A 57,424-nucleotide genomic window follows, 5' to 3' on the forward strand; every position below is an offset into this window, starting at 1 on the left:
GTTCGGCACCCGGGTGGTCCTGCTCGACCGCATTGCCGACATGCTGGAGGCCGCGTGATGGGCCGGACATTCGACATCGTCTCCAAGGTCGGCGACGAGGCGGCGTTCCGGCAGGAAATCCGCGACTGGCTGGCCGCCACCGTGCCCGCCGACTGGCGCCGGCGATGGCAGGCTGTACGCGAATCCGAACTGAAAGCGATCGTTGTCGAATGGCTCGATGAACGCCGCAAGGTCGGGCTGGCGACGCCGCATTGGCCGCGCGAGTGGGGCGGCCCCGGTATTCCCTTCGCGTATCAGATCATCGTCTATGAAGAATTCGCGCGCGCCGACGCGCCCGAACTCGACATGTTCACCATCTCGCTGTTCCATACCCCGGCGACGCTGTTCGAACATGGCACACAGCAACAGAAGGATCGCTATATCGGCGGGGTCGCGCAGGGCGCCGACATCTGGTGCCAGGGATTTTCGGAACCCGGCGCGGGGTCCGACCTCGCCTCGCTGCGCACCGCGGCGCGGCGCGAGGGCGATCATTATGTCGTGAACGGGCAGAAGATCTGGTCGTCGGCGGCGATGCACGCCGACTATTGCCTGCTCCTCGCGCGCACCGACCCGCACGGCAAGCGCAAACATGACGGCATCTCCTATTTCATCATGGACATGACATCGCCGGGGGTCGAGGTTCGCCCGATCCTGCAGATCACCGGCGAATCCGAGTTCGCCGAAATCTTCCTCGACGATGTGAAAATCCCCGCCGAAAATCTGATCGGCGCCGAGGGCAATGGCTGGAACATCGCCCAATCCACCCTGTCGACCGAGCGCGGCCTGCTGATCTTCGGCGCGGTCGAGCGGCTCGCGCGGTCGTTCGAGCTCGACGCCGAGGAGGCGAGGGACGGCTGGATGAAGGACGTCCAGTTGCGCCGCGAATATGCCGCCTTCCATGCCGAGCTTCAGTCGTTGCGGTTGATGATCCGCAAGCTGTTGATCGAACTCGAGGCGAATCCCGACAAGGCGTCGCCGACGCTGCCGACCTATATCAAGCTGATCTGGGGCCCGTTCCTGCAACGCTACACCGAATTCCTGCTGCGCGCCGATGGCATCGCGGCGCTGAAGTGGCAGCCGTCGATCCCCGGCACCGGGCACAGCAGCCGGCTGCGCATGAATGATTTCCTGAAAAGCTATGGCTGGACGATCGCGGGCGGATCGAACGAGGTCATGCGCAATATCGTATCGGAACGCATCCTCGGCATGCCGCGCGGCTGATCCGAAGACAGAATGATCGTGCGGGAGAGAGAATAGAGTGACCGAAGCATTGCCCGCCCGATCGGAGGCTTCGGCCTTTTACCGGCTCATCATTCCGCTGATGATCGCCGAGGTCGTCGCGGCGCTCGAACTGACGATGATCTATGCCGCGATGCGCAGCCTTGTCGCCGACTTCGGCGGCACGTCGTCGGCGGGCTGGCTGGTCACATCCTTCATGCTGTCGTCGGCGGCGGGCGCGGCGCTGTTCGGCCGGCTCGGCGATCTTCTGGGGCGGCGGCGCATCCTGCTCTGGGTCGTCGCGCTGTCGACGGTCGGATCGCTCATCAGCAGCGTTACGAGCGACCTCGGCTGGCTGATCACCGGGCGCGCAATGCAGGGCCTGGCCGGCGCGATCATCCCGCTGTGTTTCGGCCTGATCCGCGAACGGGTCGCGGCGGACCGCGTGCCGCTGGGGATCAGCCTCATCGCGTCGTCGGCCAGCATCGCGGCGGCATCGGGGCTCGTGATCGGCGGGCTGATCGTCGATTATGCCGACTGGTCGATGATCTTCAAGGTTTCGGCGGCGATGGGCGCCATCGCCTTCGTCGCGGTGCTGATCCATGTCGCCCCCGACAAGCGATCCAACCTGGGCGGCGTGCGCGACGATCTGGTCGGCGGCCTGCTGTTCATCCCGGCGGCAGTGGGCCTGTTGCTCGCCATCGATAACGGCGGCCACGCCGGCTTCACCGATCCGATGACGATGGTCTATGCGGCGGTCGCCATACTGTCGCTGATCGCCTGGATCTGGCGCGAACTCAGCGTCGAAAATCCGCTGATCGACGTCCGCCTGCTGGCGAAGCCGCAGATCGCATGGGCCAATATATTGTTCGTGACGATCGCGCTCGGCGTGTTCCAGGGCGGGCAGATCATGGCGCTGTTCGGCCAGCAATCGCCCGCGACCGGCGCCGGACTGGGGCTCAGCGCGACGCTCGCCGGCTTTCTGTTGCTGCCCGCGAACATTCTCACCGGGCTGATCTATCCGCTGGTGGCGCGCGCGAACCAGAATTTCGGTCCGCGCCGCGTCGCGACGACGGGGTGCCTGATGGTGGTGGCGTCCTTTCTCGCGCTGGTCGCCTGGCACGAGGATATCATGACCGTGATGCTGCTGCTCGTCGTGCAGGCGGTGGGCCTCGGCATCGTGTACGTCACCATCCCGATCGTCATCGTCGGCGCGGCGCCGATGGACCGGGTCAGCGAAGCCACCGGGATGATGGCGGTGATCCGGTCGACCGCGATGGCGATCGGCGCGCAGACTGTCGCGACGATGCTGTCGAGGGGGGGCGGTCATCACGGGGCATCCACCGGCGTCTTCCCGACCGAGGCGGCCTATGAAAATGTCTTTCTGTTCGTGGCCGTCACCGCGCTGATCGGTGCCCTTGTGGCGCAGAGACTCCCGCGCAGCCTTGCGGCCCCGTCACAATGACCCAGGCGAAAGAACACCCCATGGACGAGCGGATCGCTCCCCTCTTCTCTCCCTTCGCACTGCACTCGCTGCGCCTCGCGAACCGCATCGTCATGGCGCCGATGACGCGGGGCTTTTCGCCGCAGGGCGTTCCCGGCGCCGATGTCGCCGACTATTATAGCCGCCGCGCCGACACCGGGCTGATCATCACCGAAGGCGTCGGCGTCGATCATCCCGCCGCGCTGGGCGGCAGCGGCGTCGATGGCGACAACGCCCCGCACATGTACGGCAAGGCGGCGCTGAGCGGCTGGCGCGCGGTGATCGATGCCGTCCACGCCGCCGGCGGCGTGATCATGCCGCAATTATGGCATCAGGGGGTGATGCGCGAAATGGGCACCGGCCCGCATCCCGACACCGAATCGGTACGACCCTCGGGCGTCTGGGGACCACTCGACCGGACCGCGATGGTCTCGCCCGACTATATCGAACGGGTCGCAGCCAAACCCGGCCGGGCGATGACCGACAGCGAGGTCGGCGACGTGATCGAGGGCTTTGCCCGCAGTGCGCGCTGGGCGATGGAGGCGGGGTTCGATGGGATCGCGATCCACGGCGCCCATGGCTATATGGTCGATAATTTCCTGTGGGAGGGTACCAACGGCCGCACCGACCGCTGGGGCGGCGACCATAAGGGCCGGACCGCCTTCGCCGCCGCGCTGGTCCGGGCCGTGCGCCGCGAGATCGGCCCCGATCCGGTGATCAACTTCCGCTTCTCGCAATGGAAACAGCAGGACGTCCGCGCCCGTCTCGCCGATACGCCGCGGCAGCTGGAAGAGGTACTCGGTCCGATCGCCGATGCCGGGGTCGATATCTTCGACGGCAGCCAGCGCTACTTCGACAAGCCCGAATTCGAAGGCTCGCCGCTCAACCTGGCGGGCTGGGCCAAAAAGCTGACCGGCAAGGCGTCGCAGACCGTCGGCGGCGTCGGCCTGTCGTCGGGGGTCTATGATTCGAAAAAGACCGGCGGGTCCGACGCGGCGCGCGACAATGTCCACAGAGTGGCCGAACGCCTCGCGCGCGGCGAGTTCGACCTCGTCGGGGTCGGCCGCGCGATCATGCACGATCCACACTGGACGCGCCGCATCCGCGAGGGCGAGGACCTGTTGCCGTTCGACGAAAATTCACGGCTGGTCCTGACCTGACGCGGCGAGCGAGGAGAGCAAGCATGGCGGGATCGTTGGACGGCCGCACCGCGATCGTCACCGGCGCCGGGCGCGGGATCGGACGCGGCATCGCGGTCGAACTGGCGCGCGAAGGCGCGAATGTCGTCGTCGCCTCGCGATCGCAGGGCAGCATCGACGATACCCTCGCCGAAATTGCTGCAGCGGGCGGCACAGGCGTCGGGATGGTCTGCGATGTCGGCGATGCGGCGCAGATCGCCGCGACCGTCGCCGGCGCGGTCGAGCGCTTTGGCGCGCTCGATATCCTCGTCAACAACGCGCAAAGTTTCGGCACCGCCGAGCAGCCGGCGCCGACACCGGTGATCACGCCGCTGGAGGATTTCAACGACGGCGAGTGGGACCGCACCTTTGCGACGGGTCCGACTGCAACCTATTATTTCATGAAGGCGGCCTTCCCCCATCTGAAGGCTTCGGGCGCCGGACGGATCATCAACTTCGGCTCCTATTGGGGGCAGATCGGCTATGAGGGATCGGCGGCGTATAACGCGGCCAAAGAGGCAATTCGCGGGCTGACGCGAACCGCGGCGCGCGAATGGGGCAAATATGGCATCACCGCCAATGTGATCAATCCGGCGATCGCCTCGGACGCGTTGCAGAGCTTCGTTCGCAACCAGCCCGACCATGCCCGAAAGGCGGTCGAGACGATCCCGCTCCGCCGCTATGGCGACATCTATGCCGACGGCGGCCGCCTCGCGGTGTTCCTCGCGGGCGACGACGCCTCCTTCCTGACCGGCATGACCTTCCAGGCCGATGGCGGCCTTTTCATGTCGCCTTAGGCGAGCGAGGAGGATGTCATGACCCAGGGGTTCGCAGGCCATGTCGCGCTCGTCACCGGCGGTGCATCGGGGATCGGCGAAGCGATCGTGCGGCGCCTGGTCGCCGATGGCGCGCAGGTGCTGTTCACCGATATCGACGAAGCCGCCGGTGAGCGCATGGCGGGCGAAATGCCGGGCGCCGTCACCTTCTTCCGCGCCGATGCGACCGTCGAGGCGGATGCCGAACAGAGTGTCGCGGCGGCGCTCGCCGCCTTTGGCCGCCTCGATATCGCGATCAACAATGTCGGCAATTTCGGCGTCGGCGATGCCGCTGGAATCGGGCTGGAAGACGTCGCGCTGGATGCTTGGGACAATACGCTGCGCCAATGCCTGACGAGTTGCGTGCTGGGCATGAAATATGCGCTGCCGCCGATGCTCGCCGCCGGGTCGGGCAGCATCGTCAACGTCGCATCGCTCGCGGGCATTCGCGTGACGCGCTTCGCCTCCTATGCCTATCATGCCGCGAAGGCCGGGGTCGTGCACCTCAGCGAAGCGGCGGCGGTGCTCTATGCTGATCGCGGCATTCGCGTGAATGTCGTCGCGCCGGGGCTGACGCTGACCCCCAATATCGCGCGGGCGATGAGCGAAGAGGCGCGCACCGCGCTCGTCGGCGAATTTCACCCGTCGCGGCAAATGGTGTCGCCCGAACAGATTGCCGATGCGGTGGCTTGGGCCGCCGCGCCCGCCGGCGCGCGTGCGACGGGGCTGATGATCCCGATCGATGGCGGCTGGTCGGCGCGCTGAGGCCGCTCAGGGCAGGCTGGTCACCTCCGCCCGCTCATCGGGATGCCCATCCCAATACTGGCCCCAGCTCTCGTCCGATTGCGGCAATTCGCAGCGGAAGCGGTCCTCGCGCCCCGGCCATTGGTTGAAATCGATCGTGCGCGGCGCGGTGCGCGGGTCGCCGACGAACAGGAAACGCGGCCGCCGCCCGAGAAAATACCAGCGCCCGTCGACGCGGCAATAGCGGTCGAAATAGACCATCAGGTTGACGATCCAATGGTCGCCATCCTCATGCTCGGCGCGGCAATAGACGGTGCCGCGCGCGCTGTCGGCGGCGATATCGGTGATGACATGGCCGGCGACTTGGTGAAAGCTGCGGTAAAAGCCGGCGAGCACGCGGCCATAAAAGGCGCGCGCGCCGGTCGCCCCCAGCCCGTCGTCGCCGAAGCGCGTCTGCGGCGCGAACAACGCACCGAGATCGTCCAGGTTTCGGCTGTCGACCGCGCGCGCATAGCGCGCGGCAAGTTGCTGGATCGCGAGCTGCGCCTCGACCTTCTCCAGCCGCTGCACCCAGTCTTCCGTGGCGCCGTCGGCCATCGACTCCCCCCTTGTCACCTGATTATATCAGTATACTATTTAAAAGACGTCAGACGAACAAGGGGAGAGTGAGATATGCTGCAAACCGCTACGATCGCTGTAACCGATTATACCGGCCCGACGGAGCCCGAGCGTATGAAAACCACCAGCGCGACAGCCGGAAACGGCGCGCAGCCGCTGGACGTCGCGCCGCTTTTCACGCCGCTGACGATCGGCCGGCTGACGCTGCAAAACCGCTTCGTCATGGCACCGATGGGGCGCGGTTCGGCGAGCGACGGGGTTTTGTCGCCGGGCTATGCCCCCTATTATGGCCGCCGCGCCGAAGGCGGAGCGGGACTGGTCATCGGCGAAGCGACCGCGATCGATCATCCGACCGCGATGCATATGCGGACCAGTTCGACGATATATGGTGCGGGCGCCGAGGCCTGGGCGAAGGTCGCGAATGCCGTGCATGCCAAGGGCGGCGCGTTCATGCCGCAGATCTGGCACGCTGCGCTGATGCGTTCGCCGTATCCTGCCGACGACCCGAAGCTGGAAATGGCCAACCGCGATATGAAGTCGATGGGGCCGTCGGGGCTTTATATGCCAGGGCTGATCGATCCGTCGCTGACCCCGCCCGAGCCGGTGCAGGTCGAAGAGCCGATGACGGTCGCCGAGATCGACGAGTGCATCGCATCCTATGCCCGCGCCGCGGCGACCGCGATGGCGATCGGGTGTGACGGGATCAACATCCACGGCGCGCACGGCTATCTGATCGACGAATTCCTGTGGTCGCGCTTCAACCGTCGCACCGACGCCTATGGCGGCAGCCTGGTCAATCGCGTCCGCTTCGCCGCCGAAGTGGTCGCCGCCTGCCGCGCCGCGACTGCGCCCGACTTTCCGATCATGCTGCGCCTGTCGCAGTGGAAACAGCAGGACTATCGCGCACGGATCGCCGAGTCCGCCGACGAGCTGGCCGAAATCGTCGAGCCGCTGGCGGCTGCCGGCGCCGACCTGTTCGACTGTTCGACCCGGCGGTTCTGGGAAGCCGAATTCGCCGGATCGGACCTCAGCCTGTCGGGCTGGATCAAAAGGCTGACGCGAAAGCCGACGATGATGGTCGGCTCGCTGGGGATCGCCAAGGAGGTGCTGGAAAAGGACGCGATGGCCGCGCTGCGCGCCGTCGCGGCCGGCGGCAAGGCAGCGGCGCCGACCGACATCGCGACGATCGACGGCCCGCCGCATATGCTCGAAGAGGCGCTGCGGCGCTTTGCGCGGGGCGATTTCGATCTGCTGGGGGTCGGGCGGATGATGATCGCCAATCCCGATTTCGCGAACCGCGTCCGCGACGGCGACTACGCCGCGCTGCAGGTTTACCGGACCGAACATCTGATGAAGCTCGAATGATTTAGCTTTCGCTTATGGGCGGCGCGAAGGTCGCGGTGACGGGCGCGAAGCGCGCCGGCCGCCCTTCGCGTTTCGCCGCCAGCGCCTCACCGAAATCAGCGCCATGAAGGGTTTCGCGCGTCAGCCTTGCCGCATTCGCGCGCGCCGTTTCGAAATCCTCGCCGCTTGCATCGCCAAGCTGGCGCTTGATCAGCGCAAAACTCGACGGCGCGCCTTGCGCCAGTTCGACCGCATAGGCCAGGGCTGCATCGTGAAAACCCGCGAGCGGGAACAGGCGCGAGACAAGCCCCTTGGCATGGGCTTCGTCGGCGGCAATCCCGCGCGCCGAGAGCAGCATTTCGGCGGCATTGCCGGAGCCCATCAATCGCGACAGCAGCCACGCCAGCCCTCCCTCGGCACACAGTCCAAGCTTGGCGAACGGGGCGACGAAGATCGCATCGTCGGCGGCGACGCGAATGTCGGCCGAACAGGCGAGCGCGAGGCCAATCCCCGCGCACGGACCATGGATGGCGGCGATGACCGGCTTTGGCATCGACATCAGTCCGTCATAGCGCAGGCCGCCCGAACCCGAATTCTGCGCCGCCGGATCATCGGAAAGTTCGTCGAGGACCTGCAGGTCGGCGCCAGCGCAAAACGCCCGCCCCGCCCCCGTCAGCAGCACGACCCGCACTTCGGGATCGGCGGCGGCACGGGTGAAAGCGGCGGTCAGGCCGCGCGACAATAAGCCGTTGGACGCGTTCAGCCGGTCGGGACGGTTGAGCGCGATCCGCGCAACGCCCCGCTCAACCGCATAGAGAACGACATCCTGCCCTTGGTCCATCTACCAGCCCGCCAGATCCGCCGCGCGAAGCCGGTGGCGGCTGGGCGATCCCAGCCAGGCCCAGTCGAGCATGGCGCGCTTCATATAGATGTGCGTGTCATGCTCCCAAGTAAAGCCGATGCCGCCATGCGCCTCGACCGTGTCGCGCGTCACCTGGAGATAGGTGTCGGTCAGATGCGCCTTTGCCTGCGCCGCAGCATGTGCGGCTTTCTCGGGCAAAGCGTCCCACGCATGCGCGGCGTACCAGTACAGCCCACGGGCGGGTTCGGTCGCCAGCGCCATTTCGACGAGCTGATAGCGCAGCCCCTGAAAGCCCGCGACCGGCTGGCCATATTGTTCGCGCACCCGGGCATAGTCGACCGACATCGTCACGCACCGCTCGGCACCGCCAAAGGCATCGGCGGCGATCAGGACTGCGGCCGCGTCGATCAGACGGTCGCGCACCGCCAGCCCGTCCGTAAGCAACTCGGCCTCCGCGCCATCGAAAACCACCGTGTCGACCGGACGCGTGCGGTCGCCGCTGTCGATCCGCTGCGTGCTATAAGCCGCGCCCTTCTCGACCAGCGCCAGCCCTTCGGCGACGCCGACGACGATGAGATCGGCTTCCGCGGCGTTGGGGACCAGCACCTTGGTGCCGGCAAGACCGCCAGTTGCCGTCAATTGCCATTCCTCGGGGAGCCAGGCGCCCTTGCCTTCGCCGAAAGCGACGGTGGCCAAAATCTCGCCCGCCGCGAGCCGTGGCAGCCACTTGGCCTTTTGCGCATCGCTGCCGCCCAAAGCGATCGCGACAATCGCCAGCGCATGGCCGAGCCAGGGCACCGGCGCGGCATAGGCGCCGAGCAGTTCGGCGACGACCGCGAGATCGACCATGCCCAGCCCGAGGCCGCCCTGCTCCTCGGGTACGAAAATCGCCGGCAGGCCCATATCGACGAGCGCGGCCCATAGCTCGGCATCATATTGCGCCTCGCCCTCGACGTCGAAAATCTTGTGGACGCGGAGCGAATCGCAGCGGTCGCGCAGCAGATCCTCGATCGAGGTGAGCAGCGCGAGTTGATCGTCGGAGAGCAGGAAGTTCATGCGCCCGCCCCCTGCGACCGGTCGCGCGGCAGGCCGAGCCCCCGTTCGGCGATGATGTTGCGCTGGATGTTCGATGTGCCGCCGGCGATCGACATCGACAGCGAGATCATGAAACGCTCGATCCATTTCAGCCGCGCGCCGCCCATGTCGGTGAAATCATCCTCGATGATATCGCGCGCGAGCTTGGAAATCCGCCCGGCGAGCTCGGTCATATAGAGCTTCGGCATCGTCTGGAACGATCCGATATCGCGGTCGTGCATGTCGTGCGATGTCGCGCGATAGGTCGAGTAAGTGAGCGACATCAACTGGCCCTCGATCGCGGCGAGTTCCTCGCGAATGCGGGGATCCTTGATCGCGGGCGCACCGTCGCGCTCGACCTCCTTCGCCATCTTCACCAGGTCGCGGAACATCGACAGGCTCCACGTCATCGACGAAATGCCCGACCGTTCGTGCTTCAGCGTCGAGCGGGTGACGTTCCAGCCGCGACCGCGCTCGCCGACCAGCATGTCGGCGGGGGTCTCGGCATTGTCGAAGAACACTTCGTTGAATTCCTTCTGGCGCGTCATCTGGACCAGCGGCCGCACGGTCACTCCAGGCTGCCGGATATCGATGAGCAGATAGGAAATGCCGGCATGCTTCGGCGCATCGGGTTCGGTACGCACGAGGCAGAACATGTGCGTCGCCTTGTGCGCGTGGGTGGTCCAGATTTTCTGACCATTGATGATCCATTTGTCGCCAACGAGTTCGGCCTTGGTGCGCAGCGATGCGAGGTCCGACCCGGCATTGGGTTCGGAAAAGCCCTGCGCCCAGACGATGTCACCGCGCAGCGTCGGCGCGATGAAGCGGTCCCTCTGGTCCTCGGTGCCCCATTCGAGCAGCGTCGGGACGACCAGCCCATTGCCCGGAATACGACCCGCCGGCGCGCGCGCCTTGGTCAGTTCCTCGCGAATGATCTCGGCCTTGCCGATGTCGGCTGCCTGTTCGCTGCCGCCGAAACGCCTGGGGATCGCACGGTGCAGATATCCACGCTCGGTCGCCGCGATCACGAACGCCCGCTCGTTCTCGCGCGATTTCAGATTGCCGTCGGCGGGCGGCCAATGCTGGCCGATGAAGTCCCGCACCTCCTGACGAAAGGCGTCATACTCCGCCCCGAAGCCCAGTTCCATCCTCAATCCTCTATATGATTAGCGCTTACCCTCCTTCAAATGCTGCGGCCGTCAAGAGTCAATCGAAAACGTAATAATCAGATAACTAAGTCACTTGATTATGCAGCAGCCGAGGCGCAGGTTTGTTGGCGCCGGATTCGGGGCAAGCCAGACAGGCCGCCCTTGACCTTTCGGCAACCGATGGCCACCCGGAAGCGGCCAGAAACGAATTGACAAATTATGTCCAAGTGTCAGAGCCGTGGGTGACCCGCCTCTTTGGGCGCATGAAAACTTCAAGAAACGACGGTCTCCAGGACCGGACGATGGGATGAGGAGAGCGAGCGATGCCGCAGACAGTCGCGGTCCCCGACAATGTGCCACCCGAACTGGTGGTCGATTTCGATTTCTACACGCTCGCCGGCAAGGCCGAGGATATCCAGCTCGCCTGGGCCGAGCTCCACAAGGGCCCCGACATCGTGTGGACCCCGCATTATGGCGGCTATTGGATCGCGACGCGCGCCGCCGACATCCAGGTGATGCAGGTCGATCACGAACATTTCAGCCACAATGAATTCGACATCCCGCTCAACCCCGGCCGGATGAAATCGATCCCGCTGTCGCTCGATCCGCCTGACCACACCCCCTATCGCAAGCTGTTGATGACCGGCTTCACGCCGCAGAAGGTCCGCCAATATTCCGAAGTCGCGCGCGAGACCGCGCAGGAACTCGTAGCGACGCTCAAGCCGCGCGGCGAATGCGAATTCATCGACGATTTTGCCAAGGTGCTGCCGATCAACGTGTTCCTGACGATGATGGGCCTGCCGCTGAGCGATCGCGACTTCCTGTTGCCGCGCGCCGAAATCGCGGTCCGCAGCAACGACATCGAGCTAAAGGCCCAGACCCAGGGCGAACTCGCCGGCTATCTGATGGGGCATATCGAGGACCGCAAGGCGAACCCGCGCGAAGACCTGCTCGGCATGATCGTCAACGGCGAGGTCAGCGAACGGGCGCTGACCCCACACGAGATCATGGCGATGTCGCTGCTGGTGCTCGTCGGCGGACTCGATACGGTCGCGTCGCAGATCGGTTTCGTCGCGCATTTCCTCGCAAAGAACCCCGGGCATCGCCGTGAACTGGTCGAAAATCCGAAGCTTGCGCAGGTCGCCTGCGAGGAATTCCTGCGCCGCTACGGCCTGCCGAACACCGCGCGGCAGCTGACCGAAGATTATGACTATAAGGGCCTGAAGTTCAAAAAGGGCGACATGATCCAGATGCCCAAATGCCTCTATGGCCTGGACGACCGGATCAATGACCGACCGGAGGTCGTCGATTTCCACCGCAAGCCGTCGGAGATCAAGCATGCCGCGTTCGGTGCGGGGCCGCATGTCTGCCCCGGCAATGTGCTGGCGCGGCGCGAGCTGATCATCTTCCTTGAGGAATGGCTGCCCGCGATCCCTGATTTCGAGATCGACCCCGACCGCCCCCCCGTCTTTGCCGCCGGCAGCGTCAACGGCGTCGACAAACTCTATCTGAAGTGGGCGGTGTGATGGCCATCGACGACAGCGGCGTCCGCGCCGCGATCCGCGCTGCGATCGATGCGGGGCATGAAGAGGCGGTGCATGTCGTCGCCTATCACAAGGGCGCCAAGGTGCTGGACCTGTGGGATGGCCTCGCCGACCCCGCGTCGGGGCGCAAGGCCGACGCCGACACCTTGTACAATGTCTATTCGGTAACGAAGGCGGTCGCCGCGACCGCGCTGCATATCCAGGCCGAGCACGGCCATGTCGATTATGACGCGCCGATCGCCGATTACTGGCCTGAATTCGCGCAGAACGGCAAGTCCGCAGCGACGGTGCGCCACGCTCTCACCCACCGCGCCGGCGTCCCGCTGATGCCCGAAGGCGTGACCCCCGAGGCGATGTGCGACTGGGAGTATATGACCGGCGCGATCGCCGCGATGGAGCCGCTCGCGCCGCCGGGCGAGAAGACGCTTTATCAATCGATGACCTTCGGCTGGATCATCGGCGAGATCGTCCGTCGCAGCGACGCGAAGGGCCGCGACTTCCGCCAGTTCGTGCTCGACGAGATCAATGCGCCGCTCAGCCTTTCTGACCTGTGGATCGGCATCCCCGATACGGTCGCCGATCGCGTCGCCGTCATGTCGAACCGCAACGAGAATGACCCCCCGCCGCCCGCCGCGACGCTTTATGCCCGCTCGATGCCCGCCTCGGTCGACCTGGTGCCGCCGGTGTTCGCGCGGCCCGAGGTGCAGCGGGCGTGCATCGCCGGGGTCGGCGGCATCTTCAACGCCCGCGACGAAGCACGCTTCTGGGCGATGCTGGCGGGCGGCGGCGCACTGGACGGGGTGCGCCTGCTGTCCGCCGACCGCGTCGCGGGCTTCTCCACGATCCGTGACAATGGCGACGAACCCGACCCGGTGATGTTCGGCATTCCGATCCCGATCAGCACCGGCGGATATTGGCTCGGCGGCCACCGCGTCAGCGGCCCGCGCGCGATCTGGCATCCCGGCGCCGGCGGCTCGATCGGCTGGGCCGACCCCGACCAGCACCTCGCCGTGGCGATCTGCCACAACCGCATGTTCAACGCGCGCGACCCGCAGGACGACCCGATCCTGCCGATTTCCAAGGCCGTGGTCGCGGCGCTCGGCCTGGAGTGGAAATCATGACCGCGATGCCCCGCCTCGAAGATCTCGAGGACAAGAGTTTCGACCCGTTCCTGGTCGAGAAATTGTCGACGGGCAACTGCCCCGATCCCTACCCGCGCATCCACGAGCTGATGGCGCAGGGCGCGGTGGTCGAGGGCAGCTATCGCATGCAGTTCACCGACGTGCCCGACGCGCAGATGGGGCATCTGCCGCAGGTGATGGTGCTTGGGTACGACGCGGTGATGAAGGTGCTGACCCAGCCCGAAATCTTCACCAACAAGGAAGCGTTCCGGCGCAACCTCGGCCGCTCGTTCGGCAACACGGTGACGGTGATGGATGCGCCCGAACACACGCATTACCGCAAGATATTCCAGAAGGCGTTCCTGCCGCAGATCGTCACCCAATGGGGCGAGACGGTGGTCGATCCGGTGGTCAACCGGCTGATGGGCGAGTTCGTCGGGCGCGGCGAAGCCGATTTGATCGAGGAATTCACCCACCATTATCCGTTCCAGGTCATCTATGCGCAGGTCGAGCTGGAACCCGATCAGGCGCCGGTGTTCCACAAGCTGGCGATCGCGCAGATCCTGTCGTCGATCGGCCTGCCGCAAGGTCCCGAGGCGAGCACGAAACTCGGCACCTTCTTTGGCGCCCTGCTGGCGCGCAAGCGCGAGAATCCCGGCACCGACCTGATCAGCCACCTCGCCACGGTCGAGGTCGGCGGCGAGCGGCTGCCCGACGATGTGCTGATCTCCTTCCTTCGCCAGCTGATGAACGCCGGCGGCGACACCACCTATCGCGGCACCAGCGTGTTGTTGACCGGCCTGCTAACGCATCCCGAGCAGCTCGCCGCGGTCGCCGCCGACCGCAGCCTGATCCCGCAGGCGATCGACGAAGCGCTGCGCTGGGAAGGGCCGGTGACCTCGACCTTCCGCTATGCGGCGCAGGATAGCGAGATCGACGGCATAACGATCAAGGCGGGGACCTTCATCAATCTGGTCCTCGCCTCGGCCAACCGCGATCCGCGCAAGTTCGAAAATCCCGACAGCTTCGACATCTTCCGCAACCGCAGCACGCGCCACATCGCCTTTGCGAGCGGCCCGCATCTGTGCATCGGGCAGCATCTGGCGCGGGTCGAAATGACGCGCGCGCTCAATGCGATCTTCGACAGGCTGCCGGGCCTCCGGCTCGATCCCGACAAGCCCGGCCCCGATATCCGGGGACATTTGCTGCGGGTGCCCGAGCATCTGTGGGTCAGGTTCGACAGCTGACGGAGACGGCCCATGAAGAAGTGGATGTGCATGAACTGCGGCTGGATTTATGAGCAGGAACTCGGCGACCCGGCGGGCGACATCGAACCCGGCACGGCGTGGGAGGATATTCCCGACGACTGGAAATGCCCCGATTGCGGCGCGGTGAAGGCCGAATTCGACATGGTCGAGATCTGAAATGGGACCGTTCGACTATATCATCGTCGGCGCCGGATCATCGGGCTGCGTGCTCGCCGAACGGCTCAGTCGCAGCGGCCGCCACAAGATTTTGGTGATCGAAAGCGGCCCGGTCGATTCCAGCCCGCTGATCGACATGCCGCGCGGCTTCGGCAGGACGCTGATGGATCCGAAGCTGACCCATGCCTATGTCGCGAAGAAGACCGGCGGCCATAACGAACCCGAATATTGGGTGCGCGGCAAGGCGCTCGGCGGGTCGGGTTCGCTGAATGGCATGGTCTATGTCCGCGGCCAGCCGAGCGACTATGACGAATGGGATTGCGAAGGGTGGCGCTGGGCCGACCTCAAGCCGCATTTCAAGGCGCTCGAGAACCATGAACTGGGCGCATCCGACATGCGCGGCACCGGCGGTCCGCTGAACATCACCGTCCACCCGACGAAATTGCCGGTGCTCGAGGCGATGATCGCCGCCGCCGCCGAAATGGGGGTGCCGACGGTCGACGACCTCAATTCGCTCGACAGCGCCGGCTTCGGCTACCAGCCGCGCAACATCTGGAAGGGCAAGCGCCAGAGCGCGGCAAAGGTCTTTCTGCGCCCCGCGATGCAGCGGCCCAATGTCACGGTCGTGACCGACACCGATGTGCTGCGGCTGGTGCATGAGGGCAGCCGGATCACCGGTGTGCGCATCCGCGACGCTTCGGGCGAACAAGAGATTGCCGCGCGCGAAGTGATATTGAGCGCCGGCGCGCTCAATTCGCCGACGCTGCTCCAGCGGTCGGGCATCGGCCCCGCCGCCCATCTGAAAAGCGTCGGCATGGAGGTGCTCCACAACGCGCCGGGGGTCGGCCACAATATGCGCGAGCACCGCCTGCTCCGTGCGCAATACCGGCTGCGCGGCGGCAGCGAGAATTTCGCCTTTCAGGGTCTCGGCCTCTATCTCAGCGCGCTGCGCTATTTCCTGTTCAAATCGGGGCCGTTGACCTCGGCGGCGTTCGAGGTCGGCGGCTTCATCCGCACCGAGCCCGGCAGCGGGCGCCCCGACGCCCAGCTCGGCATGGGACCGATGTCGATCGACAGCCGCACCCCCGGCCTGTCGCTTCACGATTTCCATGGCGCGATGTGCGGCGGTTATGTGATGCGCCCCGAAAGTCAGGGAAGCATTTTGATCGCCGGGCCGGACATTGCGACGCCGGCGATCATCGATCCCAATTATCTGGCAACCGATTACGACCGGCGCGTGTCGGTCGCGCTGTTCCGCGCGATCCGCAACCTCTTCGCCCAGCCGGCGCTCGCGCCGTTCGTCGTCGCCGAGGTCGATCCGAGCGCCGGCATCGAAACCGACGACGAGATCGTCGACGCCTATCACCGGATCGGCGGCAGCGGCTATCACGCGGCGGGCACCTGCCGGATGGGCACCGACGCCGCATCGGTCGTTGACACCGGCCTGCGCGTTCGCGGTGTGTCGGGGCTGCGCGTCGTCGATATCTCGGTGATGCCGTCGCTGGTGTCGGGCAACACCAATGCGCCCGCGATGGCGATGGCGTCGCGCGCCGGCGAACTCATCCTCGCCGACGCCGGCTAGGCTCGATGCGGGTTCCGGATAGTCTTGCTGAGGTGACGCCCGCCTGGCTGAGCGAGGTGCTCGCCCCGCGCTTTCCCGGCGTGCGGATCGACCGCGCCGAGCCGGTGGATGTGATCCATGGCGCCTGTACCAAGATACGGCTGGCGGTGGCGGGCGATCACCCCGACCTGCCCCCGACGATGATGATGAAGGTCGGTTTCGAGGCGCACAGCCCGGCCATGCGCAAGATGCATGCGAACGAATATCACGCCTATCACGACCTGATGCCGACGACCGGACTCAACGTCCCCGATTGTCTGGCCGCGGTCATCGACGACGAAGGCAAGGCGCTCGTCATCCTCGAGGATCTGTGCCTCCGCGACGTGCGCTTCCTGTCGTTGCAGCAGCCGATCGGTTTTGAACGCGCGAAGGCGTTTCTCTCCGGCCTCGCAAAGCTGCACGCCCCATGGTGGAATGCCCCCGAACTCGCGACGCGTTTCGCGTGGGTGCCGGACACCAGCGAAGAGTCGATGGCGCATTATTTTGGCCTGTTGCTGACGCCCGACCAGTTTCAATCCTACGCCACCGCGCCGCGTGGAGCAGCGATGCCGCGCTTCCTGCTCGATCCGCCGCGCATCCGCGCCGCGCACCGGGCGATGCGCGCGGCGCACGAAACGCAGGCGCGGGTCATCAACCATGGCGATATGCACCTCGGCAATCTCTACGTCGATGCCGACGGCACCCCCGGTTTCCTCGATTCACAGCCGCGTCTCGGCGCCTGGTCGATCGACGTCAGCTATTTCCTGATCGCCGGGCTCGACCTCGTCGACCGGCGACGCTGGGAAGCCGCGCTGCTCGACCATTATCTGGGCTGCCTGAAGGATCATGGCGTCGCTCCGCCGTCGTTCGACGACGCCTGGGCCGCCTATCGTCGCGACGTCGTGTGGGGCTTGCTGATCTGGATGCTCAACGGATCGCATTTCCAGACCGAGGCGAACAACACCGCCGCCGCGACCCGCTTCGCGATGGCGATGGTCGATCTCGACAGCTTCGGCGCGCTCGGTGTTTAGGGCACAGCGGAATATTCTGGTGACCGGTTCGGCGCGCGGCATCGGCGCGGCCGCCGTCCAACGGCTGCGCGAGGAAGGGCACCACCCGATCGGGCTCGATCTCGACGATGCCGACATCATCGCCGATCTCGCGACACTCGGCGGCCGGGCGGCGGCGCTGAAGGCGCTGGGCGAGCGGAGCGAGGGGACGTTGCACGGCGTCATCGCCTGCGCGGGACTGGCCGGTGCCAACACCGCGGCGATGGTCGGGGTCAATTATTTCGGCACGATCGCCTTGCTTGAAGGCGTGCGCGAACTGCTCGCGACGGCCGAAGACCCGCGCGCGGTTGCGGTCTCCTCGTCCTCGATCATCCTCGGCCATGATGAAGAACTGGTGGAAGCCTGCCTTGCGGGCGACGAGGCCGCCGCCCTGCGTCTGGCGGCGAAAGAACCGCGGCTGGTCTATGCCTCGACGAAGGTCGCGTTGAGCCGCTGGGTCCGGCGTCACGCGATCCGGCCCGAATGGGCGGGCGCGGGCATCCTGCTCAACGCGGTGGCGCCCGGTACGGTGCTGACGCGGATCACCCGCCCGATCCTCGCCACCGAAGAGGGGCGCGCGATGCTCGCCGAAGCGACGCCGATCGCGGTCGATCGCTATGCCGAAGCCGAAGACGTCGCGCCGCTGCTCAGCTTCCTTTCCGGTCCCGACAATCGCTATATCGTCGGGCAGACGATCTTCGCCGACGGCGGCAAGGACGCCATCCGGCGCGGCGACCGATTGCCGTGACCGGCGAGGCGCAACGCACGGGTCATCGCCGCATCGTGACCGGGCTCGATCCGACGGGGCGGTCGTGCATCCTGTTCGATGGCCCCGGGGGCTTCGTCACCGCAGCGGCAGGTGTCCGCGTCACATCGCTGTGGCAGAGCGACCGGTCGCCGGCGGACAACAGCGACGACACCGACGGAGCCGACGCCGCCTATTCTTTCGCCTTTGCTCGGGGCGGCACCAAGTTCCTGATCGTCGAATTCGATCCGGGCGACGGACTGCTCGGACCCGGCATGCACGCGACCGACACGCTCGACTATGGCGTCATGCTGGCGGGCCGGATCACCCTGGTCACCCAGACCGGCGAAGTCGATCTGGTGCCCGGCGACCTGATCGTCGATCGCGGCGTCCCGCACGCCTGGCGCAATCGCGGGCCGGAGATCGCAAAGATGATTTTCGTCAATATCGACGCGGTGCCGGTCGGTGCCGGCGCAACGGTGGAGTAAGCAATGGAAGACAGGACAGCGCTGGCGCAGGCGTATAGCGACGTGGTCAACGGGCGGCGCAGCATTCGCGGTTACAAGCCCGATCCGGTGCCGAAATCGCTGATTGTCGAGATATTGGAGCTGGCGATGCGCTCGCCTTCGTCGCTCAACACCCAGCCGTGGAATTTCTATGTCGTGACGGGCGAGCCGCTGACGCGGATCCGCGCCGGGAACACCCAGCGCAACCTGGAGCGCATTCCGCACACCCGCGAATTCCGCAGCATGGAGAATTACGACGGCGTCCACCGCGAACGCCAGGTCGGCGTGGCCAAGCAATTGTTCGGTGCGATGGGGATCGAACGCGACGACAAGCCGAAGCGCAAGGATTGGGTGCTGCGCGGCTTCCGGCAATTCGATGCACCGGCCTGTATCGTCGTCACCTATGACCGGGTGCTGGTGGGGAGCGACATCGCACCCTTCGATTGCGGCGCGGTCGCGACGGCGATCGTCAACGCCTCCTGGTCGCGCGGGCTCGGCTGCGTGATCAACAGCCAGGGCATCATGCATTCGGCGGTGGTGCGCGCCGAAGCCGGAATCGCCGACGACCAGACGATCATGATCTGCATCGCGATCGGCTGGCCCGACGAGAGCTTCCCCGCAAACGCCGTGGTGTCGACGCGCAAAGCCGTCGAGGAGGCGGCGACCTTCGTCGGGTTCGACGACTGAGCGCCGCCCCCCGCTAACCGATCTCGGCGATCAGATCGCCGACCTCATAGGTTTCGCCAACTTCGCCGATGATCTTGATCTTGCCGCTCGCGGGACTCTCGACCTCGTTCGTCGATTTGTCGGCCTCCAACGCGTAGAGCGGCTGGCCCTCGGTCACGTCAGCGCCGTCCTCCACCATCCATTCGGCGAGAATGCCTTCGTTCATCGAAAAGCCGATTTTCGGTATGGTCACTTGCACAGCCACTTGGGCCTCCTTAGCTGATAATGTCTTTGATGGCGGCGAGGATCGTGTCGGTATCCGGCGCATAAGCGGTTTCGAGCGGCCGCGAATAAGGCACCGCGCTGAACGCGCCGCCGAGCCTTTTGACGGGTTTCTTGAGCGCGCCGAACAGTTCCTCGTTGATCACCGAGGCGATTTCGGCGCCGGCGCCATGCTGCTTGACCGCTTCATGGACGACGATCACCCGACCGGTCTTGCGCGCCGATGCCAGCACCGTCTCGCGGTCCCACGGCGCGATGGTGCGCAGATCGACCACCTCGACCGAAATCCCCTGTTCGGCCGCCTGATCGGCGGCGGCGCGAGCCAGCACCGCCATGCGCGCATAGGTGACGATCGTCACGTCACTGCCCTCGCGCTGCACCGCGGCCTTGCCCAGCGGGACGCGGTGGCTGCTGTCGGGCAGTTCGAACGCCATCGGGGTCCGGTATGTCGGCAGGTTCTCGATGAAGATCACCGGATCGGGATCGTCGATCGCCGCGCGGAGCAGACCATAGGCGTCCGCCGGCGTCGACGGCGCGCAGACCTTGATCCCCGGGGTGTGCGCGAACCAGGCCTCCAGATAATCGCAATGCTGGCCGCCCGAACCGAAGCCCAGCCCGGTCATCGTCCGGATGACGATCGGCACGCTCGTCTGCCCGCCCGACATGAAGCGCAGCTTCGCGGCATGGTTGACGATCATGTCCATCGCAACGGTGGTGAAGTTCATCAGCATGATTTCGGCGATCGGCTTGTAACCGCCCAGGCTCGCGCCGATCGCGGCGCCCATGATCGCCTGTTCCGAAATCGGCGTCGAACGGACGCGGTCGTCGCCGAACGTCGTGGACAGCCCCTTGGTAATCTTGGCGATGCCGCCGCCCTCGGGATCGGCGAGATCTTCGCCCAGCGTGATTACCGTCGGATCGTCGGCAAAGGCATCCTGATAGGCTTTCGAAATCGCCTCGATGATGGTGACTTTCGGCTTCGCCGCCTTCTCCGCCGCGCTCATGCCGCGATCTCCTGCGCGAATACGTCGAAGCGCAAGGAGTCCCGTTCGGGCCAGGGCGAGGCGAGCGCATATTCGATCGCATCGTCGATCTGTTTTTCGATGTCCGCCTCGATCGCCGCCAGCTGATCCTCGCTCGCGATTCCGTCGGCGAGCAGGCGTGCGCGGAGGCGGGGAACGGGATCGGCCTCGATCGCCTCGGCTTTCTGTCCTTTGGGCATGTAGCTGTCATCGTCGCCGAAGGTATGGCCATGAAAGCGGAAGGTCATGCATTCGAGCAAGGTCGGACCTTCGCCGGCGCGCGCGCGCGCAACGGCTTCGGCAAAGGCCGAATACATCGCCTCGGGATCATTGCCGTCGACGCGGACGCCCGGAATGCCATAGCCCTCGGCGCGGCCGGCGATATTGCCGCCGGCGGTCATCTTTTCGAAGGTGGTATGCTCGGCGAACAGATTGTTCTGGCAGACGAAGATCGTCGGCAGTTTCCAGACCGCCGCCAGGTTGAGCGCCTCATGGACCGCGCCGATATTCGACGCGCCATCGCCGAAGGTGCAGACCGAAACCCGGTCGCTCTTGTCGAGTTGCGCCGCCCAGGCGAGACCGTTGGCGATCGGCGCCGACGATCCGACGATGCCGGTGGTGACCATGATCCCCTTCGGCGGATAGGTCAGGTGCATCGGCCCGCCCTTGCCCTTGCACGAACCGGTGGTCCGACCGGCGAGTTCGGCCCAGAGTTCGCGCAAGGGAAAGCCCTTGCCGAGCATGTCGTGGATGCCGCGATAGATGGTGCACAGCTTGTCGTCGTCGCGCAGCACCTGCCCCATCACCGAGGGAATGATTTCCTGCCCGCGATAGGAATAATAGACCATCGCGATCTGACCCGAGAGAATCACCTTCCGTGCACGCTCGTCGTTCGCTTTCAGCAACGCGGCGCGTTGATAAATCTCCAGCAATACCGCTGGATTCGCCACAAACTGCTTGCTGGCCATCGATCACACTCCCTGAGACAGTCGTTTATCAGTGCAATCAGTTATATAATTACACTGCTTCTGTCGAGAGTGATATGCGAGGAATTTCAGTCGATCAGATCGACCACCGAATTGGGGCCGACCTGCGCCAGCCACACTTTGCCCGCCGCGACCATATGCGCCTTCCAATGTTCTTCGGCGCCGGCGCCATCCTTGGCTTCGATCAGATCGACAAGCTTGGTATGCGATTTCAGGCCGAACCGGAGCTGTTTCAGCGAAATTTCCGGGTCGACCGAATTGCGCCGCTGCGCCAGGTTCAGATGTTCATTCACCAGACCGCTGAGCGCGTGCGAGAACATGATCAGCGTCTTGTTGCCGGCGAGGTCGATCATCGCCCGGTGAAATTCGGCGATCATCGACGTGATCGCGAACCGGTCCTTGATATGGCTCATTTCGCCTTCGATCATCGCGCGCAGGATCGGCACCGCTTTTTCGCTGTTGCGCTCGGCCACCAGCCGCGCCGCGGGCGGTTCGATCAGGGTGCGCATCTCGTAAAGGTCGCCGATGGTGACGCCCGTCGCCTGCAGGGTGATCCCGGCGGCGCGTTCGATCATCACATAATTGGGCGAACTGACGCGCGCGCCGCCCCGCGCGCCGCGCGCGACGGTCACCAGTCCCTCCGATTCGAGAATACGCACCGCCTCGCGGATCGTCGGGCGCGACACTTCGAATTCGGCAATCAGATGCGATTCGGCGGGAAGCGTATCGCCATCGACGAGTTCGCCGCGAATGATGGCGTTGCGGATTTGTTTCGCGACCAGTTCGGCGGTCTTGGGAACGCGAACGGCCGCCGCATTGCTTCGATTGCCGACGGGTATTGCGACAAAAGCGTTAGACAAGTTTAATTCCTTTATGGGGTTGGGCGCCTTTTGCCCCGAAACCGCGCGCCGCGCAAGCTTAGCCGGATCGACTCGCCTCTTGCAAACAGTCATATTACCTAGTTAGATGATAAGGTGCACGTCGGCGCGCGATCGGCATTGCGGAACGCGAGCCTATTCAGTACACTGAATGGGCATGAGGAGAGGAATTTCGATGAACGTTCAGACCAAGGACGGACTGCTGCAGGATGGCGCGGGCTATGTCGTCGCCGCCGATCATTATATTTCGCCCGAATTCGCGAAAATCGAGGCAGAAAAGCTGTGGTATCGCGTCTGGCAGATGGCCTGCCGCGAGGAAGAAATTCCCAATGTTGGCGATTTCTATACCTATGACATCGTCGACCAGTCGATCATCGTCATCCGCGTCGCGACCGACGAGATCAAAGCCTATTACAACGTCTGCCCGCACCGCGGCCGCACGATCACCGAAGGCTGCGGCCATGCCGCGCGCCTGTTCTGCAAATTCCATGGCTGGTCGTGGAAACTCGACGGGACGATCGCCAAGGTCGTCGATCGCCATGAATGGCCCGAAGAATCGCTGACCGACGACGACCTCAACCTGGTGCCGGTCAAGGTCGGACGCTGGAGCGGCTGGGTCTATATCAACATGGACCCCGACAGCATCAGCCTGGAGGAGCATCTGGCGCCGGCAAAAGCCTATCTCGACCCCTATGATATCGGCGGGATGAATTACCACTGGCGCAAATCGACGATCTTCGACTGCAACTGGAAGGTCGCGCTCGAAGCCTTCAACGAAGGCTATCATGTCCAGACGACGCACAACCAGATGCTGCGCTACATGGACGACTGGACGCAAAGCTATGCGCGCGGGCGCCATTCGCACTTCGGCTATTGGGAATCGATGCCGATGGGTTCGCGTTCGGCCCGGCTGACCGACGGCAAGCCGACCGAGGATATCCGCCCCGGCATCCGCGACTACATGGAAGATATGGCGGCAACGCTGAATGCGGGTTCGTCGGTGCAGACCGTCTTTGCCGCGCGGCGTGTCGAACAGGAGGTGCCGCCGGGAACCCCACCGATGGAGGTGCTCGCCAAATTCGGCCAGTATATATACGAAAACGCCGCCTCGCAGGGCCTGCAATGGCCGAGCATCACGCCCGAGCAAATGTATGCCGCGGGCGTCGACTGGCACTTGTTCCCGAACCAGATCATGCTGATGGGTCCCACCGGCCTGCTCGGCTATCGCGCGCGTCCGTTCGGGAACGACCCCGACAAATGCGTCTGGGATGTCTATTCGCTTCAGCGCTACCCCGAAGGGCAGGTGCCGAAGGTCGAGCATGAATGGAGCCAGGATCATGGCGACGTCGATTTCTGGGGCCTGATCCTGACGCAGGACTATCAGAATATGGGCCAGGTTCAGAAGGGCATGAAGTCGAAGGGCTTCAAGGGCGCCAAGCCCAATCCGCGCCAGGAGATCGCGGTCATCAACTTCCACCGCAGCCTCGACGACTTCGTCGAGAATGGATACGCCCAATGAGCGGGTGGGACGAGAGTGCCGATTTCATCGTCGTCGGCAGCGGGGGCGGCTCGATGCTCGCCGCGATCGCCGCGGTCGATGCCGGAAAGAAGCCGCTGATCCTGGAGAAGACCGACCGGGTCGGCGGATCGACCGCGCTGTCGGGCGGGGTTTTCTGGATTCCGAACCACCCCTTACAGGCCCGCGAAGGCGTCGACGACAATGCCGACAAGGCGCGCACCTACCTCGATTCGGCGGTCGGCGACGTCGGCCCGTCGACGTCGCGCGAGCGCAAGGACATGTTCCTGAAAATGGGTCCGCGAATGGTCGACTATCTCGAATCCAAGGGCATGCCCTTCGTCCGCTACGGCGGCTGGTCGGACTATCATGACGATCTGCCCGGCGGCTTGGCCGAGGGCCGCTCGCTCGGCGTCGAAATCTTCAACATCAAGACGCTCGGCAAGGAATGGTATCCGAAGCTTCGCCGCGGCGAATTCGGCATTCCCGCCAAGCGCACCGAAACCAAGCATCTGACGCTGATGAAGGTGACCTGGGCCGGCAAGCTCGCGATGGTGAAGATCGGCCTGCGCCTGATACGCAACAAGATCCTCGGCATCCACCAGGTCGGCTCGGGCGCCGCGATCCAGGGGCGGATGCTGAAAATGGCGCTCGGCCATGGCGTCGATATCCGCACCGATTCGGGGGTCAGCGATCTGGTCGAACAGGACGGCCGCATCGTCGGCGTCGTGACCGAAAAGGATGGCAAGCCCTGGCGGATCGAGGCGCGCGACGGCGTGCTGATCAACGCGGGCGGCTTTGCCCACAACGCCGAACTCCGCAAGAAATATGGCCCGCAGCCCTCATCGACCGCCTGGACCAACGCCAATCCCGGCGACACCGGCGAAATGATCGAGATCGCCCGCGCGCATGGCGCAGCGCTCGACCTGACCGATCAGGCGGTGTGGATTCCGACCTCGGTCCCGCCCGACGGCGCGCCGTTGATGAATGTCCCCGACCTGCCCAAGCCGCATTGCATCCTGGTCGACAAGCTGGGCAAACGCTTCCTCGACGAAGCGCAATCCTATATGGCGAACGGGCAGGACTTTTACGCGCATGGCGCGGTGCCCGCTTATGCGATCATGGATGCGTCCTATTTCAAGAAATACAGCTGGGGCTTTCGCATGGGCGCGATTCCGCAGATCTGGTACGACAGCGGCTTCCTCAAACAGGCGGCGAGCCTGCGCGAACTTGCGGCGCTGCGCGGGATCGATCCCGACGGCCTCGAAGCGACGGTCGAGCGCTTCAATGGCTTCGCCCGTGTCGGCAAGGATCCCGATTTCGGTCGCGGCGACAAGGCTTATGACCTCGTCTATGCCGACCGCACCCACAAGCCGAGCCCGACGCTGGGCGTCATCGAACGGGCGCCCTTTTATTCGATCGAGGTGTTCCCCGGCGATGTCGGCACCTTCGGCGGCATATTGACCGACGAATATGCGCGCGCGCTGCGCGACGACGGCAGCGTGATCCCCGGCCTCTATGCGACCGGAAACTCGACCGCCTCGGTGATGGGCAAGACCTATCCGGGTGCGGGCGCGAGCATCTCGCCGTCGTTCATCTTCGGCTGGGTGGCGGCGCAGCACGCGCTGCACCGCCTGCCGAACTGAGAGCCCGGATATGGAACCCTCCGTCGAAGCGATGGTGCGCGAACTGTACGACAAGCAGAAGATCCGCGAGGTCGTCGCCCGCTATTGCCGCGGGGTCGACCGGATGGACCGCGACCTGTTCCTGTCCGCCTATCACCCCGACGCGATCGACGACCATGGCTTCGTCGTCGCGGGGCCGGAGGAATTCTGGGCCTGGGTGAACCATTATCACACCACCGCCCAGGCGACCCATCAGCACATCATCACCAACCACAGCTGCGAGCTCGACGGCGACACGGCGCATTGCGAAACCTATTGGATGTTCGCCGCGCTCGATCCGAACGGGCAGAATCTGACGATCGGCGGCGGGCGTTATATCGACCGCATGGAAAAACGCGGCGGCGAATGGCGCATCGCGGCGCGCAAATGCGTCCCCGACTGGGGCGGCCAGCCGGTGGCGACCCAAATCAGTCCGGCGGCGCGCGCGATGCTGGCCGAGAGCGGCACGACCGCGCGCGATGCCAGCGACTGCTCGTACGAGCGGCCGCTGACGATCCCGCCCGAACGCGTCGGGATCAACGTCGATATTCTCGCCGGCGCCTGACGCAGCGGCCGGGTCCCAGCGATGAAAGTCTATCGCCTCCGCGATCACGGGTCGCTCGACAATCTGGCGATCGAGGACGCGCCGGTTCCCGAGATCGGGTCCCACGATGTGCTTGTCCGCATCCGCGCCGTCGCGCTCAACGCGCGCGACCTGATGATGGTCTTCGGCCCCTCGCCCTATGGCCCGAAACCGGGGCTGATCCCCCTGTCCGACGGCGCGGGCGAGGTCATCGCCTGCGGATCGGCGGTGACCGACATCGCGCCGGGAATGCGCGTCGTCATTCCGTTCCGCCCCGGCTGGATCGACGGTCCCTTCGATCCCACGGCGATCGCGACCGACCTCGGCGGCGCGGTCGACGGTGTCCTCGCCGAGCAGGTCGCGGTGGCGGCGCGCGCCGTGGTTCCGATCCCCGCTTCGATGTCGTTCGAACAGGCCGCGACGCTGCCGTGCGCCGGCGTCACCGCCTGGGCCGCGCTCGATCGCGGCGCGCCGGTCGGCCCCGGTCACAGCGTCCTCGTCATGGGCAGCGGCGGGGTTTCGCTGTTCGCGCTGCAGATCGCGCGCGCCAAGGGATCCCGGGTGGTCGCCACCACATCGAGCGAGGCCAAAGCCGAGCGCCTGCTCGGCATGGGCGCGAGCGACGTCATCAATTATCGCGAATACCCCGCATGGGACCGGCGGGTTCTGGAACTCACCGACGGGCGCGGGGTCGATCGTGTGGTCGAGGTCGGCGGCGCGGGCACCCTGCCCCGCTCGATGGCGGCGCTGGCGCCCGAGGGCGAGATTGCGCTGGTCGGCCTGCTCGACGATCCGATGAGCGCGATCAGCCCGCTGCCGCTGATGCGGACGACGGGCACCATCCGCGGCATCTCGGTCGGATCGCGCGCCGATCTCGTCCACCTCGTCGATTGTGCGGCGCAAAATTTCGCGCCGGTGATCGACCGCGTCTTCGATTTCGATCAGGCCCGCGCGGCGCTGGCTCATCTCGCATCGCGAACCCATTTCGGAAAAGTGGTGATCCGGGCCTGAGCGACGCGGATCACCTTTTCCTTCTTATTTCCCGGTAAATCGGTTGCGGATGTCCCACGTCAGCGCGCGCGTGGTTCCCTCGTTGCACAGGCCCTCGAAGGTCCAGCCGTCGACCGCGAACTGGCTGCGTACATATTCGGGTTCCTGCACCAGCGCGACATGGCCGCCGTTGATGAAGAGTTCGCGTCCGTTGAGGTTTTCCGACAGGTCGGAACAGAGCCAGGCCGCGACCGCGGCGACATTCCACGGGCGGCCGTCGGGGCCGCTGTTGCCGATCCAGTGGTTCGACAGCGGCGGAATCTTGAGCGTGTTCATCGCATAGCCGAGCGTCTCGTACACCTCGGGGATATTCATGTTGCTCGGCCCCGAAATCGGGCGGATGACGTTGGTGCGCACCCCATATTCGGCCAATTCGCGCGCGACGGTGCGCGACATGCCGACGACACCCTCTTTCGCGGCGCTGTAATTGGCCATGCCATAATGGCCAAAGCCCGAGGGGGAAGCGAAGTTGACGATCGCGCCGCCCTGTTTCTTCAGATGCTCGGCACCGGCGCGGATCGTCGCGAAATAGCCCTTGAGGTTGACCGCGATGACGATGTCGAAATCCTCCTCGCTCATCTCGGTGATCCGGCGGGGGCGAATGATGCCAGCGTTGTTGATCAGATAATCGAGCCGCCCGAAATGGTCGATCGCGCAATCGACGACCGCCTGGCCGCCCGCCATCGACGCGACGCTCGAGGTGTCGGCGACCGCCTCTCCCCCTGCGGCCTTGATCTCGTCGACGACCTGCTGCGCGAAACTCGCATCGCCGCCGCCGCCCTGCGGCCCGCCGCCCAGATCGTTGACGACGATCTTTGTCCCCTCGCGCGCCATCAGCAGCGCGGTTTCGCGCCCGATCCCGCGCCCGGCGCCGGTGATCACGGCCACCCGGCCATCGAATTGTCCCATATCCTGCTCCCTACTTGTGTTCTGTGTCGATTCCCGATTAAAGGTATATAGGTTTTATACGATTGTGAGCATGATTCAACCGAACTCACGATCGCCGGACGGCCTCATATGACAGGGGCTGCCGATGGGAGAGATGCATGCTGAGCGCGTTCGACGATTACCCCTATCACCAGATCGCCGACCATTTCGACTGTGCCGGCAGCAGCGACCATCGTTTTTTCGACCGCTATTGGTGGGTCGCCTATGATCCCGAGAATCGCGCGCAGGTGAACTCGGGCCTCGGCGTCTACAAGAATATGAATGTGCTCGACGGCTTCGGGACGATCCTGCTCGACGGGCAGCAGCATAATCTGCGGACGTCGCGCGCCTGGCGCCCGAATGTCGGCCGGATCGGCGCGGGGCCGCTCGACTATATCGTCAAGGAAGGGCTCAAGAGCTTTCGCCTGCTGCTCGAGCCGAATGATTTCGGCGTGTCTTTCGACATGCATTGGGAAGCGACGCTGCCGGCGTTCGACGAGCCGCATCACCGCCGCCATATCAACGGGGTGCTGCACGAGGACTATCGGCGCTATTATCAGTTCGGACGGGTCAACGGCTGGGCGGAGGCGCAGGGGACGCGGATCGAGATCGTCGACTGGTTCGGCTTTCGCGACCGATCCTTCGGCGTCCGCCCCTCGGTCGGCGGTCCGCCGCCGCCGACCCCGCCCGCGCCGGTCGCGGGCGGCCGCGTGACGTCGGTGATTTCGGGCATGGCCTTCGCCTGCGACGACGGAACCCATGGCAGCGTCCAGATCCAGGAGGACGATAGCGGCCGCACCGTCTATTCGGGCGGCAAGCTGGTGCGGCGCGACGGCGACGGATGGCGCGAGATGACCATCGACGGCGCGACGGTCGATATCGGCCTCGTACCCGGCACGCTGAAACCGACGGCGCTGAATTTCGATTTCACCGCCGGCGGCGACCGGTATGAACTGCGCGGCACGCCGCTCTCGGACGGTTTCGTCTATCAGGGCTATGGCTATTATAACGGCTATTGGGACCAGCGCGGGCTCGGCGCGTGGCGCGGCGACGGCATCGTCGAAGGCGAGACCTATGATGTCAGCGATCCGTCGCGCGTGCGCGACCTCAGCGGTCGTGTGACCTTTCCGGCCGTCCTGCCGCACGAATATCCGCTGGCGATCACCCTCAACGGCGCCGCCGGCATGGCCGATTCGATGGTCGGCTTTACCGGCCCCCACCCGCGCTACCGGCCGCAGGGATAAATCGATGCCCCTCTATCAACCGCTCAACGAACCGCAGATGACGGCCTATTTCCAACAGCTTTTCCCGGATCGGCCCAAGGCGCGCCTCGAAACGGTCAAGCGCTCCTATCCCGGCATGTCGCGCGAAACCTGGTGGGTCACGCTCGCCTGGGACGCCGACGGCGAAGAGGGCCGCGAGAAATTCGTCGTCCGCCTCGATCCGCCCGGCGGCTGCATGTCCGACAGTCCGCTCCGCGACGAAAGCGAAGTGTATCGCCTGCTCCATGGCACCGCGGTGCCCGTGCCGCGCCTGGTGGTGCACGAGGACCGTCCCCAATGGCTGCTTGAGGGACGCGAATTCACGATCCGCGAATGGATCGATGGCGAGATCGAGCCGGCCTGTCTTCGCGAGACCGGCGACGAAGCCGAAGCGGCGAAGATCGGCATCGTCAAGGAACAGATGGACAAATTGGCCGCGCTCCACGCACTCGACTGGGACGCGATGGGCTTCGGCCAGCTGCTGCCCATTCCGTCCGACCCCGAAAATTGCGGTAAGGACGATGTCGTCCGGCATCTCGAGATGCTCGACCGCCACGCCCAGGAGCCGCTTCCGGGCCTGCGCGAAATCGGTCGCTGGCTGCTCGACAACCCGCCCCCCGCCCCGGCGCGTATCGTCCTGCGCAAGGAGAACAACGGCATCGGCGAAGAGATTTGGCAGGACGGCAGGATCGTTGGCATGTGCGACTGGGAGGGCGCGAGCCTGGGCGATCCGGCGCTCGACCTGGCCGTCGCGATGGGGACGACCGCCAAATATTGGGACGAGGATGCCGCGCTCGCCTATTACAACAGCGTCGCGCCGCACCCGGTGACGCAGGAGGCCGTCGGCTGGTACCGGCGCTTCTGGGGCTACAAGGGCGCGTGCGCGTTGCACTCGGCCTTGCGCAACTACAACGACGGCCGCGACCGCCGCGTCCAACTTCTTACGCTCGGTTGCCTCTATCCGGTGATGGTCCAGGCGAACCTGTCCGCCGCCGCACAGTTCGGGAAGGGTTGAGGCGATGAATCCTTCAGCACAGGACATTCTTCGCGGTTGCGTCGAGAATCTCGAAGAGCTGGTCGCACCCGAAATCAGCAGTCCGCATGCGAAAAGCGCGATGATGTGCGCGCGCATGCTGATCAACCATGTCATCCTGCGCCTCGATCAGGAGGGCGCCGCACTGGTCGAGGATTGCCGCGAGAAGCGCCGCCTGCTGGCCACGCTGGCCGAAGCGGGAGAATTTCCGCCGGCGCTCGCCGCCGAGGTTCGCACCCTCGCCGCCGACGCCGAACCCGGTCATATCGCGATGGCCGATCTCACCGCGCGCAACGACGCGTGGAAACGCCTGTTCGAACGGGCGCTCGCCGAGCCGCTCGCCCCCGCGGTCCGCACCAGCCTGCGCGCGCAACTGGCGGCGCAGATCGGCCGCGAAGCCGCCTATTGCGTTCCCGCGCTCGACGGACCGATGTTTTAAGGAGCCCCTATGACCGACACCATCTTTGACTCCGCTGCCCTTGCGCCCTTCACCCTGACCGGAAAGGTCGCGCTGATAACCGGCGCCGCGTCGGGGCTCGGCAAGGCGACCGCCGGGCTTTTCCTCGACGTCGGCGCCAGCGTCGTGATCGCCGACCTGAATGCCGAGGGCGCCGCCGCGGTTGCCGCCGAACTCGCGGCCAAGGGGCCGACGCTCGGCATCGGCATGGACGTGTCCGACGAGGCCGCGGTGCAGGCGGGTTTTGCCACCGCGGCCGAGCGGTTCGGCGGCGTCGATGTGCTGGTCAACAACGCCGCCTATCGCGGCAAGGCGAACACAATGGACATGTCGGTCGCCGAATGGGACATCATGCACGCCGTGTGTACGCGCGGCAGTTTCCTGTGCCTGCGCGAAGCGGTCAAGCAGATGCGACTGCGCGGCGGCGGGTCGGTGGTCAATGTCTCGTCGATGAGCGCGCAGCATCCGACGATCTTTCCCAACATGCATTATGACTCGGCAAAGGCCGGGGTCGATGCGATCACCCGGCTGGCGGCGGTCGAGTTCGGCAAGGACGGGATTCGCGTCAATTCGGTGCTGCCCGGCGGGATGGCGACCCCCGGACCCGACAAGATGCGCGCGGCGCAGGCGGCGGGCGGCGCGGTCATCGCGGGGCCGGCGACGATCCCGGGGCGCAATCCGATGGGGCGCATCGCCGATCCCATCGAAATGGCGCGCGCGATCCTGTTCCTCGCCAGCGACGCGGCGAGCTATATCACCGGCGCCGAACTGCTCGTCGACGCCGGCTTCACCAAGGGTTGATGGCATGACCGACCTGCTCTCCGACAGCCGTCCCCTGATCGGCGATACGCGCCCTGCGACGACCGGCCTCGGCGCCCGCGATCATGTCAATCCCGCCACCGGACAGGTTCAGGCACGCGTGTTGATCGGCGGCGGCAGCGAGATCGATGCCGCGGCGCGCGCTGCCGTTCTCGGCCAACGGGCGTGGCAGGCGCTCGGCCCCGAAAAGCGGCGCGATAGCCTGCTGCGCCTCGCCGACCTGATCGAAGCCGACGCGGCCAAGCTCCTGCGGATGGCGGCGCTCGAATGCGGCACCCCGCTGTCGAGCAATTCGAGCGGCCTCGCGCTGTCGTGGATCCGCTACTATGCCGGCTGGGCCGACAAGATCGAGGGCAGCTACAGCGAACCCTTCGGCATCGCCGGACTAGCTTATTCGCGGCACGAGCCGATCGGGGTGATCGGCGTCATCATCCCGTGGAATTCGCCGCTGGTGGCGATCGCGATGACCGCGATCCTGGCGATGGCGGCGGGCAATGCCGTCATCCTCAAGCCGCCGACGCAGACCCCGTTCGTCGCGTTGCGTTTTGGCGAACTGGCGCTCGAGGCGGGGATTCCGGCAGGGGTGCTGAACATCGTTCCCGGCGATGCCGAAGCGGGCGAGGCACTGATCGCGCATCCGGCGGTAGGCAAGATCAGCTTCACCGGCGGCGACATCGTCGCCAAGGCGGTGATGCGGACCGCCGCCGAGCATCTGAAACCCGTCGCGCTGGAACTCGGCGGCAAGTCGGCGAACCTGATCTTCGCCGATGCCGATCTCGATGTCGCGGCGGCGATGGCCGCCGGTTGCAGCCTCGTCCCGCTGGCGGGGCAAGGCTGCGTCCTGCCAACGCGCGTCTATGCGCATAGCGCGATCTTCGACGAGTTCGTCGACCGGGTGCGCGCGCATGCTGAAAGCTACACGCTTGGCGATCCGCTCGACCCTGCCACCATCATCGGACCCGTCATCAACGAGGCCGCCGCGCAGCGGATCATCGGGGTGATCGACCGCGCCAAGGCCGAAAGCGGTGGCCGGCTGGTCACCGGGGGTCGCCGCGGACAAGGCGACCTCGCCGCCGGCAGCTTCGTCGAGCCGACGGTGTTCGCCGGCGTCGCGCACGACAGCCACCTCGCCCGCGAGGAAGTCTTCGGCCCGGTGCTGTCGATCGTACGGTTCGACGATGACGCCGACGCGGTGGCGATGGCCAATGATTCGCGCTTCGGCCTCGGCGCCTATCTCCACACCCGCGACCTGTCGCGCGCGCACAAGGTCGCCGCCGCGCTCGAGGCCGGATGCGTCGCGGTCAACGGCATGTTGCCGATGGCCCCCAACCAGCCCTTCGGCGGCGTCAAGCAAAGCGGCTTCGGACGCGAGGGCGGCCGTGCTGGGCTCGAGGAATTCATGCAGATCAAGCAGGTGCTGATGCACCTGCGCTGAGGGGATGAGGCGTGGACGACGAGGCGGACTTTGTCATTGTGGGCGGGGGCAGCGCGGGCTGCGTCCTGGCCGCGCGGCTGAGCGAAAATCCCGGGCATCGGGTGATCCTGCTCGAGGCCGGCGGCGAAGGCCGCGATTTCCTCGTCCGGATGCCCGCCGGCACCGCGAAACTGATGGGGCACAAAAAGTTCGACTGGTGCCTGCCGACCGAACCCGACCCATCAATCAACGACCGCACGATGCAATGGGCGGCGGGCAAGGCGCTGGGCGGCAGTTCGGCGATCAACGGCCAGGTCTATATGCGCGGCGAACGGTCGGACTATGACCATTGGGCCGCCGCCGGCTGCACCGGCTGGGGCTATGACGATGTCTTCCCCTATTTCCTGAAGGCCGAGGAATTCCACGGGCCGCCGATGCAATCGCATGGCCGGCACGGCCCGCTCAGCGTCTCGCCGATCCAGGATCCGCAACCGATCGGCCAATATGTCATCGACGCCTTCACCCAGGCCGGGATTCCGCTGAACGACGATTATTGCAACGGCAACCAGAGCGGCGTCTATCGGATCTTCGCGACGCAAAAAGACGGCCAGCGCTGTTCGGCGGCGCGCGCCTATCTCGATCCGGTGCGCGGCCGCGCGAACCTGACCGTCGTCACCCAGGCGCATGTCGACCGGATCGTCATCGAGGGCGGCCGGGCGACCGGGGTGGAGGTGCGCGTGGCCGGCGAGCGCCGCGTCATCCGGGCGCGCGGCGAAGTGCTGCTGTGCGCCGGCACCTTGTTGTCGCCCACCCTATTGATGCGGTCGGGTCTCGGTCCGGCGGCGGGGCTGGCCGCGCACGGTATTGCGGTGCAGCGCGACCTGCCCGGCGTCGGGCGGAATTTGCGCGAGCACAACAGCGTCAGCCTGGCGAAGCTGGTCAACATCCCGACGATGAGCGCCGAGCTCGGCCCGTTCAAGCTCGCACGCCACATGCTGAATTACATGTTCTTCCATCGCGGGCTGCTGACGACCCCGGCGGTGCAGGTCATGGCGGCATTCCGCACCGATCCCGACCTCGCCGACCCCGACATCATCCTGTCGATGCTGCCCGTCGCGGTCTCGTTCAACGACAAGGGCGATGCGGTGGTGGAGAAGCGTCCGTCCTTCTCGTTCGGATTCCATGTCGCGCGCCCGCAGAGTCGCGGCGAAATCCGGCTGCGCAGTGCCGATCCCGATACCAAGCCGGTGATCGACCATCGGCTGCAAAGCGCGCAGAGCGACGTCGACAAGCTGGTCGCGGGGCTGAAGATCGTCGAAAGTCTGTGCCGCACGCCGGCCTTGGCCGCGATCATCACCGGGACGCTGCGGCCCGATCCCCTTCCGCAAAACGACGACCAGTGGGAAGCCTATGTCCGCCAATGGGGCGGCATCGGATATCATGCGGTCGGCACCTGCCGCATGGGCGCTGATGGCGACCCTATGGCGGTGCTTGATCCGCATTTGCGGGTCCGGGGGATCGCGGGACTGCGGGTGGTCGATGCGTCGGTGATGCCCGAACCGGTGTCGGCGAACACCAATGCGCCGACGATCATGATCGCCGAACGCGCCGCCGAATGGATCGGGAGAGGGATATGACGCTCGAACGCATTTTTGGAGTGACCGACCGCAAGATACTGGTCATCGGCGCCACCCCGATCGGCGAGGCCACCGCCGCGCTGTTCAACGAACTGGGGGCCACTGCCGAAATCGCCGACGTCGCGCCCGACGAGCAGGTGATCGCCGACGCGGTTGCCGACTTTGTCGCACGCCATGGCCGGATCGACGTGATGGTCTATGCGGTCACGCGCATCGGGACCTATGCGCTGCCGACGATGTCGCTCGACCAGTGGGATCAGGTGCAGGACGCCAATCTGCGCGGCGCCTTTCTGGCCATGCGCGCGGTGATCCCCGCCATGCAGCAACAGGGCGGCGGCGCGATCGTCGCGGTGTCGACGATGGGATCGGTCCATCCGGTGCTGAAGGGCAACGGCGCCTATGGCGCGTCGAAGGCGGGGCTCAACGGCCTCGTGCGCGCGGCGGCGCTCGACCATGCCGACGACGGCATTCGCGTCAACGCGGTGTTGCCCGGCGCCGTGCCCGTGGGCGACCCGCCAGCCGATATGGAGCGGCTCGGCGGACCAGCCACCCAGCCCGGCCGGTTGATGCTGGGAATGGGGCGTGCCGAGGATGTCGCCAGCGCCATCGTCTATCTCGCCTCCCCGGCGGCGCGTTTCGTCACCGGACAGATGCTGGCGCTCGACGGCGGCTTCCTGATTTCATGAGGAATGGCTTGCAAAGCGAGGGCATATACATATAAATCAGATAGACATTAATTTCCACCGCTCGCAAGGATTACGGCAGCATGCCCACGCTCAATTCGATCGTCCGCAACGTCATGGCGATCGACCCTGCCGCCCCGGCGCTCGAATATCAGGGGCAGTGGCACAGCTGGGGGGACCTCAGCGGGGTGATCGATGCGGTCGAGGCGCTGTTGCAGCGACATCGAATCGGTTCGGGAACCCGCATCGGCGGCATATTGCGCAACACCCCGCCCATGGCGGCGGTGATCATCGGCACGATCACCTCCGACCGCTGCGTCGTCACCCTCAACCCCGCGCTGCCCGACGAAAAGCTGGCGAACGATATCATCGCGCTGAAGACTCCCGTCATCATCGCCCAGACCGAGGACTGGCAGCGCGCGCCGGTGCGCGACGCGGTCGCGCAAAGCGGCGCATTGGGGATCGAGATTACCGGCGACAAGGATCAGCCCGCGCGTCTGATCATGGAAAGCACCGGGACCGATTTCCACAGCGATGCCGCGGGGATCGGGATCGAGATGCTGACCAGCGGCACCACCGGCGCGCCCAAGCGGGTACCGCTGAAAGCCGCCAATTTCTCGAAGATGGTACTCGACGCGGCGGTGTTCGAAAAGCGCGACATCGATGCCCCGCCGACCTTGTCGCGGGCGGTGAGCATTTCCAACACCCCCTTCTCGCACATCGGCGGCATATTCAGCCTGTTCGTCACGCTGTCGGCCGGCCGGAAATCCTGCATGCTCGACCGCTTCCGGGTCGATGAATTTGTCGATGCGGTACAGCGGCACCGGCCCAAGGTCGCGGGCGCACCGCCGTCGGCGCTGCGGATGATCCTCGATGCCGGGGTACCCAAAGAGGCGCTGTCGAGCCTCGTCGCCTTTCGCACCTCGACGGCGCCGCTCGATCCCGCGCTGGCAGACCAGTTCTACGAGCATTTCGGCATCCCGGTCCTGCAAAATTATGGCGCGACCGAATTCGCCGGCGGGGTCGCGGGGTGGACGCTCCCCGATTTCCTGAAATCGGGCGCCCAGCGGCGCGGCAGCGTCGGCAAGATGAACCCCGGCGTCGACGGCCGCATCGTCGATCCCGAAAGCGGCGAGCCGCTGGCCTATGGCGAAAAGGGACTGCTCGAACTGCGCGCCAAACATCTTGGCGACGGCCGGAACTGGGTCCGAACGACCGACCTCGCGCGCATGGACGAAGAGCAATTCCTGTGGATCCTCGGCCGCGCCGACAATGCGATCATCCGCGGCGGGTTCAAGATCATCCCCGACGACGTCGTCAAGGCGATGGAGACCCATCCCGCCGTCCTCGAAGCCTGTGTCGTCGCGCTGTCCGATCCGCGACTGGGGCAGGTTCCCGCGGCAGGATATCGCGTGAAAGCGGGACAGTCGGTCGCCGCAGACGAACTGCGGGCGTATCTGCGCGAACGGCTGACCGCCTATCAGCTGCCGACCAAGCTGCTCGAAGTGCAGGATTTCCCACGGACGCCATCGATGAAACCCAGCCAGCCCGAACTCAAGAAGCTGCTCGAAGCGGCTTGATCGGGCCGGTCGGCTGAAGCATGGCCCGACGGTGGATTATGCGCCTTTGCCTTTCGAACCGCATCGCTGCCGCTTCGAGGGTCGTGACGACGGCTCGACGCTGATCACGCCGGGCTATCGCCTGCCCGATCTGTGGCCGTCGATCCCGCGCCTGTTCATCGACCGCGCCGAGCGTTTTCCGGATCGCCCGCTGGTCGCGCGCCGCGAATTGCTGCCCGACGGCGGCCGCGGCGAATGGCGGCGGCTATCGTTCGGCGACGCCTTGCAGCAGGTGCGCGGGCTGGCGCAGGCGCTGATCGATCGGGGGATCGGTCCCGACGCGTCGGTCATGGTCCTGTCTGGGGGCAGTCCCGAGCATCTGGTCGTCAACCTCGCCGCCCAGATGGCGCGCGCGCCTTATACGCCGGTGTCGGTCAATTATTCGCTCGCCGGCGGCGATTTCGCGCGGCTGCGGCACTGCTTCGCGATATGCCGGCCGCGGCTGATCTACGCCGACGACTGGCGCATCTTCCTGCCCGCGATGCGCGCACTCAACGAACGGGGCGACCTGATCCTCGTCACCGACGAGGCCGCTCCCGATGGCGAAACGCTGGCGCTGGGCGATCTGATATCGGCCGTGCCGACCGATGCGGTCGATGCGTCGCTCGCCGCGATCACCCCCGACACCCACGCCAAGACGATCTTCACCTCGGGTTCGACCGGCAAGCCCAAAGGCGTGATCCAGACCCAGCGTATCCTGACCGGCATCGTCGCGCAGCATCAGGCGATGTATGCGCATGAAGAGGAAGAAAGCGCGGCCAAGGCCTTTCTGTCGTGGGTGCCGTGGAGCCATGTCGGCGGCAACAACACCCTGCCCGCCGACATCTTCAACGAAGCCGCCTGCTTTTACATCGACGACGGGCGCCCCCTGCCCGGCCAGTTCGCCGAGTCGATCCGCAACCTGCGCGAGATATGCCTGACCGAATATAATTCGACCCCGATCTTCTTTTCGGAACTGGTCACCGCGATGGAGGCCGACGACGGGCTGCGCGACCATTTTTTCCGCGACCTGCGCTTCCTCAGCTACGGGTCGGCGGGATTGTCGGAGGATGTGTTCCGCCGCCTGCAGGCGCTGGCGGTCGCGGCCACCGGGCGCCGGATTCCGATCATCACCAAATATGGGACGACCGAGACGCAGGGGACGACGATCGTCGGCTGGCCGCTCGAAACCACCGGCCCGATCGGGCTGCCCTTTGCCGGCAATGTGGTGAAGCTGGCGCCCGCCGGCGGGCGGCTCGAGATCCGCGTCAAGGGACTGACCGTCACCCCCGGCTATCTCAGCGATCGCAACGCCACCGCCGCCGCCTTCGATGACGAGGGTTTTTATCGCACCGGCGACGCCGCCCGCTTCGTCGATCCCGAACGCCCCGAGCTCGGCCTTGTCTTCGACGGTCGGGTCACCGAGAATTTCAAGCTGTCGTCGGGCACCTGGGTCCATGTCGGGGCGCTCCGCATGGCGCTGCTCGATGCGCTCGATCCGCTGTTGCAGGATGTCGTGATCGCGGGCGAAGGACGCGGCGAGGTGCGCGCGCTCGGCTGGATGCGGCTTACCGATGCGCGCAAGCTGGTCGGGGACGATCTCGACGCCGCAGCACTGGCCGGTCATCCGGCGATCGCAGCGCATGTCGCGGCACGGCTCGCGCACCACAATGCCGCGGCGGGCGGCCAGTCGCGCCGCGTCGCCGCGCTGCGCCTGCTGATCGCGCCGCCCGCCGGCGACGAGATCGCCGACAAGGGCTATGTCAACCAGCGCGAAGTGCAGCGCCAGCGCGTCGCCGATGTCGAGGCGCTCTATCGCGGCGAGGCTATCGCCGCCGGCTGACGCGCGGCTCTCAGTCCCAGCGAAGATAAAGCTCGTCGAAGCCGGGCACCGATCCGCAATGTTCGACATTCTTGCGGTCCGGATCGAGCCGGAATTCGGGCAGGCGGCCGACGAACTCCTCGAGGAATATCTCGATCTCGGCGCGCGCCAGCCCCTGACCGACGCATTTGTGCGGGCCATTGCCGAAGGTGTTGTGCGCGGGCGCGTTGCGATCGAAATCGACGTCCATCGGACAAGCATATTCGCGATCGTCGATCCCCGACAAATTGTTCGGGACCATGATCATCTCGTCCTTCTTGAACAACACACCCTTATATTCGAAATCGCGGGTCAGGATGCGGCCGGTGTTCGACAGGCCGAAACGGCGCAGAAACTCCTCGCAGGCGGCGGGAATGATCTCGGGCTCTTCGCGCAGGCGCCGCTGCTGTTCGGGATGCTGGGCAAGATAATGGGCGATATAGGCTATTTCCGACGCCACCGTGTCGAGTCCGCCAAAGAAAAGCAGGCTCGCCATCGACAGCACCTCCTCTTCCGACTGGAAACGCGGGTTGCGGCGCCACGCCGCGACGCGGGTCAACAGATCGTCGCCGTCGCCATTGTCGCGCTCGTCGAGCACGGTCTTCAGATAGTCGCGGACGCGGATCTGCGCGGCAAGGCGCTCCGCAGGATCATAGGAGGACATCAGCGCGATACCCCATTCGACAAATTCCTCGCGCCGGTCGAGCGGCAGGTCGACGATACGCAGGAACATCGTCACCGGCATTACCCGCGCAAAATCGCCGAGCAGTTCGCAGTGCCCTTGCGGCAGCAGCTTTTCGACAAGTTCGATCGTCAACTCGCGGGCATCGTCGCGCATTTTGGCGACCTTGCCGGGCATGAAGCCGGGGTTGATAACCGCGCGATAGCGCGCGTGATTGGGGGGATCGACCGCGAGCGGCAGCGGTTTGAGCGGCATCAGCGTGCGCGGGATCATGAATTCCTCATGGCTGAAAATCTCGTAGTTCAGCTGGACGAATTTGACGTCCTCGGCGCGCGTCACCATCCAGTGCCCGCCATGGCGCGGCGACCAGATGATGTCGGGACCGTCGTGCAGGCGCTTCACCGCCTTATACACCCCCATGTCTTCCAGGCCGTCGGGACGGATATAATCATAATCCACCACCAGCTCGGCCGGGACATGGTCCGGCTTCGGAGTGAGAAGGGGGACGGGGTTGTTCATATCCTGCTCCTGATAGGCTTTTGTTGTATATATCATCTATCTGTTTATACCGATGATGCAAGCGATGGCGCGCGGATGCGCGACATGGGAAAAGAGGCTTGCCGGGGAGAGCGGCGTGGAAATAAAGGTCCGGATCGGTCAGATCATCAGCGATGATTTCGGTCAGCGGGAATTCCGCCTGCCATGAGCGCCACGATCCCCCAGCCCGATTTCCAGCCCACGATCCCCGGCCTGATCCGCAATTTTTCGGCGCGCTATGGCGAGGCCCATGCGTTGGTGCGCGATGGCCGACGGGTGACTTTCGGTGACCTCGACCGGCAATCGGCCGCGGTCGCCAAGGCGCTGCTGGCGCTGGGGGTCGGCAAGGGCGCGCGGATCGGCATCATGGCCCCGCCCTGCCCCGAATTCGTCGTCGCGGTCCTCGCCGCCGGACGGATCGGCGCGATCGTCGGCCCGCTCAGCACCTTGTACCAGGCGCCCGAATTGCGCTGGGTGCTCGGCCATGCCGAATTCGACCATCTGATCATTGCCGATACGTTCCTGCGGCACGACTATCTCGCCCGGCTCGAAGAGGCGCTGCCCGATCTCGCCGATCAGGCCGCCGGCGCGCTCCAGCTCGAGGCGGCGCCGCGACTGCGGCATATCCATGTCATAGGCGGCGGATCGCGGCCTTGGTCGCGCCCGTACGATGCCCTGCTCGACGGCAGCGACGCGATCGGCGACGCGATGCTCGAACAGGTCGAAACGCTGGTGACCCCCGCCGACCCGGCGTGCATCATCCACACCTCGGGCAGCACCGCGACGCCCAAGGGTGTCGTCCACGGTCACGGCCCGCTCATCCGCCACAGCTGGCAGATGGGCATGGACTTCACCCCCTTCGGCCATGGCGACCGGGTGGTCACGACGCGCGCGATGTTCTGGGTCGCCGGCTTTGTCGCGACCCTGTTCTACAGCCTCAACAATGGCGCCTGCCTGATCACCACCAGCGACGGGTCGCCGGCGAATATAGTGACGCTGATCGAAACCGAACGCGCCAACGCGCTCGCCGGCGATTCGGGCTGGTTCGAGGTGTTGCGCGACTCCGCCGAATTCAAGGCGGCAGGTTATGACGTCGTGCGGCTCAATATGGACAGCGCCGGGCTGGCGCGCGGCGGGCGCTTTGTCAGCGATCATCTGTCCGAACGGTTCGGCGCGCCGGTTTCCCATCCCAACGGTCGCTTCGCCCGCACCTTTGGCATGACCGAGGCGCTGGGCGGGCATACGTCGGCGCGCTACGACGAACTGCTACCCGAAAACCGGCCGTTCTGGCAGGGCCGCGCCGTTCCCGGGGTCGAATTGAAGATCGTCGATCCCGAAACGCGTATCCCGTTGCCGCCGGGCGAGGTCGGCGAACTGCTGGTGCGCGGCTATTGCCTGATGCTCGGATTGAACGGACGCGAACGGCATGAGACCTTCGACGCCGAGGGCTATTATGCGACCGGCGACCTCTGCCTGCTCGACGCCGATGGCTATCTGAAATTCGAGGCGCGGCTGGGCGAGATGATCAAGGTCCATGGCGCCAATGTCGCGCCGATGGAGGTCGAACTCGCGCTCGCCGGCCTGATGGGAATCGAAAAGGCGGGCGTCGTCGGCGTCCCCGGCGCCGGTGACACCTTGCTCGTCGCGGCGGTGCTGATGGCGCCGGACCGCGTCCTCGACGAAGCCGCGGTCATCGCCGACCTCAGGGGCAAGCTCTCCTCGTTCAAGGTCCCGAAGCATATCGTCGCGCTCGACGAAGCGACGCTGCCGGCGACCGGATCGGGCAAGATCAAGAAAGCCGAACTCGCCGCGCTGATGACCAGATTGGTCGGCGACGGATCATTATAATCATATAACGAATTTACTTGATTCGACTTGCCGACATCTGCATGGATTTGGGGACAGACAATAGAGGCGGAGCGAGAGGCAAATGGCGGAAACCCAGAAAAAGGACGTGCCGGATAACTATGGCATCCTGACCGACGAAGGCATCGACAAGCTGCGTCAGCGGGTCGGCATCCAGGTCAACAAGCCGACCCCGCCGCACAATTATGAAGTGACATGGGACGGCACCCGCCACTTCGCGGTGGGTTATGGCGACGACAATCCGCTGTGGTGCGACAAGCATTATGGCGACAAGACCCGCTGGGGCGGCCTGATCGCGCCGCCGAACTTCCTCTACACGATGGGCGTCTCGGACGCGCCGCCGATCACCCCCGAGGTGAAGGCGATGATGAAGGGCGATCCGCTCGCCGGGCTCGGTTCGTATCAGGCGCAGATGGAATTCGAATGGTGGCGCCCGCTGCGGCTGGGCGACCAGCTCAAGCAGCGTTTCGCGCTGATCGGCGTCCAGGTGAACGACAAGAGCGGCTTTGCGGGCCGCACCGTGTCCGAAGTCAACGGCTATATCTATCGCAACCAGGACGACGAGTTGCATGCGATCCAGCGTGGCACCTGGATCCGCGCCGAGCGCCATGCGTCGAAGGAAAAGAAGAAGGAATACGACCTTCCGACCCCCTACACCAAGGAACAGCTCGACGAGATCGACGCTTGCTACGCCGCCGAAAAACTGCGCGGCGCCGAGACGCGCTATTGGGAAGATGTGATCGAGGGCGAGGACATGCAGACGATCGTCCGCGGTCCGCTGCGCACCAGCGACCTCGTCGTCTGGCACGTCGGCTGGGGCATGCAGCTGACCCCGCCGGGCGCCTTTCGCCAGAGCTGGAAAATCCGCGCCAAGGTGCCGGGACTCTATACCCCGAACGAACTCAATGTCCCCGACACGGTCCAGCGCCTGCACTGGGAAAAGGCATGGGCCAATGAACTCGGCATCCCCATTCCCTATGATTATGGCGGGCTGCGCGAGACCTTCCTGACCAACACCGTCACCAACTGGATGGGCGACGACGGCTGGCTGTGGAAGCTGTCGTGCCAGCACCGCAAGTTCGTCTACACCGGCGACACCTATTGGATCAAAGGCAAGGTCCGCAAGAAGGTGCAGGAAGAGGGCCGCAACGAGGTGCACCTCGACATCTGGGTCGAGAATCAGCACGGCACCGTCGTGTCGCCGGGCAATGCCGTCGTCCTCCTGCCGACCCGCGACGCGCCGGTCGAGCTGCCGAAACCGGCGAAGGAGAATATCGACGAGATGTACGCTTATGAAGTCGAGCGGCTGAAGCAATAATCTTGGCTTTGACCGCGGCGCCGGCGTGCGCCGCGGTCCAGACATGGACCGCAGGATGACATACGACCATATCCGGTACGAAAAGCGTGGGGCCGTCGCGGTCATCACCTATGACAAGCAGGAGCGGCGCAACGCGTGGAGCCCGCCGCTCTATCGCGAAACCGAGCGCGCGATAGAGACCGCCAACGCCGACGATGCGATCGGCGCGATCGTGCTCACCCACGAAGGGCCGATCTTCTGCGCCGGGACCGATTTCAAGGCGGGGCCGGAGGTCGATCCCGACACCGGCAAGAAGCTCAACATCGCGCAGATCTGCATGATGCAGGACACCGGCTGGATCCACCTGCTCGCGCGCTCGAAGCCGATGATCGGCGCGGTGCATGGTGCGGCGATCGGGCTGGGCGTCACCCAGTTGCTGCCGATGGACATCCGGATCGGCGGCGCAAGTTCGACCTGGAGCTTTCCTTTCCTATCGCTCGGCTACATGCCCGAACTCGGCTGTACGGCGCTGTTGCCGCGGCTGGTCGGCTATGGTCGCGCGCTCGACATCTGCCTGACGTCGCAAAAGCTGACCGCGCAGGAGGCGAAGGATATCGGCCTGATCACGCGCGTCGTTCCCGACGAACAGCTTCTGGACGAAGCCATCAAGGTCGGCGAAACGCTCGCCGCGGCGCCACGCCTTCAGATGCGGCTGACACGCGAATTGTTCCAGAAGAACGCGCTCGAGCCCGACACCAACGCCTATCTCCGGCGCGAGACCGACGCCTTCATCGAGATGCTGCGCGCCATCAAGAAAGCGCGCGACGCGGACACCGCCAAAGGCTGAACCGTTCCGCCGTCAGCGGAGCAGGACGGTCACATCCTGAAGCCCCGCGTTGAAACGGAACGGGACGCGGTAATCCTCGGCAACCGGCGTGCCGGTATCGACCCCGACATCGAAGGTTTCCGACAAGGGCAGCAGGAGGCGCATCGTCGAAGCGATGCGGACCGACCGCGACGGAGCTCCATCGACCGACAGGCGCGCGACGCCGCCCTTGCCGATGCCGCCGCCATCATAGTCGAAATCGAGCCGGATCTGGTGCCGACCGGCGGCAAGCGGACGATCCCAGTCCAGCACCGTTCGCTCGATCCCCAGCTTGTTATAGACAAAGTGCGGCACGCCATCGCGGACGAACAGGGCGTAACCCCCAAACCGCCCGCCCTGCGTCACCAGCATGCCATCGCCCCCACCCGCCGCGACATCGACCGTCGCAACCAGCGAAAAGGACCGGTTGCGAATGTCGGGCGCGATCGCGCTCGGAATACGTTTCACACCGGCCGGATAGGAAAAGCTGGTGCGGCCCTTGTTGAGGTCGGGTGCGGGCAGGCCGCGCGGCGACCGCGCAATGGGCAACGCATTGTTCCGCTTCGCCTCGCGGAAGAACAGCCTTTGCATCGCCGCCAGCTTTGCGGGGTTTTGCGCAGCGAGGTCCGCCGACTGGCTGAAATCGGAGGCGAGGTCGTATAACTCCCAGCTTCGCTCGCCAAAGGGCACTGTCTTGATGCCCGTGAACTGCCACGGCATCGCGACCGGCTTGGTGTTGGCAAGCCAGCCGTCGGCATAAATGGCGGCGTCGCTGGACAGTTCGAAAAACTGAATCTTGCGCGCCGACGGCGCCCCTGCATCGCGCGCGGCGTAAAGCATGCTGACGCCATCGAATGCCATCTGGGTCACGCCGTCGACCCTTGCCGGCGCCTTGATTAGGGCGGCCTCGAGAATCGTCGGGACGATATCGACGAGATGGTGGAATTGCGTCCGCACCTCGCCATGCGCGTCGGGTGCGCCGCGCGGCCAGGACAGAACCATCGCGTTGCGCGTCGATCCGAGATGCGAGGCGACGCGTTTGAAATAGGGAAAGGGCGTCGACATCGCATGCGCCCAACCGACCGGGAAATGGCCATAGGTCATCGGACCGCCGAGCCGGTCGATATTCGCCAACGCGACCGGCAAGTCCTCCGCGCCTTGCTCGTTCAGCCCGGCCAGTTCGTTGAACAGGCCGTTCTCGCCGCCCTCGGCGCTCGATCCATTGTCACCCTGGACAAAGATGACCAGCGTGTTGTCGAGTTCTCCGCTGCGTTCGATCTCGTCGAGGACGCGGCCGATCTGGTTGTCGGCAAAAGCGAGTGCCCCTGCATAGGCCTCCATCATCCGCGCATAGAGGCGCCGCTTTTCCGGGGTCAGCGTTTCCCACGCCGCGATCTCCTTGGGGCGCGGCGTCAGGCGGGTGCCCGCCGGGACCGTCCGCATGGCGATTTGCCGCTCCAGAATCTGCCCGCGCAACGCGTCCCAGCCCATGTCGAACTGGCCGTGAAAGCGGTCGATCCAGTCGCGCGGCGCCTGATGCGGCGAATGTGCGGTGCCCGGAGCATAATAGAGGAAGAAGGGCTTGCCGGGCTGCACCGCATTCTGTTCGCGCAGCCAGTGCACGCCCCGGTCGGCCAGATCCTTGTCGAGAATATAGCCGGGATCGTCGTCCGGCGGCTCGATCGCTTCGGTGCCGCGGTAAAGCTGCGGCGCGAACTGATCGGTGTCGCCGTCGAGGAAACCATAGAAATATTCGAAACCCAGGCCGGTCGGCCAGCGGTCGAACGGCCCGTTGGGACCTGTTTCCCATTTCGGCGTGATATGGGCCTTGCCGATCATCGCGGTGCTATAGCCATTGTCGCGGAGCAGCCGCGCGATCGTCGCGGCGCTGCGCGGCAGGATGCCGGTATAGGCGGGGTGCGAGCTGGCGCTGTTGGTGACGCCGCTCATGCCGACCCGCGATGGGTTGCGACCGGTCAGCAAGGCGGCGCGGCTCGCCGAACAGATCGCCGAGGTGTGAAAGCGATTGAAGCGCAAACCGCGCGCCGCAAGGCGGTCGAGGGTCGGGGTCGGGATCGGCCCGCCAAAGGTCGACGACGCCGCGAACCCCACATCGTCGGTCAGGATCACCAGGATATTGGGCGCCTGTTTGGCGGCAACGGGCATTTGCGGCCAGGCCGGCAGATCAGCGGCCGCCTGCGCGCCGGCCATCGCGGGGACGCAGAGGAGCGCACAAGCCGTCAATAGAAGCATGGATGGAGAAGGCAGGATCATCACAACGCCTTTTTTCCGAGACCAGAAGGATTGGACGCATCGGCCGTCGAAACCACGGCGGCCAGACGGCAAAGCCGCCTGGCCGCAATCATGTCCCTTGGCTCGGGCGCCGCATGGCCGCGGCGCCGCGCCGGTCAATCGGCGTCGGCGCCGAACCGGTATTTCATCGACAGGCCCCACATCCGCGGCGCGGCATAGATGTTGCCGAGGATGCCGAGCGACGAATTCTGCATCAGATTGTTCGTGCCGATGCGATAAACCTCCTTGGTCACATTGGTGACGAACAGGCCGAGGTCGATCGGCTGGCCACCGACATTCTTCCAGTTCAGGTTGAGGTCGAGGGTCGTGAACGGTTTTTCGATCGATTGCGGGTTCAACACGCTGGTGTCCGAATAGGACACGCTCGACTGATGATAGAGGACGGCGCCGAAGCTGACCTGCCCCAGCTTGTCATCGAGCGGCAGCGTATAATCGAGCGTCAGCGAATATTGCGTCTTCGGCACCGAGTTGAAGCGGTTGTCCGAACAGAAGCCGACCGTCGTCGTCTGCGTCGGATCGCAGGGATTGCCGACGACGATCGGTGCCAGCTTGTCGAATTTCGCATCGGTATAGGCAAAGGTGCCACCGAGGGTCAGCCCCTGGACGGGGATCAGGGTGATTTCCGCCTCGATGCCCTTGATCCGTGCGTCATTGACGTTCTGGACCGACGACACGGGTACCGGACCGGGAAGCACGACGTTCTTCTGAATGTCCTTGTACCGGTCGGTATAGGCCGCAAGATTGGTCCGCAGGAACACATCGTTGAATCGGAAATCCGCTTTGACGCCGACTTCGAACGATATGTCCGTCTCGGGCTGATAGGCGGGATCGACCCCCGGAGGGGCGGTCCCGTTCACGCCGCCGGGACGATAGCCCTTGCTGACCTTGCCATAGAACATCTGGCCGCCATCGGTCTTGTAGGTCGCGCCCGCCGACCAGGTCGTCGCGTTGAACTTGCCATCGCGCACGATGCAGTTGCCGGGGCCGCTGGCATAGAGCACCGATCCGGCGCCATAGCTGACGCACTGGCCGTGCGGGATCGGCGCGAAGGTCGCGGCGACCACCTGGTTCGCGATGGCGGGGGGGAGGTTGCCGCCAAAGGGGCCGGTCAGGAAATTGAACAGCGCCGCCTGCCCGCCGTCCATCGGGCTGAGATAGGTGTTCTGTTCCGAGTGGATCGTGTCGCGCGTGTAGCGGAGGCCGCCGTTGACGCTGAAATTGTCGGTGATGTCATATTCCAGCGACCCATAGACCGCGCGCGACTTGGTCGTGATGTTGTTGACGCCCACGCGGTTCAGGATCGCGACGTTGATCGTCGCATTTTCCGCCGGGCCGGCCGGTCGCTGCTCGTCGAAATAGGCGCCGAGCGAGAAGTTCAGGCGATTGTCGAAGGCCTGTCCCGAAATCCTCAGTTCCTCGCTATACTGTTCCTGGTTGGTGAACAGCAAGCCGCCGGGACAGGCCGAATGACAGGTCAGCACCGCCGCGCCGTTGCTCGCCGCGAAGTTCGATGCCTCATCCTCGCGTTCGCGGACATAGCCAAACACATTCTTGATCTGGATATTGTCGGACAGATCGGCGGTCGTGGTGTTGACGATGTAGAGGTTCTTGCGCTCGCTATAGGTCGGGTCGACCTGCGAAATCTGCCGGATGCCGCGCGCATTTTGCGCCGCGAGCTGCGATTGCAGCGAGGCGATATAGGCCGGCGCGCTGAGCGGCGTGAGGCCGGCGCGGAACGGCACGACGCTGCCGTTGGGGTCGATCCCATAGGCGCCCGAGAACAGGAAGGAGAATTGCCCGATCGCGGGGGCGAGACCCGACGCCGCCGGATTGAACCCCGCGAAAACCACCGCCGTGCCATTGTCGTGGGTGCGCTGGTACGACACGATCGTGGTGTTTTCCAACCCCTCGACCGGACGCAGGGTTAAACCGCCGCGAAAGGATTCATATTTGACATCGTCGAGCTTCTGGCCGTTCGCGATATTGGTCGTGAAGCCGGACCGGCGCGCGGTTTCGAACGCGACACGCGCCAGCACCTTGTCCTCGACGATTGGCACGTTGATCGCGCCGTTGAAGGTGCGCAGGCCGTAGTTGCCGAGCTTTCCGGTGAGATATCCGCCAAAATCCTCCTTCGGCGTCTGCGGGGTCACCATGACGTTGCCGCCATCGGTGACGCGCCCGAAGTTGACGCCCTGCGGCCCGCGCAGCACCTGGACGTTCTGGAGATCGAAAAACTGCCCCTGGGTCAGGCGGGCAATGGGGACTTCGTTGAAATAGGTGATGACCGCCGGGAACACGGTGCCGAACGAGAAGCCCTGGCCGCGGATCGTGTAGGTCAGGTTGTTGCGGTCGGATACCGATGCGGTGACGTTCAGGCCCGGCGTGACCTGGACAAGATCGACGGGATTGAACGTCCCCTTGGCTTCCAGGGTTTCGGGCGTCAGCACGGTCACGGCGACCGGGACATCCTGAAGACGCTCTTCCTGCCGGCGCGCGGTGACGACGATGTCGTTCAGCCCGATATTGTCGGTCGCTTCCGCCGCCGCGGGAGCCTCACCCTGATAGGCGAAGGCCGGCTGGACAAGCATCACGCTGGCGGTGCCGGCGAACAGAATCGATTTCCAGTTTTGCATGGGGTTGACCCCTCCCGTTGCGGGCTCTGCGGCCCATCCTCATTGAGTCTCCTGTTTCGGAGCTTCCGGGAAACCTAGCGCCCGCCGATGCCATGTCAATATCGTATATATAATTCGGTGAATTGATATGAATATTTCACCGAAACGGCGAATTATCGTCCCCGATGACGCGCGCAACCCCCGAAAATATCGCAGCTTCGCCACCGGCCCTCGGATTCTCCGGCCGCCGGATCGCCGCGTCTACGATGTTTCGCGTTCGAGTTCCGGCGGGCGGCCCAGCGATATCACCAGCGCCACGGCAAGCGCCACGCCCGCGATGAGCGCGATCAGCACGCCATCATAACTTCCCGCCGCATCGAACGCCTTGCCGGCGCCCCAGGACGATGTGCCGACCGCAAAGCCATAGGTGCTGATCAGGATCGCAAAGACGAGGCCATAGCGGCGCAGGCCGAAATAGCGGCTCGACATATAGGCAACGACATCGACCTCGCTGCCCATCGCGACGCCGATCAACAGCGCGAGCGCGACCGCGCTGCCATAGTCGAGCGGAATGGCGAGAAGCCAGAGGCAGGCAAAGGCCGGCAGGCTGAACGCGCAGGCCGCCACCAGCCGCGTCGGCAGGATATCGAACAACAGGCCGGTGCCGAGGCGCCCGGCAATCATCGCCGGACCGATGAACAGCGCCACTGTCGCCGCCTCGTCGCGGCTGAGTCCGGCGTCGGCCAGCATCGGCTGAAGATGGACGATGAACGTGCCGACACAGGAGGCGACGAAGAGGAAGGCGAAGAGCAGGCGCCAGAGGATCGTCGAGCCGACGACTTCGCGCCAGTCGGCCTTTTGCCTGGACGGCACGGCGGACATCGGCGGCGTCGCCGCCGACCCGCTGCGCGGCAGGAACAGCCAGCAGGGGATGAACATCAGGACGAAGGCACAGGCTGCGATCGCCGGATAGACGCCGGCAATTCCGAAATGGCGTTCGAGCGCAAGAACGATCGTCGGGATGATGCTGACGAGGATGCCGGCCCCCGCCAGCGAGGTTGCCAGCGCCAGCCCGCGCCTTTTGGTGAAATTTTCGACGATCAACTTGGTGAAGACGATCGAGCTCGCTGCAAAGCCGAGCAGGCTGAACAGGACATAGCCCGCGTACCAGGTCCAGATCGGCCCGCCCACGAACCCGAGCAGCGCCGTGCCGACCGCCCAGCCGGCGATGCCGGGCAAGGCGATGCTGCGCGCGCTGTAGCGGTCGACGAGCATGCCGAGAAAGATGTTGGTGAAAGGGTGGACGACGCTGGAAATCGTCAGCGCAAAGGCGATGTCGCCGCGGCTCCAGCCATAGGCGTCGCCCAGCGGCTTGACCATCGCGCCGACCACATGAAAATGCACGCCGACGATGGCGATCGCCATCGTCGCGGCGAACAATATGCCCAGGCTGCGGAACGACCCGGAGTCGCGCGATGCCATCAAATCTTCTCCATTTCACCATAAAGCCGGTCGAGGGCGGCGCGGACGATATCGCCTTCGTCGAGGCCGCTTTGCGGCTCGTGCCAGGTCGCCGTATCGGCGATCGCGGCGGCATGGGCGGCGATATCGTCGGCGCTGGCGCAATCGCCGCGGGCGCCGGCCCACCCCTCCCCGCGCCCGCTGAACACCCGCGCATAATGGCCGCGCAGCACCGAATAGGTCTGGCCGGTCACGTCGCACGCGTCGCTCGCCAGCCATGTCACCAGCGCCGCAACATGGTCTGGCGCGCTTCGACCGGCATAGGCGTTGCCGCGCGCGAGGATCGCGGCGATGAAATCCTTGTCGACCCGCTCTTCGCCCGGCGCTCCCATGCGGCTGCCGCTGGCGTTGGGCATGACGCAGTTGATGCGGATCGCCGGCGGCGCTTCCTGCACGAGCACCCGCATCAGGCCGATCACGCCAGCCTTTGCGGCGCCATAATTGGCGCGATAGGGATTGCCGAACACGCCCGATTGCGACGAGGTGAAGATGATCCGGCCAAAGCCCTGCCGCTTCATCAGCCGATAAGCGGGCTGAGTGACGTAGAAACTGCCTTTCAGATGGACGGCGAGCACCGCCTCGATATCCTCTTCGGTCAGGTCTTCGAACAGCGCGTTGCGCTGGTTTCCGGCATTGTTGATGACGATGTCGATCCGGCCGAAATGATCGAGCGCCGCCTGGGTGATCGCCGCGCCGCCGGCCTGGGTCGCGACGGTGTCGGCATTGGCGACGGCACGCCCGCCTCGCGCCCGGATATCCGCCGCGACATCTTCGGCCAGCGCGGCGGCCGGGTTCTCGCCCCGCGTGTCGCCGCCCAGGTCGTTGACGACGACCGCCGCGCCGCGTTCGGCCAGCGCACGGGCATAGGCCCGGCCAAGCCCCCCGCCGGCACCGGTGACGATCGCCACCCGGCCGCCAAGGTCGATCCTTTCGCCGCTCATCCCGGCAACGGCGCGGGAGGCAGCGGACGAACCGCCGCCTCCCGGCTTATGAGGGGATGCGCCATCGACGCCATTACCCTTCGTCCGCGATCATTCTCCGCCGAACTTGTAGGTCAGCCGCACGCCATAGGTGCGCGGCATGCCGGGCGAATAGCCGGTGACGCCGAGGCTGTTCTCGATCGCGAGCAGGCGCGCGAAATATTTCTTCTGCGTGAGGTTCTGGCCATAGATCGCCACTTCGAGCTTCGGATTTTCGAACCGGTACGCGATCTGGCCGTTCAGCAGGCCATAGGCCGGGATTTTGGCCGTGTCCTTGAACTGCTCCTGATAGCCGGGGCCGATCAGCGGGCCGGTCGTATATTGCTTGCTGCGCCAGCTGTAGTCGGCGCGCAGATTCAACTCGCCCGCGCTCATCGGCACGGTGTAGTCGGCATAGACCGAATAGGAGCTCTTCGGCGCGAAGGAATAGGGCGTGTCGGTGACGTCCTGGAACACCGTCAGCGACAGCGGGATCGTGAAATCCTTGAACTTCGGATCGAGGAAGGTCGCCGACACGCCGAGTTGCAGGTCGTCGACCGGCTGCACGGTCAATTCCGCCTCCAGCCCGCGAATCCGCGCCGTCGCCGCATTGACGATCGAGTTCGAGAGCACGCCGTTGACGATCGCCGGAACCGTCCGCTGGATGTCGTCATAATTGGTCTGGAAGATCGCGGTGTTCAACCGCAAGCGGCGGTCGAGCAGATCGAGCTTGAAGCCGAATTCATAGTCGACGACCGTTTCGGGATTGAACACCAGCGGCGTCGTCCCGGTCGCGCGCGGGTTGAACCCGCCGGCGCGGCTGGCCTTGCTGGTCTTGAGGTAGAGGAACACATTCTCGTTTGGACGCCAGTCGAAACCGGCGGTGTAGGACCAATAGTCGAAGGTCGCTTTGGTGAACTTCTCGCACGGCGCGCCGGGATCGACGATGAGGCTGCACACGAAGGTGCCGTTGGGGATGCCGGTCACCGGGTCGGTATTTTCGGCGCGATTGCGGCTCAGGATCGACCGCTTGTCCTCGGTATAGCGCAGCCCGCCGGTGAAGCGCAGTTCGGGGGTGATGTTGAAGTTGAACTGGCCGAAACCGGCGTAGCTTTTGTTGGCGATGTCGCCGTCGTTATAGCCCAGACGGCGCGTCCCCAGCGGGAAAGCCGAGAAGCTTTTCGACAGGTCGGTGCCCCGCTCGGTGAAATAGAAGGCGCCGAGGATCAGTTGCAGGCGATCGTCGAACGCCTGCGTCGACAACTGCAACTCCTGCGAGAATTGCGACTGGTCGATGATATTGCCGTCGCCGGGGCGCAGCCCGCCGGTCAGCACATAGGGCGTCCCGTCATTGTCGGAGAGCGATTCGGTGTCGACCCCGCGCCACGCGGTGATCGATTTCAGCGCGGTCGAACTGCTGATCTCATATTCGGTGGTCACCCCGACGCCCCAGGATGTGGCCTTGCTGAACGGGATCATGCTGAGCGCGACGTCGTAGAAATTTTCCTTGCCCTGAACGCTGACCGCATAATTTCCATAGGAATCGCCGGCGACCGGTCCTTTGACCGGGCAAAGCGGGTTCGGGGTGGCGCCCGAGCAGGCGGCGAGAACCGCCTGCGCCGTGCCGTTCTGGTTCGCGCCGGTCGTCGGGTTGCGGTTGTAGCTCTTGAGGCCGGTGATCTGGCCCTGGCCGTTGCGGTTGGTATAGTCGCCGACCACGGTCACCGTCAGCCCGGTGCCTTCGGGCGCGATCAGCAGGGTGCCGCGCAGAAAGTCTACATTGTCGCCGCCGAGCGGCGTGTCGAAGCTGAGGTTGCGGCCATAGCCGTCGCTCTGGACATGCTGGCCGACCAGCCGCACCGCGATCTCGTCGCCCTGGATCGGCAGGTTCAGGACGCCAGTGGTTTCCCAGGTGTCGTAATTGCCATAGCGCACGCGCACGCTGCCGCCGAAATCGCCGGTGGGCTTGTTCGAAATGATGCTGACCGCGCCGCCCGTGGTGTTGCGACCGAACAAGGTCCCCTGCGCGCCGCGCAGCACTTCGACCCGCTCGACATCGACGAAGTTGAACAGCGCGCCCGACGAACGGGCGATATAGACGCCGTCGAAATATTGGCCGACCGCCTGGTCGAGCGCGAGCAGCGCGTCGGAGGACGACTGGCCGCGGATGCCGATGAAGGCCGACGCCGGCTGGCCGGTCGACGGCTGCACGACGATGCCGGGCACCAGGTTCGGCAGCGATTCGATGCCGTTGACCTGCGCCTTGTCGAGCGTGTCGCCGGTCGGAACGGTGACCGCAACCGGGGTCGATTGCAGGCTTTCCGAGGTCTTTCGCGCGGTGACGACGATATCCTCGATACCGACGCTGTCGTTCGCGGAACGATCGTTTTCGGCCTGTGCGAACGCCGGCGCGGATGCCAGCACCGTGGCGCCCAACATGACCCCCGACAACAGCGACTGCTTGAAATTCCTCATCGTCTTCCTCCCACTATCCTGATTTTTTGTGATATTTCTGACACCGCGCCGCTCGCCGCGGCCCCGATGACGCGTGCGCCCGGCAAATGGGGCCACCCGTCCGGCTACCCCGTCCCTTTATCCGGTATGAAATCGCGCCGAACGACCCTTTCCCTCTCCGCAAAGCGGCCTTCTGCCGTCTTAGTTGTATATATGATTATATTAATGAACCTGATTAGCGAGTCAACACACTTCGCGCAAATCCGGTGCGGCGACAGCGCCGGCGGCCCCGACGCCTCCAACGAATAATCATATACCTAAGTTATTTGATACTTGCATCCGCCATCGATCCCAGCCAACCTTTTTCCCGGAAGAGGAGATAGAGGATGAACCGCATTCCCCCGGTCGCGGTCGACGACCTGACGCCGCAGCAGCGCGATACCTATGACAACAAACCCGGCGGCAAGTTGAACCTCAGCCGCGTGCTAGCCCACGCCGTGACGATCCAGCCCGGAATCGGGCTCGCCGTCCAGGGGATGATGACGGGCATCGAGGTGCCGCCGCTCGAGCGCCAGATTTGTGTGCTCGCGGTCCTCCACCTCGACCGCGGCGCCTATGAATGGGCACAGCATCTCGAGGTATCGAAGACGATGGGCATCGCCGACGCCAAGGTCGCGGCGATCGCCGACGACCGTTTTGGCGACCCGATATTCGACGATCGCGAGAAAGCGCTGCTCGCCTTCACGCGCCAGGTGGTCAAGACGGTGCGCGTCGACGATTTCGTGTTCGACGCCGTCGCGGCCTTTTATTCGCCGCGCCAGATCGTCGAACTGATCCATGTGATCGGCATCTATATGCTGTTCGTCCGCGTGTCCGAGGTCGCGGAGCTCGAGATCGACGGGATCGTCGGCGGCGAATTCTGGCGCAAGGCGAACCAGCAGGCGGGACTCGTCGAATGACCGCGGCGCAAGCAAATGAGACGATCGACTACCCCTTTGTCCGGCTGTCGTTCGAAGGACCTCTCGCGATCGTCACGCTCAACGATCCCGATCGCCTGAACGCGATGGGCGACGACATGGCGCAATCGCTGGCGGCCGCGCTGGCCGAAATCGCCAAGCCGCGGCGGCGCTGCCGCGCCGTCCTGCTGACGGGCGAAGGCCGCGCCTTTTGCGCCGGTTACAATCTGATGGTCAACCGCAAGGCGCTCGCCGAGGGCAAGGCCATGATCATGCCGCTCGGCGGCGCCGAAACGCTCTATCATCCGATGCTGCGCCGGCTGCACGCGCTGCCGGTCCCGCTCATTGCCGGGGTCAACGGGCTGGCGATCGGGATCGGTCTGGGATTGGCGATGGCCGCCGATTATGTGGTGATGGCCGACGATGCCTGGGTCCAGACGCCGTTCAAGAATCTGGCGTCGGCGCCGGATTCGGGCCTCACCTGGCTGCTGCCGCGCGCGATCGGCGTGCCGCGCGCGAAGCGCATGCTGATGAACGCCGAACGGGTCGATGCCGCCACCGCCCGCGAATGGGGACTGGTCGCGGAAACCGTCGAGACCGCGCAGCTCCGCGCCCGCGCGCTCGAAATCGCGCGGGGGTTCGCCGATGACGCCACCGTCGCACTCGGCGAGATCAAGACGCTGATCGGCGAAGGCCTGCGACAGGACATCCACAGCAGCTTCGAAGGCGAGGCGAAGGCGGTCGGGCGCACGGCCAGAACCAAGGACAATCTGGCCGCGGTCAAGGTCTTTGCTTCCGGCGAGAAACCCGTCTTCACGGGCGAATAGCCGGCGCATTCGCCATCGGAGCAACCGCCATCACCGCGATGACATTTTGACGAAAAGCGTCATTGCGTTAGTGTCACATTGACTCTAGCCCAAGCCCCATAGGGCCGAAAAAGGGGGCAGGATGGCATTGGAGGCAAAGATCGATCGGACGGTGGTCGCCGCCGCCGAACTGTTCATGCGGCACGGTTTCGCGCGGACGACGATGGGCGATATCGCCCGCGCCGCCGACATGTCGCGCCCCGCGCTCTACCTGCTGTTTCCGGGCAAGGAAGAGGTTTTCGAGGCGGCCGTCGTCCACCTCAACCGGCTGCGACTGGCCGAGATCGATGAGCGGCTGGGCGACGCCGCGACGCTGGGCGATCGCCTCTTCACCGCCTGCGACCTGTGGCTGGTTCAGGTCTTCGACCTGCAGCGCACGACGCCCGACGCCCGCGACATGGACGATCTTTCGATTCCGGTGGTGCGCCGTGTCTACGCCGAGCTGGAGGCGCTGATCGCGCGCCTGATCGCCGGGAGCGCGGCGGAAATGCCGCCCGCCGACAGCGCCGAACTGGCGCGCGGACTGGTCTTTTCGGTGCGCGGGCTGGGCGCCGTCGCGGCGGATGTCGACGATCTGCGCACGATGACCCGGCGGCAGGTCGACCTCCTGTGCCGCGCGATCGGGCAGGAACGCTGATCGACGGCGGTCGGCTCAGGGTTCGAGCAACCGATCCCTGAGCGCGGCCAACGCCGCTTCGTCCAGACCCTGTTCGGCGCGCAGATAAGCCTCGGGCGACCCGTATTTCTCGGCGAGCGCGGCGAAGGTCGCGTCGATATAGTCGGGGGCCGAACGCATCATCGTCCGCCATACCTCTGGATCGACCGCGAGCAGATAAGCGAAGGGACCGTCGGGGTCGACATGGAACAAGGGGCTGCCGGGGTCCTGAAACGTCTCGGTCAGCGCATAGTCGGCACGCACGCTCTCGATCGGCACACCGAGCGCGATAAGCAGGATGGCGCAAACGACGCCCGTGCGATCCTTGCCGGCGGTGCAATTGATCAGCAACGGGGTCCGCTGGTCCCGCAGCAGGTCGAACATCGCCCCGATGCCGCCCCGCTGTTCGTCAGCGATCAGGCGGTAACTTTGCAGCATCCGCAACCGGATGTCTTCGGGTCCGGTCGCCGGATCGCGCAGCATCGCGACCAGATCGCCCCGGCTGAGATCATAATCGCGCGTCCAGTAGCGCAGGCCGTCGACCAGTTCGGCCGGCCAGGGATGGCCGGCGCGTTCCTCGGTCGTGCGCAGGTCGATGATCGCACCCAGCCCCAGCGCCGCGACCTGCGCGATTCCCTTTTCGGTCAGTCCCGCCGGATGGCCGCCGCGCAGCAGCATGCCGCGGCGCACGGTGCGCCCATCGGCGACGCGATAGCCGCCGAGGTCGCGCAGGTTGCGCGATCCCGCGATGTCGAGCAACCGGACCGCTGCCTCGCCCATCGGCGTCAGACGCCGAGCGCGCCGAAGGTGTCGAGATCGGCGACGGCGGCGCCGAAGCAATCGCCCTCCGCCGTGACGATTTCGATCGGCTGCATTTCCAGCGGCGTGAACGGCCACATGAAGCCGTGCATCGCATGGCGGCGATAGGCCTCCCACGCGTCCTCGCGGCTCGGCGGCGTCGCCACGCCGTGCGTTTTCAGCGCTTCGAGAT

51 protein-coding genes (1 of these 51 cut by a window edge) are annotated in these 57,424 nt (G+C 65.2%); 34 read left to right on the forward strand and 17 right to left on the reverse strand.

The window, feature by feature from the left end; all coding sequences use genetic code 11:
• Window positions 1–57: 57 nt before the first annotated feature.
• The 5 genes from ASD67_RS04605 to ASD67_RS04625 are packed head-to-tail and all read left to right on the forward strand — an operon-like array spanning window position 58 to window position 5,498.
• On the forward strand, window positions 58–1,260 hold the full coding sequence (locus ASD67_RS04605) for an acyl-CoA dehydrogenase family protein (RefSeq protein ID WP_056344056.1): 1,203 nt from the start codon (window positions 58–60) through the stop codon (window positions 1,258–1,260).
• A 37-nt stretch (window positions 1,261–1,297) separates the two neighbouring features.
• Window positions 1,298–2,722 (forward strand): MFS transporter, encoded by a 1,425-nt coding sequence (locus tag ASD67_RS04610; protein ID WP_056344058.1) that lies wholly within the window; start codon window positions 1,298–1,300, stop codon window positions 2,720–2,722.
• On the forward strand, window positions 2,719–3,900 hold the full coding sequence (locus ASD67_RS04615; RefSeq protein WP_235535568.1) for an NADH:flavin oxidoreductase: 1,182 nt from the start codon (window positions 2,719–2,721) through the stop codon (window positions 3,898–3,900). Before ASD67_RS04610 ends, ASD67_RS04615 begins: the two co-directional genes overlap by 4 nt.
• 23 nt (window positions 3,901–3,923) lie before the next feature.
• Window positions 3,924–4,715 carry an SDR family NAD(P)-dependent oxidoreductase gene (locus ASD67_RS04620; protein WP_056344062.1) on the forward strand — a complete coding sequence of 264 codons (792 nt, stop codon included), beginning with the start codon at window positions 3,924–3,926 and terminating at the stop codon, window positions 4,713–4,715.
• A gap of 18 nt (window positions 4,716–4,733) precedes the next feature.
• A complete protein-coding gene (locus ASD67_RS04625; RefSeq protein ID WP_056344065.1) occupies window positions 4,734–5,498 on the forward strand; it encodes an SDR family NAD(P)-dependent oxidoreductase in 765 nt (254 codons plus the stop codon).
• A gap of 6 nt (window positions 5,499–5,504) precedes the next feature.
• Here ASD67_RS04625 and ASD67_RS04630 read toward each other — a convergent pair whose 3' ends face one another.
• Complete coding sequence (locus tag ASD67_RS04630) at window positions 5,505–6,074, reverse strand: nuclear transport factor 2 family protein (protein ID WP_056344068.1); 570 nt, start codon at window positions 6,072–6,074, stop codon at window positions 5,505–5,507.
• 135 nt (window positions 6,075–6,209) lie between these two features.
• Between ASD67_RS04630 and ASD67_RS04635 the strand changes: the two genes are divergently transcribed.
• Entirely contained in the window at window positions 6,210–7,460 is a 1,251-nt protein-coding gene (locus tag ASD67_RS04635; RefSeq protein ID WP_082544978.1) for an oxidoreductase, read from the forward strand.
• 1 nt (window position 7,461) lies between these two features.
• Here ASD67_RS04635 and ASD67_RS04640 read toward each other — a convergent pair whose 3' ends face one another.
• From ASD67_RS04640 to ASD67_RS04650, 3 genes are read right to left on the reverse strand one after another with little or no spacing between them, the layout of a single operon-like run.
• Window positions 7,462–8,280 (reverse strand): enoyl-CoA hydratase-related protein, encoded by an 819-nt coding sequence (locus ASD67_RS04640; protein ID WP_056344073.1) that lies wholly within the window; start codon window positions 8,278–8,280, stop codon window positions 7,462–7,464.
• Complete coding sequence (locus ASD67_RS04645; protein ID WP_056344076.1) at window positions 8,281–9,357, reverse strand: acyl-CoA dehydrogenase family protein; 1,077 nt, start codon at window positions 9,355–9,357, stop codon at window positions 8,281–8,283.
• The gene (locus tag ASD67_RS04650; RefSeq protein ID WP_056344079.1) at window positions 9,354–10,523 is read right to left on the reverse strand and encodes an acyl-CoA dehydrogenase family protein; all 1,170 of its coding nucleotides are present in this window, start codon (window positions 10,521–10,523) and stop codon (window positions 9,354–9,356) included. The genes ASD67_RS04645 and ASD67_RS04650 overlap by 4 nt, the downstream gene beginning before the upstream one ends.
• 323 nt (window positions 10,524–10,846) lie before the next feature.
• Here ASD67_RS04650 and ASD67_RS04655 point away from each other — a divergent pair, with 323 nt between their 5' ends.
• The 9 genes from ASD67_RS04655 to ASD67_RS04695 are packed head-to-tail and all read left to right on the forward strand — an operon-like array spanning window position 10,847 to window position 19,199.
• A complete protein-coding gene (locus tag ASD67_RS04655; protein ID WP_056344082.1) occupies window positions 10,847–12,049 on the forward strand; it encodes a cytochrome P450 in 1,203 nt (400 codons plus the stop codon).
• The gene (locus ASD67_RS04660; RefSeq protein ID WP_056344085.1) at window positions 12,049–13,188 is read left to right on the forward strand and encodes a serine hydrolase domain-containing protein; all 1,140 of its coding nucleotides are present in this window, start codon (window positions 12,049–12,051) and stop codon (window positions 13,186–13,188) included. The genes ASD67_RS04655 and ASD67_RS04660 overlap by 1 nt, the downstream gene beginning before the upstream one ends.
• Window positions 13,185–14,435, forward strand: coding sequence for a cytochrome P450 (locus ASD67_RS04665; protein ID WP_056344087.1), 1,251 nt, complete (start codon window positions 13,185–13,187; stop codon window positions 14,433–14,435). The genes ASD67_RS04660 and ASD67_RS04665 overlap by 4 nt, the downstream gene beginning before the upstream one ends.
• Before the next feature lie 12 nt (window positions 14,436–14,447).
• Window positions 14,448–14,612 carry a rubredoxin gene (locus ASD67_RS04670; RefSeq protein ID WP_056344091.1) on the forward strand — a complete coding sequence of 55 codons (165 nt, stop codon included), beginning with the start codon at window positions 14,448–14,450 and terminating at the stop codon, window positions 14,610–14,612.
• Window position 14,613: 1 nt separating this feature from the next.
• Window positions 14,614–16,194, forward strand: coding sequence for a GMC family oxidoreductase (locus ASD67_RS04675; protein ID WP_056344095.1), 1,581 nt, complete (start codon window positions 14,614–14,616; stop codon window positions 16,192–16,194).
• A 5-nt stretch (window positions 16,195–16,199) separates the two neighbouring features.
• Window positions 16,200–17,243 (forward strand): phosphotransferase, encoded by a 1,044-nt coding sequence (locus ASD67_RS04680; RefSeq protein ID WP_156377574.1) that lies wholly within the window; start codon window positions 16,200–16,202, stop codon window positions 17,241–17,243.
• A 19-nt stretch (window positions 17,244–17,262) separates the two neighbouring features.
• Complete coding sequence (locus tag ASD67_RS04685) at window positions 17,263–18,009, forward strand: SDR family oxidoreductase (protein ID WP_200937984.1); 747 nt, start codon at window positions 17,263–17,265, stop codon at window positions 18,007–18,009.
• Window positions 18,006–18,494, forward strand: coding sequence for a cupin domain-containing protein (locus tag ASD67_RS04690; RefSeq protein WP_056344101.1), 489 nt, complete (start codon window positions 18,006–18,008; stop codon window positions 18,492–18,494). The genes ASD67_RS04685 and ASD67_RS04690 overlap by 4 nt, the downstream gene beginning before the upstream one ends.
• Window positions 18,495–18,497: 3 nt before the next feature.
• A complete protein-coding gene (locus ASD67_RS04695) occupies window positions 18,498–19,199 on the forward strand; it encodes a nitroreductase (RefSeq protein ID WP_056344104.1) in 702 nt (233 codons plus the stop codon).
• Between the two features lie 13 nt (window positions 19,200–19,212).
• On the opposite strand, the gene ASD67_RS04700 is transcribed toward ASD67_RS04695, so the two are convergent.
• The 4 genes from ASD67_RS04700 to ASD67_RS04715 all read right to left on the reverse strand — a co-directional run bounded on the left by ASD67_RS04700 (window position 19,213) and on the right by ASD67_RS04715 (window position 22,328).
• The gene (locus ASD67_RS04700) at window positions 19,213–19,443 is read right to left on the reverse strand and encodes a biotin/lipoyl-containing protein (protein ID WP_056344107.1); all 231 of its coding nucleotides are present in this window, start codon (window positions 19,441–19,443) and stop codon (window positions 19,213–19,215) included.
• 10 nt (window positions 19,444–19,453) lie between these two features.
• The gene (locus tag ASD67_RS04705) at window positions 19,454–20,464 is read right to left on the reverse strand and encodes an alpha-ketoacid dehydrogenase subunit beta (protein ID WP_056344110.1); all 1,011 of its coding nucleotides are present in this window, start codon (window positions 20,462–20,464) and stop codon (window positions 19,454–19,456) included.
• Complete coding sequence (locus ASD67_RS04710) at window positions 20,461–21,450, reverse strand: thiamine pyrophosphate-dependent dehydrogenase E1 component subunit alpha (RefSeq protein ID WP_056344113.1); 990 nt, start codon at window positions 21,448–21,450, stop codon at window positions 20,461–20,463. The genes ASD67_RS04705 and ASD67_RS04710 overlap by 4 nt, the downstream gene beginning before the upstream one ends.
• A gap of 86 nt (window positions 21,451–21,536) precedes the next feature.
• Entirely contained in the window at window positions 21,537–22,328 is a 792-nt protein-coding gene (locus tag ASD67_RS04715; protein ID WP_056344115.1) for a FadR/GntR family transcriptional regulator, read from the reverse strand.
• A gap of 193 nt (window positions 22,329–22,521) precedes the next feature.
• On the opposite strand from ASD67_RS04715, the gene ASD67_RS04720 reads away from it, so the two are divergent.
• The 4 genes from ASD67_RS04720 to ASD67_RS04735 are packed head-to-tail and all read left to right on the forward strand — an operon-like array spanning window position 22,522 to window position 27,120.
• Window positions 22,522–23,865 carry an aromatic ring-hydroxylating oxygenase subunit alpha gene (locus ASD67_RS04720; RefSeq protein WP_056344119.1) on the forward strand — a complete coding sequence of 448 codons (1,344 nt, stop codon included), beginning with the start codon at window positions 22,522–22,524 and terminating at the stop codon, window positions 23,863–23,865.
• A complete protein-coding gene (locus ASD67_RS04725) occupies window positions 23,862–25,508 on the forward strand; it encodes an FAD-binding protein (protein ID WP_056344122.1) in 1,647 nt (548 codons plus the stop codon). The genes ASD67_RS04720 and ASD67_RS04725 overlap by 4 nt, the downstream gene beginning before the upstream one ends.
• A gap of 10 nt (window positions 25,509–25,518) precedes the next feature.
• On the forward strand, window positions 25,519–26,091 hold the full coding sequence (locus ASD67_RS04730; RefSeq protein ID WP_056344125.1) for a nuclear transport factor 2 family protein: 573 nt from the start codon (window positions 25,519–25,521) through the stop codon (window positions 26,089–26,091).
• A gap of 21 nt (window positions 26,092–26,112) precedes the next feature.
• Window positions 26,113–27,120 carry a zinc-dependent alcohol dehydrogenase family protein gene (locus ASD67_RS04735; RefSeq protein WP_056344128.1) on the forward strand — a complete coding sequence of 336 codons (1,008 nt, stop codon included), beginning with the start codon at window positions 26,113–26,115 and terminating at the stop codon, window positions 27,118–27,120.
• Window positions 27,121–27,144: 24 nt separating this feature from the next.
• Here the strand turns inward: ASD67_RS04735 and ASD67_RS04740 are convergent, their stop codons facing one another.
• Window positions 27,145–28,068: an SDR family NAD(P)-dependent oxidoreductase gene (locus tag ASD67_RS04740; protein ID WP_056344131.1), complete on the reverse strand. Its 924-nt coding sequence runs from the start codon at window positions 28,066–28,068 to the stop codon at window positions 27,145–27,147.
• Window positions 28,069–28,205: 137 nt separating this feature from the next.
• Here ASD67_RS04740 and ASD67_RS04745 point away from each other — a divergent pair, with 137 nt between their 5' ends.
• From ASD67_RS04745 to ASD67_RS04785, 9 genes are all read left to right on the forward strand, one after another.
• Window positions 28,206–29,330: a hypothetical protein gene (locus ASD67_RS04745; protein WP_056344134.1), complete on the forward strand. Its 1,125-nt coding sequence runs from the start codon at window positions 28,206–28,208 to the stop codon at window positions 29,328–29,330.
• 4 nt (window positions 29,331–29,334) lie between these two features.
• Window positions 29,335–30,363 carry a phosphotransferase family protein gene (locus ASD67_RS04750; RefSeq protein ID WP_056344137.1) on the forward strand — a complete coding sequence of 343 codons (1,029 nt, stop codon included), beginning with the start codon at window positions 29,335–29,337 and terminating at the stop codon, window positions 30,361–30,363.
• Window positions 30,364–30,367: 4 nt separating this feature from the next.
• Window positions 30,368–30,820 carry a hypothetical protein gene (locus ASD67_RS04755; protein WP_056344141.1) on the forward strand — a complete coding sequence of 151 codons (453 nt, stop codon included), beginning with the start codon at window positions 30,368–30,370 and terminating at the stop codon, window positions 30,818–30,820.
• A gap of 9 nt (window positions 30,821–30,829) precedes the next feature.
• Window positions 30,830–31,639, forward strand: a complete 810-nt coding sequence (locus tag ASD67_RS04760; RefSeq protein WP_056344143.1) for an SDR family NAD(P)-dependent oxidoreductase — start codon at window positions 30,830–30,832, stop codon at window positions 31,637–31,639.
• A gap of 4 nt (window positions 31,640–31,643) precedes the next feature.
• The gene (locus ASD67_RS04765) at window positions 31,644–33,092 is read left to right on the forward strand and encodes an aldehyde dehydrogenase family protein (RefSeq protein ID WP_056344145.1); all 1,449 of its coding nucleotides are present in this window, start codon (window positions 31,644–31,646) and stop codon (window positions 33,090–33,092) included.
• A gap of 11 nt (window positions 33,093–33,103) precedes the next feature.
• Window positions 33,104–34,708 carry a GMC family oxidoreductase gene (locus ASD67_RS04770; RefSeq protein WP_056344148.1) on the forward strand — a complete coding sequence of 535 codons (1,605 nt, stop codon included), beginning with the start codon at window positions 33,104–33,106 and terminating at the stop codon, window positions 34,706–34,708.
• Window positions 34,705–35,394, forward strand: coding sequence for an SDR family NAD(P)-dependent oxidoreductase (locus ASD67_RS04775; RefSeq protein WP_056344151.1), 690 nt, complete (start codon window positions 34,705–34,707; stop codon window positions 35,392–35,394). Before ASD67_RS04770 ends, ASD67_RS04775 begins: the two co-directional genes overlap by 4 nt.
• Window positions 35,395–35,474: 80 nt before the next feature.
• Complete coding sequence (locus ASD67_RS04780; protein WP_056344154.1) at window positions 35,475–36,971, forward strand: class I adenylate-forming enzyme family protein; 1,497 nt, start codon at window positions 35,475–35,477, stop codon at window positions 36,969–36,971.
• Window positions 36,972–37,002: 31 nt separating this feature from the next.
• Window positions 37,003–38,832: an AMP-binding protein gene (locus ASD67_RS04785; protein ID WP_056344157.1), complete on the forward strand. Its 1,830-nt coding sequence runs from the start codon at window positions 37,003–37,005 to the stop codon at window positions 38,830–38,832.
• A gap of 10 nt (window positions 38,833–38,842) precedes the next feature.
• On the opposite strand, the gene ASD67_RS04790 is transcribed toward ASD67_RS04785, so the two are convergent.
• A complete protein-coding gene (locus ASD67_RS04790; protein WP_056344161.1) occupies window positions 38,843–40,051 on the reverse strand; it encodes a cytochrome P450 in 1,209 nt (402 codons plus the stop codon).
• A 183-nt stretch (window positions 40,052–40,234) separates the two neighbouring features.
• Here ASD67_RS04790 and ASD67_RS04795 point away from each other — a divergent pair, with 183 nt between their 5' ends.
• The 3 genes from ASD67_RS04795 to ASD67_RS04805 all read left to right on the forward strand — a co-directional run bounded on the left by ASD67_RS04795 (window position 40,235) and on the right by ASD67_RS04805 (window position 44,079).
• The gene (locus tag ASD67_RS04795) at window positions 40,235–41,917 is read left to right on the forward strand and encodes a class I adenylate-forming enzyme family protein (RefSeq protein ID WP_056344163.1); all 1,683 of its coding nucleotides are present in this window, start codon (window positions 40,235–40,237) and stop codon (window positions 41,915–41,917) included.
• Between the two features lie 82 nt (window positions 41,918–41,999).
• Window positions 42,000–43,253: an FAS1-like dehydratase domain-containing protein gene (locus ASD67_RS04800; RefSeq protein ID WP_056344166.1), complete on the forward strand. Its 1,254-nt coding sequence runs from the start codon at window positions 42,000–42,002 to the stop codon at window positions 43,251–43,253.
• Between the two features lie 43 nt (window positions 43,254–43,296).
• On the forward strand, window positions 43,297–44,079 hold the full coding sequence (locus ASD67_RS04805) for an enoyl-CoA hydratase/isomerase family protein (protein ID WP_235535569.1): 783 nt from the start codon (window positions 43,297–43,299) through the stop codon (window positions 44,077–44,079).
• 12 nt (window positions 44,080–44,091) lie between these two features.
• On the opposite strand, the gene ASD67_RS04810 is transcribed toward ASD67_RS04805, so the two are convergent.
• From ASD67_RS04810 to ASD67_RS04830, 5 genes are all read right to left on the reverse strand, one after another.
• Window positions 44,092–46,308 (reverse strand): arylsulfatase, encoded by a 2,217-nt coding sequence (locus ASD67_RS04810; protein ID WP_162248539.1) that lies wholly within the window; start codon window positions 46,306–46,308, stop codon window positions 44,092–44,094.
• 197 nt (window positions 46,309–46,505) lie between these two features.
• A complete protein-coding gene (locus ASD67_RS04815; protein ID WP_056344174.1) occupies window positions 46,506–49,043 on the reverse strand; it encodes a TonB-dependent receptor in 2,538 nt (845 codons plus the stop codon).
• A gap of 240 nt (window positions 49,044–49,283) precedes the next feature.
• Window positions 49,284–50,504, reverse strand: a complete 1,221-nt coding sequence (locus ASD67_RS04820; RefSeq protein ID WP_056344176.1) for an MFS transporter — start codon at window positions 50,502–50,504, stop codon at window positions 49,284–49,286.
• Window positions 50,504–51,484 carry an SDR family NAD(P)-dependent oxidoreductase gene (locus ASD67_RS04825; RefSeq protein ID WP_056344179.1) on the reverse strand — a complete coding sequence of 327 codons (981 nt, stop codon included), beginning with the start codon at window positions 51,482–51,484 and terminating at the stop codon, window positions 50,504–50,506. The genes ASD67_RS04820 and ASD67_RS04825 overlap by 1 nt, the downstream gene beginning before the upstream one ends.
• Window positions 51,485–51,574: 90 nt before the next feature.
• Window positions 51,575–53,977 carry a TonB-dependent receptor gene (locus tag ASD67_RS04830; RefSeq protein WP_056344182.1) on the reverse strand — a complete coding sequence of 801 codons (2,403 nt, stop codon included), beginning with the start codon at window positions 53,975–53,977 and terminating at the stop codon, window positions 51,575–51,577.
• A 365-nt stretch (window positions 53,978–54,342) separates the two neighbouring features.
• Between ASD67_RS04830 and ASD67_RS23305 the strand changes: the two genes are divergently transcribed.
• The 3 genes from ASD67_RS23305 (at window position 54,343) to ASD67_RS04845 (ending at window position 56,415) form a co-directional block, all read left to right on the forward strand.
• Window positions 54,343–54,915 carry a carboxymuconolactone decarboxylase family protein gene (locus tag ASD67_RS23305; RefSeq protein ID WP_056344188.1) on the forward strand — a complete coding sequence of 191 codons (573 nt, stop codon included), beginning with the start codon at window positions 54,343–54,345 and terminating at the stop codon, window positions 54,913–54,915.
• Window positions 54,912–55,739 carry an enoyl-CoA hydratase/isomerase family protein gene (locus ASD67_RS04840; RefSeq protein WP_056344190.1) on the forward strand — a complete coding sequence of 276 codons (828 nt, stop codon included), beginning with the start codon at window positions 54,912–54,914 and terminating at the stop codon, window positions 55,737–55,739. The genes ASD67_RS23305 and ASD67_RS04840 overlap by 4 nt, the downstream gene beginning before the upstream one ends.
• A gap of 121 nt (window positions 55,740–55,860) precedes the next feature.
• The gene (locus tag ASD67_RS04845; protein WP_056344194.1) at window positions 55,861–56,415 is read left to right on the forward strand and encodes a TetR/AcrR family transcriptional regulator; all 555 of its coding nucleotides are present in this window, start codon (window positions 55,861–55,863) and stop codon (window positions 56,413–56,415) included.
• A 15-nt stretch (window positions 56,416–56,430) separates the two neighbouring features.
• Here ASD67_RS04845 and ASD67_RS04850 read toward each other — a convergent pair whose 3' ends face one another.
• Window positions 56,431–57,213 (reverse strand): tyrosine-protein phosphatase, encoded by a 783-nt coding sequence (locus ASD67_RS04850; RefSeq protein ID WP_056344196.1) that lies wholly within the window; start codon window positions 57,211–57,213, stop codon window positions 56,431–56,433.
• Window positions 57,214–57,218: 5 nt separating this feature from the next.
• Window positions 57,219–57,424, reverse strand: the 3' end of a protein-coding gene (locus ASD67_RS04855; RefSeq protein ID WP_056344199.1) for a phosphotransferase. 865 nt of this gene lie beyond the right edge of the window; 206 of the gene's 1,071 nt are visible here — the last part of the coding sequence; its start codon lies beyond the right edge, outside the window; it ends in the stop codon at window positions 57,219–57,221.

Source organism: Sphingopyxis sp. Root1497 (assembly GCF_001427085.1).
Lineage (GTDB): Bacteria > Pseudomonadota > Alphaproteobacteria > Sphingomonadales > Sphingomonadaceae > Sphingopyxis.

Bases quoted from the DNA above. Each gene is read 5' to 3' on its own strand.
- ASD67_RS04605 (WP_056344056.1), top strand. From the start codon at position 58: ATGGGCCGGACATTCGACATCGTCTCCAAGGTCGGCGACGAGGCGGCG.
- ASD67_RS04645 (WP_056344076.1), bottom strand. From the start codon at position 9,357: ATGAACTTCCTGCTCTCCGACGATCAACTCGCGCTGCTCACCTCGATC.
- ASD67_RS04805 (WP_235535569.1), top strand. From the start codon at position 43,297: ATGGACCGCAGGATGACATACGACCATATCCGGTACGAAAAGCGTGGG.
- ASD67_RS04675 (WP_056344095.1), top strand. From the start codon at position 14,614: ATGGGACCGTTCGACTATATCATCGTCGGCGCCGGATCATCGGGCTGC.
- ASD67_RS04630 (WP_056344068.1), bottom strand. From the start codon at position 6,074: ATGGCCGACGGCGCCACGGAAGACTGGGTGCAGCGGCTGGAGAAGGTC.
- ASD67_RS04800 (WP_056344166.1), top strand. From the start codon at position 42,000: ATGGCGGAAACCCAGAAAAAGGACGTGCCGGATAACTATGGCATCCTG.
- ASD67_RS04830 (WP_056344182.1), bottom strand. From the start codon at position 53,977: ATGAGGAATTTCAAGCAGTCGCTGTTGTCGGGGGTCATGTTGGGCGCC.
- ASD67_RS04730 (WP_056344125.1), top strand. From the start codon at position 25,519: ATGGAACCCTCCGTCGAAGCGATGGTGCGCGAACTGTACGACAAGCAG.
- ASD67_RS04615 (WP_235535568.1), top strand. From the start codon at position 2,719: ATGACCCAGGCGAAAGAACACCCCATGGACGAGCGGATCGCTCCCCTC.
- ASD67_RS04720 (WP_056344119.1), top strand. From the start codon at position 22,522: ATGAACGTTCAGACCAAGGACGGACTGCTGCAGGATGGCGCGGGCTAT.
- ASD67_RS04815 (WP_056344174.1), bottom strand. From the start codon at position 49,043: ATGCAAAACTGGAAATCGATTCTGTTCGCCGGCACCGCCAGCGTGATG.
- ASD67_RS04810 (WP_162248539.1), bottom strand. From the start codon at position 46,308: ATGGCCGGCGCGCAGGCGGCCGCTGATCTGCCGGCCTGGCCGCAAATG.
- ASD67_RS04820 (WP_056344176.1), bottom strand. From the start codon at position 50,504: ATGGCATCGCGCGACTCCGGGTCGTTCCGCAGCCTGGGCATATTGTTC.
- ASD67_RS04825 (WP_056344179.1), bottom strand. From the start codon at position 51,484: ATGAGCGGCGAAAGGATCGACCTTGGCGGCCGGGTGGCGATCGTCACC.
- ASD67_RS04755 (WP_056344141.1), top strand. From the start codon at position 30,368: ATGAATCCTTCAGCACAGGACATTCTTCGCGGTTGCGTCGAGAATCTC.
- ASD67_RS04650 (WP_056344079.1), bottom strand. From the start codon at position 10,523: ATGGAACTGGGCTTCGGGGCGGAGTATGACGCCTTTCGTCAGGAGGTG.
- ASD67_RS04750 (WP_056344137.1), top strand. From the start codon at position 29,335: ATGCCCCTCTATCAACCGCTCAACGAACCGCAGATGACGGCCTATTTC.
- ASD67_RS04765 (WP_056344145.1), top strand. From the start codon at position 31,644: ATGACCGACCTGCTCTCCGACAGCCGTCCCCTGATCGGCGATACGCGC.
- ASD67_RS04680 (WP_156377574.1), top strand. From the start codon at position 16,200: ATGCGGGTTCCGGATAGTCTTGCTGAGGTGACGCCCGCCTGGCTGAGC.
- ASD67_RS04635 (WP_082544978.1), top strand. From the start codon at position 6,210: ATGAAAACCACCAGCGCGACAGCCGGAAACGGCGCGCAGCCGCTGGAC.
- ASD67_RS04620 (WP_056344062.1), top strand. From the start codon at position 3,924: ATGGCGGGATCGTTGGACGGCCGCACCGCGATCGTCACCGGCGCCGGG.
- ASD67_RS04740 (WP_056344131.1), bottom strand. From the start codon at position 28,068: ATGGGACAATTCGATGGCCGGGTGGCCGTGATCACCGGCGCCGGGCGC.
- ASD67_RS04795 (WP_056344163.1), top strand. From the start codon at position 40,235: ATGAGCGCCACGATCCCCCAGCCCGATTTCCAGCCCACGATCCCCGGC.
- ASD67_RS04845 (WP_056344194.1), top strand. From the start codon at position 55,861: ATGGCATTGGAGGCAAAGATCGATCGGACGGTGGTCGCCGCCGCCGAA.
- ASD67_RS04640 (WP_056344073.1), bottom strand. From the start codon at position 8,280: ATGGACCAAGGGCAGGATGTCGTTCTCTATGCGGTTGAGCGGGGCGTT.
- ASD67_RS04850 (WP_056344196.1), bottom strand. From the start codon at position 57,213: ATGGGCGAGGCAGCGGTCCGGTTGCTCGACATCGCGGGATCGCGCAAC.
- ASD67_RS04780 (WP_056344154.1), top strand. From the start codon at position 35,475: ATGCCCACGCTCAATTCGATCGTCCGCAACGTCATGGCGATCGACCCT.
- ASD67_RS04725 (WP_056344122.1), top strand. From the start codon at position 23,862: ATGAGCGGGTGGGACGAGAGTGCCGATTTCATCGTCGTCGGCAGCGGG.
- ASD67_RS04790 (WP_056344161.1), bottom strand. From the start codon at position 40,051: ATGAACAACCCCGTCCCCCTTCTCACTCCGAAGCCGGACCATGTCCCG.
- ASD67_RS04695 (WP_056344104.1), top strand. From the start codon at position 18,498: ATGGAAGACAGGACAGCGCTGGCGCAGGCGTATAGCGACGTGGTCAAC.
- ASD67_RS04710 (WP_056344113.1), bottom strand. From the start codon at position 21,450: ATGGCCAGCAAGCAGTTTGTGGCGAATCCAGCGGTATTGCTGGAGATT.
- ASD67_RS04660 (WP_056344085.1), top strand. From the start codon at position 12,049: ATGGCCATCGACGACAGCGGCGTCCGCGCCGCGATCCGCGCTGCGATC.
- ASD67_RS04840 (WP_056344190.1), top strand. From the start codon at position 54,912: ATGACCGCGGCGCAAGCAAATGAGACGATCGACTACCCCTTTGTCCGG.
- ASD67_RS04775 (WP_056344151.1), top strand. From the start codon at position 34,705: ATGACGCTCGAACGCATTTTTGGAGTGACCGACCGCAAGATACTGGTC.
- ASD67_RS23305 (WP_056344188.1), top strand. From the start codon at position 54,343: ATGAACCGCATTCCCCCGGTCGCGGTCGACGACCTGACGCCGCAGCAG.
- ASD67_RS04705 (WP_056344110.1), bottom strand. From the start codon at position 20,464: ATGAGCGCGGCGGAGAAGGCGGCGAAGCCGAAAGTCACCATCATCGAG.
- ASD67_RS04760 (WP_056344143.1), top strand. From the start codon at position 30,830: ATGACCGACACCATCTTTGACTCCGCTGCCCTTGCGCCCTTCACCCTG.
- ASD67_RS04670 (WP_056344091.1), top strand. From the start codon at position 14,448: ATGAAGAAGTGGATGTGCATGAACTGCGGCTGGATTTATGAGCAGGAA.
- ASD67_RS04665 (WP_056344087.1), top strand. From the start codon at position 13,185: ATGACCGCGATGCCCCGCCTCGAAGATCTCGAGGACAAGAGTTTCGAC.
- ASD67_RS04655 (WP_056344082.1), top strand. From the start codon at position 10,847: ATGCCGCAGACAGTCGCGGTCCCCGACAATGTGCCACCCGAACTGGTG.
- ASD67_RS04745 (WP_056344134.1), top strand. From the start codon at position 28,206: ATGCTGAGCGCGTTCGACGATTACCCCTATCACCAGATCGCCGACCAT.
- ASD67_RS04625 (WP_056344065.1), top strand. From the start codon at position 4,734: ATGACCCAGGGGTTCGCAGGCCATGTCGCGCTCGTCACCGGCGGTGCA.
- ASD67_RS04735 (WP_056344128.1), top strand. From the start codon at position 26,113: ATGAAAGTCTATCGCCTCCGCGATCACGGGTCGCTCGACAATCTGGCG.